Origin of the sequence: Leptolyngbya sp. FACHB-1624 (genome assembly GCF_047649235.1) — a bacterium.
Lineage (GTDB): Bacteria > Cyanobacteriota > Cyanobacteriia > Leptolyngbyales > Leptolyngbyaceae > Leptolyngbya > Leptolyngbya boryana.
Window position 1 is genome coordinate 2,306,863 of record NZ_CP180258.1, and the last position, 55,384, is coordinate 2,362,246.

Here is a 55,384-nt window from a genome sequence, read left to right on the forward strand (position 1 = left end):
GGAATCAAGAAAGGCTAGAAATTCGCCTTGAGCTAAGCCAATGCCGGTATTTCTAGCAGCGCTGATTCCACCATTTGGTTGATAGTGGTAAACAAGATTTGGGAGATATCGCTGAGCAATCTCTGCACTACGATCGCTCGATCCATCATCAACCACAACTAACTCGATCGCTGGATAAGTCTGAGCGAGAACACTATCAATCGCCTCAGCCAGATAGAGATCGCGATTGTAAACCGGAATAATCACACTAACCAGTGGAAAATTAACAGTCATCAGAATTGTCCTTTCATTAAATCATCCGATAAACTTCACTGTTACAAAAGCTATTCAGGAAGTAATCTGCTGAGAGTTTCTGTCTGGTTTCGCAATGCTTTAGGTAAAGGTGCGTCTCAAGAATTAAGGACGTATCCAACGCCTTTTCTGCGGCTTCTTCTAGGGTGTTGAAGTACATGGGATACTCATCACCCAAGTATTCTTTCACGGACGGGAGTGGATTGACGAGCAGGGGAGTTGCACGAGCGATGCATTCAATAACGGCATTGTTCGCGCTGGCATCATACAAATCGATAAAGGCGATATTGGCAGCTAACAGATCATCGTACTCATCATTAGGGAGATGTCGAAGAACAGTCGTATTTTCTGAGTATGCTTCATCAATATCGATCTTATAAATTCTCGCTTCTTGCTGCATCAGCTTAGTAATGAGATCTTCGGCTACATCAAACAAAAAGCCTAGCCTGACTTTCTCATAGCCCAGTGAATTATCTTTATCCAGTGGGAGTCGATAAATCGAGTTCAATTTGCGGAGCCACCATCCAATCTGCACCACTTTTTTACGTGGATTTTGTAAGAATTGATGAAAATCAAACTGTTTTTCAGGGATTTCAGTTGGATGAACTAACACAGAAACAGGCTTGCCTGTCTGCTCTCTTAGCCATTCTGCATGATAGTTCGAGAGGGCAAACAACCCAATGCAATGAGGTAGACTATCTTGCCAGATTTGCTTTTGAAATAGCCTTTGGAGTGAATTGTGATAGTGAAACCAAATGGGAATAGCAGGAGGATTGTGGAAGAACCCAACCCAAGGTTTTTGATAAGGCGTAATTCCTTTTTCTTCTGAAGTTGCGAGATACTGAAACACACCATCAGCTTTCATTTTCGCCAAAATTTGGCGCGATCGCGATCGCGCATTGTGCTGAAATAGAAACTGATTTTCTATACACCCATCAAACAAAACACCATGAGGATTGTGCAACGGACTCAGTGCCTGAACTGCAAAGTTCCAGCCGCTACGATGAAACCCAAAAATTCGTTGTTTTCCAAGACTAATTTTGCCAGTGGTCATGCCTCTGGATATATGTTCTGTCTTGATTACGCTTGAGTTTCCTGCTGAAACAATTTCCGCTTGACTAGAAGAACTCTTACGTTCTGATAAGCCCAAACAGTGGTAGTAAAACGATAGATCGGTTGCCTCAAAATCTAAGCTCAGCGCTTGCTCGTAGTACTGCAATGCTTCTTCCATCCGACGTTGTTTGAGCATCAAATTGGCTAACTGCTGATAGGCAGGCGCATAGTTCGGATGGAGTCGGATTGTTTCTTGATAGCGCGTCAAGGCTTCTTCCAGATTCCCTCGGGCGTGCCAAGCGTTCGCTAACTTAAATTGCGTCAGAGCAATGTCTACGTTGAACGACTGTTTCATAGGAACTCTACTTTGCTTTGTACAGTGAGTGGTTTACGAGCAAATCCGTACTGGATTAAAAGTCGGATTGGGCGAAGCACATAGTAAAGGAAAAATAGCCAGCTTGGTAAAGGCAAGAGTTCACGATCGTGCTCATTGATCGATGTGATGGTTGTCAAAATCGCGAGCAGCGTGATGAGGGGATAAAAGCCTGTCGCAAAAATTCCATCTCTCGCTTGATCTAGAGTATTCAGTTGGTTCGTATATTCCGACCAAGAAGTTTTCAACACGCCTGTAGGAGCGCGATCGCTCTCAAAAACTTGCTGATGACTGGAATCGTCGGCAAGTTTCTCGCGCACAAATTCGGGTAGCGGAACACCCAGAAGTTGAGCAGTCACCTCAACCCCGATGAGAAAAAGCCGTTGACTTCGTAAATCAGCCGATAGTTCTAGCGCAGTATTCCAGTTCAACTTAGGATACGCTTGAATGATCTGAGCAACATCACAAATCTGCTTAAATGAGCGCTTCCAAGGTTCCTTCGCAACATTTAGACATTGAACCACCAGTGCTGTCTCCGGCGAAAACGTTTGAATCGACTGTCCCATTAGATCGATCGTGTCTAGATTTTCCCAGAGGCGCTCAATGCGATCGCACTTCCAAGTTCGTCTCGGCGGAATTCCCCAATGTAAGTCAATGCTTCGCTCTGGATTACTATGCAGCAAAGAGTGTTGAAACTTCTGATTAAACAAGGCTGCATCAGGCGTGCGGTTCACTAAAGAAATCTGAAGATATCGCTGAAATTGTAGAAGTTCGCCTGTTGAAACTGGAGAATGATAGCCTGCTGCTACTAAGACTGCTTTTGCTTGCCAAAAATCTTGCCGCTTAACAAGAATATCTAAATCATTGAATTGACGAAAGGCAATATTGCCGTATGCAGAAGCTGCAAGTGCCGATCCCTTAAATGCGATCGCATCAATTCCAGCCGCTTCAAGCTGCGCAAGCACCTTCAAGAGTTCCTGAGTTTGCGAGACATTATGCAATCCATTCATCCGATAACAGACTTGCAAATTCATCAGGATGGATCGCGGGACTTGAACATCCATCGATTTAAGACTGTGATATAGCAGCGGCATAACGCCATGATCGATCGCAGTTTTTAACAGTACCGACCAATCGATCGCCCCTCCCAACGCATCTTTCACGTCGCACTCGGCTGTTGTGCCGAAATAGAACCGGATACAGGCTAGTAAAGCAGTATTTTCAGGAGTTGTCATTGATAGTGTTTGGCTTGAATTTCAAACAAGTGAGCATAGGTTCCTCGTCGCGCCATTAATTGGTCATGCGTCCCACTTTCTGTGATTCTTCCTTGATCCATCACATAAATTCGATCCGCCATCTTGACCGTTGAGAGACGATGAGTAATTAACAACGCTGAGCGATCGCGCATCAGATCCCGAAATTTCTGAAAGACTTCAGCCTCAGCTTTGGCATCCATAGCGCTGGTTGGTTCATCGAGCACAACCAACTGAGCTTCACGTAAAAAAGCCCGAGCTAATGCAATCTTTTGCCATTGTCCTCCGCTGAGTTCTTCGCCCCCTTTAAACCACTTTCCGAGCAGTGTGTTATAGCCTTGTGGCAAGGTTTGAATCACTGCATCGGCACCCGATTGATGAGCAGATTGAACAATGCGATCAGAGGTAATCGGTAGTTCAATATTGCCAAGCCAGATATTATCTTGGGCGCTGAATTGATAGCGCGTGTAGTCTTGGAAAATCACACTGATCTGACGATGCAAATCGTCAGGCGAAAAGTGCCGAATATCAATGCCATCGATCGTAATCCGCCCTTCTGTGACATCGTAGAGTCGAGTCAAAAGTTTGACCAATGTTGTTTTACCCGAGCCATTTTCACCAACGAGTGCAATCACTTCTCCTGGTTGAATAGAAAGATTGATGTGCTTCAGTGCAAAACGGGCAGAATTCTGGTATCGAAAACTGACATTTTCAAACACAATTCCGCGGCGAAACGGATTCGGCACAGTTGTCGGGTGAAGAGGTTTCGCGATCGTGGGTTGAATCGCCAAAAACTCGTACAGGTCAGCAAGAAATAGATGATTTTCATGCAGGCTTGCTAGATTGCCAATGAGATCTTTCAGCGCACCCTGCCCGCGTTGCAGAGCTTGGCTATAAAGGACGAGATCGCCGAGCTGAAATTTCCCCTGCAGCGTTTGTTCAATCATGAATCCATACGCTGCAAGAACTGCAAGGCTAGTGATCCCTTGCATGAGCAATCGAGCACTGGCTTGTCGGGTAATCAACGCAAGCTTTTCTCGCAGCAATTGCTGTCTTAACTCCTGCACCCATTCAATCAGTAAGTTGCCAATATTGAAGAGCCGAATTTCTTTCGCTGGGCTATCGCCTAACAGTAAATGCCCAAAATAATTAGCTTTACGTTCAAGTTCAGTTTGATGTCGCTGCCACTTGTAAAGCGCTTTAGACTGTTGAACCCGCAGAAGCATCATGGGCATCGAGGCAACGACTAAAATACTAATCAACCCCCAATGCATCGTGATGAGTAACCCGGCAACCACAATGAGAGAAAGGGCACTTTGCCCAATTGAGGTCAAATTGTTCAACATTCGAGTAGGACGGTGAGGCGCCTCCCACTTCGCGCGCTCTAAAATGTCTTGATACTGAGGATTTTCATAAGACTCTAAATCAATCTCGATCGCTTTTCTGTAGAGTACAACTTGCATGTAATCCGTCACTCGCTGAGATAAAGTCGTCGAAACTAACTCAGCGATAACAGCAGCAAAATTAGTCAGCAGCATGACTATTCCTGTACCCATCAACAGAAATAGAATGTGATTAAAATTTTGAGACTGACTCGTTCCCTTGAGACTACTGGCAATGCTGTCAACAATCAGCTTAATCAAGTAAAGCTGGATCAGCGGTAACAGCGTTTGAACAATCGCCACAAAGCTATGAATCGTTGTCCAGAATGGCGAACTTTGCCACACTAACGTAACTGCGCGGTTAATTTTCAACATGTAGAAACCCAACAGGAGAATGATCTCCGAATGATTTCCTATTCAAGTGATTTAGGAAACAAGTAGAGCAAGTTCGGTTTCTACTGATTCGTGTACTCTGTTTTTACGACAGGCTTTTTTGAAAAACTTCACGCAAAATTCACATTATGATCTGGTATCAATACTGACTCGTCCAATGCGATCGAATGGATAAAACCGGATCCAAGCGCGACCCAAGATAAAATCTTTGGGCAAAAAGCCCCAAACATGCGAATCATTACTATTATTTCGGTTGTCTCCCATCACAAAGTAGCTATCTGCTGGAACAGCTGCAGGTCGCATCGTATACCTCGGCGCTTCAGCAATATACGGTTCTTGTAAGGCCTGACCATCGACAAATACTTTTCCAGACTTAATCTCGACCGTTTGCCCAGGCTTGCCAATGATCCGCTTGATGAAGGCTTGATCTTTAGAATATCCAAGTTCTTGTAACTGAGGGGGTGGATCAAAGACAATGATGTCGCCAAATTCTGGTGGATGCGATCGATACGACAATTTCTCAACGACTAAGCGATCGCCCACTTGCAACGTCGGAACCATCGAATCAGATGGAATAAATCTCGGTTCTGCCACATACGATCTCACGAGCAAAGCCAAAATCAAGGCAATAAATAGAATTTGGAAGTTCTCCCACCAGATTTTCCATTTGGGCGGAGAATCTGAAGCAGGAAGATTTTGAGGTTCGGCTTTGGTTTCGGGAGTCATGGCACGTTTAACTTGGTCTTTGGACATTTTATCTCTCTTCCACTTCTTTACCGATTTTGACCAGGCTTTCTTGTAGCAAAATAGAAACTGAATTGTCTGTAAAAACGTGCAAAATTCAGGAGCATCGTTCTATGCCAATCACTTCACTTCAAGACCTACGAGAAAATCTCGATGGACTGGGATACTATCTAGGTCCTAGAGGACTTGATGGGTTAGGAAATAGCGTGAATGCTTGCGATCGTGACATTCTCGGTGCGATTAACTGTGACACGACTTCGCTACGAGTCTTATCGAATTTAGACGACTACACCCGTGCTGCGATTCTGCAATACCAATTGGATAGCAACATGGCAGCAACCGGAAACGATGGTGCAGATTTGAGAAGTTCGATCGAGAAGACGGTGAGAATTCTACAAAACAATCTCAAAATCGTTTTGAAAGTCGATATTGAGCTGAGCGGCAACTACCGCCGCACGACTTATAGTGCTGTTAAAACTTATCAAAGAACTCGCAAACTTCCTGTTACAGGAATTGCGACACTTACAGTTCGGAGACGCTTAAATGATGATGCAAAAGGAGTCGTATCTCCAACTCCGACTCCCACTTCCGAACTGAATGAACTTCGCAAACTGAAAAGCGATTTAATCACTTTGAAACAGAGTCTCCAAGCCCGACAAATTAATGATCAAGAGTTTATTCGCGAAGTGTTTGCAAGACTTCCCTAAATTCGAGAGGTTGGAGACTTGGAAAACATTGAATGCTTCATCCAAGTTGAATTAAAAGAGCGATCGCGATTCTCAAAAGTGAACTGCGATCGCTCAATCGTGAAATTCAATTAGTTCATTTTAGAAGCCAAACGATCGATCGCATTGGTCAAACGTTCTTGAGAAACTAACAATGGATCGGGTGCTGCGGCTTCTTCGATCGCTTCTTGCCGGGAAAAACGTCGCTTTGCTTTCTCAAACGCGCGAATCATCAAGAAAATCGAAAGAGCAATCACTAGGAAATTGATAACCGATGCAAGAAAAACTCCATACTTGATGCCTTCATACGAAAGATTCTGCAAGCTATCGACTCGGGCAGCTTTCAGAGCAGGATTCAAAATTAACGGAGTAATAATATCCTCTACAAACGAAGTCACAATTTTGCCAAAAGCAGTACCAATAATGACTGCAACTGCAAGGTCAATAACATTTCCTTGCATGAGAAACTTCTGAAAATCAGCCCAAAAACTACTTCTTGCCATAAGTCAATTTATCCTCAACTTTCACACTAGAAATGACTCAATCTGCTAACTGAATCATTTTCTACTTTCGCGTATTATAAGACGAGAGTTATTGCAGTTTTTCAAGGATCTGATATTTCTTATAGTTAGCATCAAAAAAATAAAGCGGTAGAAAGAGTTGTCTTTCTACCGCTTTTACTATTCAAGAATTAGAACTTATTCGGCTGCTGGCAGCAATTCTCGCTCTTGACCGTGAAGTACCTTCACTTGTCCATTCTCATCTACGTCAACCGTCGCAATATCGCCATCTTTCACCCGTGCAGACAGAATCTCTTCTGCTAACGAGTCCTCAAGCAATCGCATAATGGCTCGACGGAGCGGACGTGCACCATAGCTCGGATTGTAGCCTTCATCAACGAGGCGATCTTTGAACCGCTCCGTGACTTGCAGCGTAATTCCTTGCTCTTTCAAACGCTTGAACACGTCGTTGAGCATGATGTCCGCGATCTCTTTGACTTCTGCCTTGTTCAACTGACGGAAGACGATAATTTCATCTAGTCGGTTCAAGAACTCAGGACGGAAGTATTGCTTCAGTTCTTCGTTCACCAAGGAGCGGATGCGGTTGTATTGCGATTCCGATTCGTTCTCGGTAGAGAACTCGAAACCAAGTCCACCGCCACCCTTCTCGATCACCTTAGAACCGATGTTCGAGGTCATAATCAAGAGTGTGTTCTTGAAGTCTACGGTGCGTCCCTTAGCATCGGTCAAACGACCATCTTCCAAGATTTGCAGCAGCATGTTGAACACATCCGGGTGCGCTTTCTCGATTTCGTCAAAGAGCACAACGGTGTAAGGTCTACGACGAACGGCTTCAGTCAACTGACCGCCTTCGTTGTAGCCGACATATCCAGGAGGCGAACCGATCAGTTTAGAAACGGTGTGACGCTCCATGAATTCCGACATGTCGAGACGAATCATCGCTTCTTCAGATCCGAAGAAGTAAGCTGCTAAGGCTTTCGTCAATTCGGTCTTACCTACCCCGGTCGGTCCAGAGAAGATAAAGGACGCGATCGGGCGATTGGGATTCTTCAAGCCCACCCGTGCGCGGCGAATTGCACGCGATACTGCTTTCACCGCTTCATCTTGACCAATCAAGCGAGTGTGCAGCGTATCTTCCATGTGCAGCAGCTTCTCAGACTCAGATTCGGTGAGTTTGTTCACCGGAACGCCTGTCCAGGAGGCAACGATTTGCGCGATGTCATCTTCGCCGACGACCGGAGAAGCATTTTCATCGGTCGCTTCGGTTTTGCGGGTTTGAGCGATCGCTCTGATTTCCGCTTTGATCTCCATCTCGCGATCGCGCAGTTCACCTGCCCGGTCGAAATTCTGAGATCTGACTGCATCATCTTTGTCTTTCAGGACTTGACGCAGTTCGCGATCGAGTTCTTTTGCAGCGGGCGGCAATTGAGAATTAATCAACCGCACGCGCGAGCCTGCTTCGTCGATCAAGTCGATCGCTTTATCCGGCAAGAATCGATCTGAGATATAGCGATCGGATAGCTTCGCGGCTGCTTCTAGCGCTTCATCTGAAATTTTCAGCTTGTGGTGCTGCTCATAACGTTCGCGTAAGCCTCGGAGGATCTCGATCGTTTCATCGACCGAAGGTTCACCCACCATTACAGGCTGGAAGCGGCGTTCGAGCGCTGCATCGCGTTCAATGTGCTTCCGATACTCATCGAGCGTCGTTGCACCAATACATTGCAGTTCACCTCGGGCAAGGGCTGGCTTCAGAATGTTGGCAGCGTCGATCGCGCCTTCTGCCGCGCCTGCACCGATTAAGGTATGAACTTCGTCAATTACCAGGATGACATTTCCGGCAGAGCGGATTTCATCCATGATTTTTTTCAAGCGTTCCTCGAATTCGCCTCGGTACTTGGTTCCTGCCACGAGTAGACCGATATCGAGGGTGACGACGCGCTTATCTTCTAAGATGTCAGGAACGTCATCATTGGCAATCCGTTGAGCGAGTCCTTCAGCGATCGCGGTTTTACCCACCCCAGGCTCACCAATTAACACGGGGTTGTTCTTCGTCCGACGACCCAGGATTTGAATGACTCGTTCGATTTCTTTTTGGCGACCGACCACGGGATCGAGCTTGCCTTCGGCTGCCATCTGCGTCAGATTTGAGCCGAATTCGTCTAAGGTCGGGGTTTTGGTGCGACCTTGGCTACCACCCGAAGTGACTTCGGCGGTTTCGCCTAACATCCGAATAACTTGAGTACGAACTTTCGAGAGGTCAACGCCTAGATTCTCTAACACCCTGGCGGCAACGCCTTCACCTTCTCGAATTAATCCTAAGAGCAGGTGTTCGGTTCCAATATAATTGTGACCGAGTTGGCGAGCCTCCTCAAGCGAGAGTTCCAAAACGCGCTTTGCCCGTGGGGTAAACGGAATTTCCACTGCCACAAAGCCGGAACCGCGACCAATGATCTTCTCAACTTCAATCCGAGCGTCCTTAAGGTTCACTCCCATCGATTTGAGAACTTTGGCAGCGACACCCGTTCCTTCTCCAATCAGACCCAGGAGGATCTGCTCTGTACCCACAAAGTTATGACCCAAGCGGCGTGCTTCCTCTTGGGCTAACATAATCACCTTAATGGCTTTTTCTGTGAAGCGTTCAAACATGGCGTATTTCCATTCACCTGCTGCGTAGGTCTGATTCTAGCATAGCCGAACTCTCCGGTTACGGAGTTCCGAAACAGGCAAATGGGAGGATTACCGAACGAAATCCTGCCGTTAGAATGAATTGAAATTGTGTGATTTACTACCAAAGGCAGATTGTTATCGAATCTTTAGGGAGAAGTCAAGCTGGTTTTTTTCAGGTTCAGCAAAGCTTCAGGATCGCTGAGTGTCCATTGTTGCTGGTGGAGTCGATCGCGAATTTGTTGCCACTTTTCCTTTAGAGAATCCTCGAATTCTGCTGTTTGTAGTTGACCACGCCAGAGAATTAAGGCATTTTCGCCCGTATCAGTGTAGTAATTCTTACGCTGACCTGCAACTTTAAACTGGAACTTTTCGTATAAAGAGATTGCAGCCTCATTAGAAATTCTAACTTCTAACGTAGCGTGTTTCATTTGGCGTTGACGCGCCCGATCGAGCAATGCCAGTAAGAGCAATTGTCCAAATCCCTGATGTTGATCATCGGGATGAATCGCGAGAATGGTAATGTGCGCTTCGTCTACGATCGCCCAGAAACATCCATAGCCAATTAAATGATCCCCAGATAAGAGCGCGATTAATTCACTATTTGGGCTGTCTACTTCTCGCTGATATCCTTCGATCGTCCAGAGTCCATTGAAGCAAATTTGATCCAGTTCGAGGACGTTAGGGAGGAGCGGGTGGTCGATTGTCTGTAGCGTAATGGAATTCACAGGGATAGGATGAACAGAACGGATCTGATTGTATCGAAGTGCGATCGATATGAGAAAATTTTGATCACTCACGATGTGGGCTTGAGAGATGCTTGAGGCAAGACTTTCAACTCGCGAATGCAGGAGATTTTAAGGGTAGCATTGCCAGAAGCATGAGAGCTTTTGAAATCAGGTGAAGCACGGGTTGAAATTAGCAGCAATTAGACAAGTTGATGAGATCGCGTCAACGCTGATTGGTAAATGAGAAGATGCGATAACTCATCATTGTTTACTGTATAAATTACTCCTAGACACTCGTTCTAGAAAAGTTTAGACTGGATCTTTCCTCAGCTAAGGAAATTATGTGAAGGCAAAAGTTTTAAGCCTTCTATGCGATCGTTTTGGCGCAGGGTGCTGTAATGCTCAAGTTCTCAACTGTGTAAACTTCAAGACCCATAACAGAAGAACCGATGAACCCATCCATTCGTGCCATCCTCATGACCTTCTTCATCACTGCTAGCTTTGGTAGCCCGGCTTCGGCTCAGTTTGGCGCACCTAGCAGTCTCAGCTTCAGCAACATGAATGCCTACCTCAGCATCCAAAAAAATGCTGCAATGGTTCGTGAAACTCAGACACGACTTGATGGCATCAATCGGCGCAATAACAGTAACCAAAGTGCGCAAACCACTGCCCGCGCCCAAGCTCAAACTGCCCCACAAACAAGCTTTAGCTCCAGTCCGCAACGCCTGCTGGTGACGCAGTTTTCTCAGAGCTTGAGCAACGACCCCACTATAGTAAGTCAGTTGAACGAAACCTTTATCGGGGGCTTCACTGCCTTCGAGCAAGAAGCCAAACGTCTGGGTCGCCCTAACAATGTCGCGATGGCATTCACCTACTTGGTCGGGGTTTGCTACATGGTGCATTACGGCGAGGAACCCAGTGAAACTGCGCTAATGAATCTCCAAGCTAACGTCGATGCTGCCTTCGGTTCTTCGGCAACTTTCAAAGCACTGAACAGCCAAGAGCGTCAAAAGCTCTATGAAACCTTTGTTCTGATGGCGACTCTGCCTCTAGCGGGCTATACAGTAGCAACCGAGGAAAAAGACCAAGAATTGCTCGAAACCTACCGTTCGATCGCTGGAGTTTCTCTCGAAACTGCCTTGGGAGTGCGCCCAGATCGGTTGCGATTTACGGCGACAGGGTTAGAACTGCGCTAAAAAACAAATCTGATACAAAACGGTCACGCCATATCCGATCAAGCGATCCCCAGATAAGAGTGCGATTAATTCACGATTGAGGCTGTCTACTTCTCGGTGATACCCTTCGATTGTCCAAAGCCCGTTGAAACAAACTTGATCCAGTTCGAGGACGTTGGGGGAAGGGGATGATCGATCGTTTGAAGCGTGATGGAATTCACAGAAATAGCGCATAGACGGATGGATCTGATTGTATCGAAGTCAAGTCGATCGAGATGAAAGAACCTATGAATCTCTGAGGCTGTATCCAGAGTCAATCAGGCTGTTACCGTTTGAGCTAGCATCAATCCAATCTGAAATCGCAACGATTTGAATGAAATCGCATGAAAATTCGGAATGTGCAGCCCAGTGACTATCAATCCATTATTTGTGTTGTGAATGAATGGTGGGGCGGCAGACAGATGAGAGATATGCTCCCTAAACTCTTTTTTGTTCACTTCTGTGAAACAAGTTTCATCGCAGAAATTGATCAAAAAATCATTGGTTTTTTAATTGGCTTCTTATCGCAGAGTCACTCGGAAGAAGCATATATTCACTTTGTTGGAATTCACCCGGATTGTAGAAAGCAAGGTGTAGGAAGTGCTTTGTATCAACAGTTCTTTCAAGTGGTGCAAAGGTTTGATCGGGTTCGAGTTAGGTGTGTAACTTCCCCGGTTAATCAAGACTCGATCGCTTATCATCTACGCTTGGGATTTGAAGCTGAACCTAGTCATGCTGAGAGAAATGGAGTGCCTTTCCATCCAGATTACGATGGCTCAGGAGAAGATAGGGTTTTATTTATCAAGCAACTATCAGAAATTAATAGGCTGGTAATCTGACACAAAATCTAGATCGTTATCTTGAATGTGGCTAGAACTTAGCGGGTCGCCGTTTTGCATTTGTCAAATCCGAGAACGGAAACGGCACGATCACCACATCGCCCTTTACAAATCTTGCCAAGCTTCGCCCTCCTCCGGTCTAAGCCAGTCCTTCGCGAGAACTGTCTCACTCATCTCACTGATTTCAAGTTTGTTCCGCAAATGTTTTGATTTCAGAAATTGAACAAAATCTAGAACTTCTTCGAGCAAGAAATCAGGGATCTCGTCAATTTCATGCAGCAATTGTTCTTTCGCTTGCATAGAGGTAATTGCAGTAGGCTTCATTTCACTCTACACAGAAGCGTGTGAGTTAATACGATCGACCCAATCGCACCTCGAAATTTCAGACTGAGAAGCGATCGACGAATTACAGCGACTTAATTTGGAGTGCAATCAATCTGGAATAGAGACGATCGATCAATCTGCAATCAGAAATTACTCTTAAATCCAAAGCCCTCAATTGTAAACTGGTAGATACTGCAAAAAAAGCTAGCTACAACACCTGCCAGCATTGAGGACTCACGCATGGTATCGACTCCGATTGCAACGACCGCTTCTGGTCGTCAATATCTCCCAAATTCCGGTTCCGATCGCTCTCCCAATCAATTTCTCATGCCCCTGACCGCGAAGGTCAACGATCGCGATCATCTCGAAGTCGGCGGCTGTGACTTGACTGAACTGGTCAAACATTTCGGATCTCCGCTCTATGTTTTAGATGAAACAGGCTTGCGAACGGCTTGCCAACAATATCGCGATGCGTTTCGCCGCTACTATCCCGCAGAGACGCAGGTGTTGTACGCCTCAAAAGCTTGGAACTGTTTGGCAGTCTGCTCGATCGTCTCTCAGGAAGGACTGGGGATCGATGTGGCAACTGGAGGCGAACTTTATACCGCGCTGCAGGTTGGAGCCGATCCAAGCAAGATTTATCTGCACGGAAATAACAAGTCGATCGCTGAATTAAAATATGCCGTGAAATCCGGTTGCACGATCGTTGTTGACAATCAGCTTGAACTACAACGATTGGCGCAGATGAATGCTGAGCGTCCGATCCGAGTCATGCTGAGAATTACACCCGGATTGGATTGCCATACGCATGAATACATTCGCACCGGACACTTAGACAGCAAATTTGGCTTTGATCCCAATCAAGTCGAAGACATTTTCCAGTTCATCAGTCAGAATTCAAATCTTGAATTAACTGGCTTGCACGCTCATATCGGTTCGCAGATTTTTGAACTGCAAGCGCATCGCGATTTGCCCAGCGTCATGCTGCAATGGGTGAAGAAAGCTGCTCAATACGGTTTGAATGTTCCCGAAGTGAATATTGGTGGCGGTTTAGGAATTTGCTACAACGAAAGCGATGATCCACCTAGCATTGATGAATGGGTGAAGATTGTTGCAGAATCGATGGTCAAAGCCTGTGAAGCAGAAAATATGCCGCTGCCGAAATTGCTCTGTGAACCAGGTCGATCGCTGATTGGGTCTTCTTGCATCACGGCTTACACAGTCGGTGGACGCAAAACTGTGCCGGGAATTCGCACTTATATTAGTGTCGATGGCGGCATGTCAGATAATCCGAGACCGATTACCTATCAGTCCATCTGTCGTGCAGTGGTTGCGAATCGGATGTCTGCTGAGCCAAAAGAGACAGTCACGATCGCTGGAAAACACTGTGAATCCGGAGATGTCTTAATCAAAGATATTTCGCTGCCTCAAACACAACCGGGAGATATTCTCGTCGTGATGGCAACGGGAGCCTACAATTACAGCATGGCATCGAACTACAATCGGTTGACTCGTCCGGCAGCAGTTCTCGTGTATGAAGGAGAAGCGAGCATTATCCTCGAACGAGAAACTTATGCCGACTTGATTCGCAACGATCGCGTCCCGGATAGATTGAAATAAAGCAGGATGAAGGATAAAGGGTGAGGATGAGCAGAGATGGAAATTCAATTGCAAGTCTCCCCTCTAAGCTTGTATACAATGACCCAAGCCCTTAGTTTCTTACTCTTTATTCCTTCTGCTTTGACCTCCCTACTCAAGTTCGTTTTTGAAAATCTCCGATTTCTCGTTGATGTCGGGTTAGTCTTGGCGCTGACCTACGTGATGCTCGTGATCATCGGACGAGAAAGACGTACCCTCTGGATGGTGCGGGGATTTATTATTTTGATGCTCGCGGCGGCGGTCAGTCGTCGCATGGATTTAGCCTTGCTGAGTTTTGTCCTCAATAATCTGGTGGTTGGGGCAGCCGTAGCAATGGCGTTTATTCTTCAATCTGAGTTCCGCCGATTTCTTGAGCAATTGGGACGAGGAGAAATCGCGCAACTTTTTCAGCCGTCCAATCGAAATTTACCCAGTTCAGATAGTGTGACCGATGAGATTGTCGAAGCGGTGAAAGGACTTTCTCAAAATCGTACTGGAGCTTTAATTATTATCGAAACCGGAACAGCGATCGACGAACGAGATTTCTCAGTTCCGGGTGTTAAACTGAATGCCGAAATCTCTAAAGAACTCCTACAAACGATCTTTCAAACCACGACACTTTTACACGATGGAGCGGTTTTAATTCGAGGGTCTCGCGTGATTGCCGCCGGGGTAATTTTGCCATTATCGGAAAAAACAGCATCTCGGCAACTTGGGACTCGGCACCGGGCTGCCATGGGCATTACTGAGAAATTAGAAAATTGTATTTGTGTCGTCGTTTCTGAAGAAACTGGGTCGATTTCGCTGGCTGAACGCGGAATGTTAAATCGTCCCTTAACCAGCAGTAAACTAAAGGAGCTTCTAGAAGAACGGTTTTCACAGTCGGGCGATCGCGAACCTGTCACGCGCGATCTGAAAAGTCTCGGTCGTCAATTCCGAACAAAGGCAGTATTCTTATTCTCGCGTTTATTTAACGAAGGTAGTTTAAAAGACCGCCGGATTCGGAATGAACGTAAGCGAGGCGACTCTTAATTCTGCTAAAACCAAGTTGACTTTAACCCCTTTTATCGGCGTTCCCCGAAACCACAATGACTGCCAAGCACAAAATTTTACAAGATTTACCTGCTGATCTAGACCGCAATCGCTTGCCCCGCCACGTCGCGGTGATTATGGATGGAAATGGACGGTGGGCAAAACGGCAGGGTAGACCTCGAATTATGGGGCATCGACGTGGGGTAGATGTGTTGAAAGATCTGCTCCGATGCTGTCGCGATTGGGGAATCGAAGCATTAACGGCTTATGCATTCTCAACTGAGAATTGGGGACGCCCACTCGAAGAAGTGGAATTCTTGATGACTTTGTTTGAGCGAGTCTTGCGGCAAGAATTGCGCGAAATGAAGGAAGAAAATGTCCGGATTCAATTTGTTGGTAATTTGGATGCGCTGCCCACGAGTTTGCAGGCTGAGATTGAACGGGCAGTTTTGGAAACAAAAGAGAATCCGGGAATTCGGTTTACAGTCGCCACGAATTACGGGGGACGGCAGGAGATTATTAAGGCTTGCCGCTCGATCGCCACTCAAATCCAACAAGGTTTGATTCAGCCAGATGATATTGATGAGAGCTTATTTGAGCGGCATTTGTATACTGCGGGAATTTGCGATCCGGATCTGATGATTCGCACTAGTGGCGAAATGCGGCTCAGTAATTTCTTGCTCTGGCAAGCTGCTTATGCAGAGTTGTATGTGACCGATACGTTATGGCCCGACTTCGATCGAGCTGAATTTCATCAAGCTCTAATCTCTTATCAGCAACGTGAAAGACGATTCGGCAAGGTTGGGAAGAAACTTTAGGATCAAGGTAGCGCTGAAGCATCCTAATGTTTAAGTACAACCCTTCTCATAAATATCTCTCGTCTGAAGAGTTGCCAGATTCAAGAGATGAGCCTGTTAGTGAACTTCAAGCGACAATTCCCAGATTGCTGAAAGAATCTTTGGGTGATTTGTGGTCTGATCGGTTTGATTGGTTCTTTGGCATTCGTATGGGAATTTATTACGATCCAGAAGAACCTGCGATCGTGCCGGACGGATTTCTCAGTTTGGGAGTTGAGCGGTTTATCGATGAAGATTTGCGGCTCAGTTATCCCTTGTGGGGCGATCGTTATCTTCTCCCGGATGAGCGGACAGAATTAGCACAACGCCAAGCTGAAGCTGCACAACAACTTGAACAATTATGAGAACAGTTACGCAGTCGTGGAATTGATCCGGATGCGCTTGGATGATCGAGGATCGTGATTTTTTCGCGATCGCGCTCTTGATCCGGCTACGCTCTAAACTGCGGACAAACTACCCAACTGGGCACTGTGGATCACAGATCGTGACTGACACAATGAATTCAAAAGCACCGATGCTTTAATTCATGATTCAGGAGAACGTAATGCCCTCTTCCGTATTTTCAGTCGATCGCGGTTCGATGACGAAAATTCCGTCTCATTTGAAAGACCGTCTCTCATCCGAAGCCGTGAAACGACTGGCTGCCCCCAAAGTCGAAGTTTGGTTTACTGGATTTCAATGTTTAGAAGAATCAAATGAATGGTCGGATAGTGATGAGCCTTATATGTTTCTAGGCGTTTCTTCTTCTGATCAAGCGCAAACACCTTATGAAACAGGTGTAATTGAAGTGGACGAAGGCGATGTCATTCGATCTGCAATTCGCCTGTATTCAGGATCTGCAAGAGACTTGATTTTAGCAGCAGTCATTCGAGAAAACGATGAAGGTGATCCTCATGCTTTCTCTGCAACGTTTAAATCAATTTTGGATGCAGGGAATAGTGCGCTCAACAGTCAAACTGGGGTGTCTGTGCCAGAAACGGTAGAAATGTTTATTGCGAATAAGTTAAGTGAGCTAGTCGGCGCAGGGGATGATGATGTCGGCAGACGAGCGGAGCTTTTTACAAAAGAGCGCTTGATTCAGCTTGCAAATCAAGGGGAAGGGGGTGATCCAATCGCTGATTTCACTTGGGAAATGGGCAGCCCATCTGAGGGACGCTACCGACTCTACTTCTTTGTACGTCGCATCTAGTTTCTGCGCTGGACGGGTTTCTCGACTTAAAGCAAGTGATACCAAATCAATCTGTCGCAATGAAAAAACAATTTGGTATCACTTTCCCAAAATGCGATCGTATATGATCGCTCCCAGAGTCTAAACTCTTGCCTGCGGACTCTCTAAATTGAACAGCAGTTCCAAAGTCTCCATCGCTTGTCGCCGCGCCTCAATATCCTGCTGCGCTCGCAATTGAACCATCGGATCGTGCAAAATTTTATTCACAATCCCTTTAGTCAAGGCTTCAATCACCTCGCGATGTCGATCGCCAAATTCTGTCCCTAGTCTCGATAAGGCTTTCTCTAGTTCCTGTGCCCGAATCGCTTCAACTTTGTCTCGCAAACAGCTAATCGTCGAAACGGTTTCGAGCGATCGCCACCATGCTTGAAACGTTTCTACTTCTTCTTCGAGCAGCGCTTCTGCTTCCATTGCCATCTGCCGACGACTTTCCTGATTTTGGGCGACCACTGCTTTCAAATCATCGACGTTAAATGCTCGTACCATCGGCAATTCATTGACATCTGCGGCAACGTTTCGCGGAACCGCAATATCAATCACCATTAAAGGCTGGTTTGCGTCCAAAACAGGTTCGAGATTGGCACGATCGAGAATTGGCTCGGTCGAAGACGTACTGGTAAACACAATGTCAGATTGTGCGATCGCATCCATCATGTCTTCGATCGGCAGCAATCTCAAATGAGCATCCGGGAACAGATTTGCAAGTTCGCGGGCGCGATTCATCGATCGATTCAAAATCACAATGTTATTTGCGCCTTTCGACAGTAAGTGCTGCACTAACAATCGAGACATCTTCCCTGCCCCGATAATCGTGACGCGCTGATCTGCTAGCGAATCGACTTTCATTTGCGCCAATTCAACGGCTGCGGAGCTAATTGAAACTGCTCCAGTTCCAATGCTCGTCTCAGTCCGAACTCGTTTTCCAGCGCTAATTCCTTGCTTAAAGAGTTGATTTAGAATTCGACCAATGCCTTGATGTTGCTGACCGAGTTTGTGGCATTGTTTCACCTGTGCCAAAATCTGCCCTTCACCCAAAACCAGACTATCGAGACCCGCCGATACTCGCATCAAGTGCATGACTGCATCCTGATGTAACAGCGTGAACAGATAAGGACGCAAGCGAGCACTGGGCAATTTACTATGTTCTGATAAAAATTGATTGACTTCTCGAATACCTTGCTCAGTCTCAGAAGTGACTAAATAAAGTTCCAAGCGATTACAAGTACTGAGAACTGCGACTTCTTCAATGTGGGGATAGCTACACAGTTGTGCGATCGCTTTATCGCAAACAGGTTCCGGGATACTTAGCTTCTCACGAACCTCAACTGGAGCAGTTTTGTGAGTTAGCCCAACAACAGCAATGTTCATATTAAAAAGCGCTCTGATAAATCGGAAGGGTGAAGGGAAGAGTGGGGAGTGGGGAGTGGGGAGTGGGGAGCAAGAATGCTTTTACCCCCTACTCTCTACTCCCCACTCCCTACCTTCTTAGTGCAACTGAACAATCTTCGGCTGGTCAAACATGTGAATCGTGTCCACAAACCGTGCCGTCTTCGATTGGCTAGAGATAACCAGGGTTTGGGTTCTCGCGCCGCCTTTGAAGAACCGAACACCGTTCATGATGTTGCCGGGAGTGATACCTGTTCCAGCAAACAACACGGTTTCACCGGATGCAAGTTCTTCAGCGGTGTAAACCTTATCAGGGTCAGTGATGCCCATTTCTTTGAGGCGAGCAATATTTGCTTCTTTGCTCTCTCCGATCAATCCGGTTTTGACGACTTCTGGATCGTAGATCAATTGTCCCTGGAAGTGTGCGCCGAGACAACGCAGAGCCGCAGCCGAAATTACACCTTCAGGAGCCGCACCAATTCCCATCAGGGCGTGAATATTGGTTCCAGCGAAACCGCAGTTAATTGCTGCTCCTACGTCACCATCGCTGATGAGTTGAACGCGCGCGCCTGCGTCACGGATTTCTTTGATCAAGTCATTGTGACGATCGCGTTTCATCACGACGACCACCAATTCATCGATCGAGCGATCGAGGCATTCAGACAAGATTTTCAGGTTTTCGGTGGCTGACTTGTTGATGTCAACTTTACCTTTTGCAGCAGGAGGAGCCGCAAGCTTCTTCATATAGAAGTCGGGAGCTGCAAACAATCCGCCTTTCTCGGAGATTGCTAGAACTGCCATCGAACCTGGCTGACCATATGCACAAAGGTTTGTGCCTTCGCAGGGGTCAACAGCGATATCGATTTCGATCAACTCTTCGATGTTGCAAAAATCTGCTGCATCAGGACGAGAACAAATTCCGACTTCTTCTCCGATGTAGAGCATCGGTGCATCGTCACGTTCCCCTTCTCCAATCACGATCCGACCGCGCATGTAGATTTTGTTCATGCGTTCGCGCATCGCTTCTACTGCAACTCGATCGGCTTCATTTTTGTCGCCTTTCCCCATGAGGCGTGCCGAGGCAATTGCCGCCTGTTCTACGACTTCAATAATCTCTAAACCAAGCGTGTTTTCCACGAAATAAGTCCTCCAACTGCTGATTAGTCGCCGTTTTCATGGGCAATCTCAGTTATCAATCCTACCAAATGGCGGTCTTTCAAAGTGCGATCGGGGATCTATTAAGTTTTGCTGCGATAAACTGAGAGACTTTAGAAAAAGTGTTCAGGCTTTAGCGAGGCTTATGAGTTTATTGATCGAAAGCAGGAAACCCTCACTCCAAACAGTTCTAAATCCTGAATTGGGCGATTGACATCTCGTAGACTAATGCCAAACAGCGATCGAGCGTGTTCATGTTGAAATACATCGAAGTATTCCGACAGGTGAGCAAATCAATTTTAGAAATCGGCGCGTCATTGCAATACTCAATTGACGAACCGGGCGATCGCAATTCAGTCAACTCAGCAGATCTGCCTAAAGCGCCTGCGACATGCGAGTTTTCTGAATCGTTAAATTAAAGGTAAGACTCTGCCCAGTTTTGAAATTCGGTTGCACACTAAAAGGAGTCAACCCAGTTCTCACTACACCAAGGGTTAAAGTTATGGCTCACGCAACAGGAAATGTGACGATCGAACAACGCCTCAATACTCTGATTGAATCCGCTCACGATGTTTGCAGCACCAATGGAACAATTTCCGATGATTGTGCGGCGGCGTGGGATGCGGTCGAAGAAGTTCAAGCTGAAATCTCACATCGTCGATCGACGGTGAAAACTTCGCTGACTGTTTTCTGTGACGATAATCCAGATGCGCCAGAGTGCCGAATCTACGACGTTTAGACATTCAAAAGCCGGGGCGTTACAACACTCCGGCTTTCCTTTAGAACCAATCTTCTTGTTCCAACGTTTCAATCACTTGTAAGCCGCGTGCGTCTCCAACTTTGAGCATTGCAGCTTTGGCATCTTCTCGCACGCCAGAATCTTCGTCTTCTGCAAATGCCTCGATCAAGGCATCGATCGCAGTTGCATAAACGACATTCGATGGCATCTCTCGACACAACTCACCCAATGCCCAAGCGCAATTGCTCCGAATGGCTGCAACCGGATCACGTCTTAATCCTTCAATTAAAGGTGGAACGGCGGCAACGATTACGTCGTATCCGAGGGTTGCCATCTGGGCAAGAGAACTTGCTGCCCATAAGCGAACGGCTGAAATATCAGTTTTGACCGCCTCGGTTAAGGTATTAAGCGATCGTCGATCGCGACAATTCCCCAGTGCCCAAACGACTCCTTTGCGGACATAGCCATTCCAATCTTGCTGATAGCGATCGACTAATGACTCCACCGCTTCCGGGCTAGGATTTCTTCCTAACGCATACGCTGCACTCACCCGCACCAACGGACAAGGATCGCTCAACAGTGCAATCAGTTTTGGAATGGCACGATCGTCTTGCACATCACAGAAAGCTCGTGCTGCTAACATGCGTTGCTGAATATCGGCAGCATCCAATAAAGGCAGCATCGCCTCTGGATCAGGCTTGGCAGCAACCTCATCCTCGACCGTCGGCAGTTCATCCAACGGATCGGCTAAATCCTCTTCTAGGTCTAAAACCTTTAAATCATCATTGCTATACATGGGATTTATTTTATTCTGCTAATCGATCGATTTTGTCATCCAGCGGGATTGGGTGCCATACCCTAGGGCTTGATAGAGTGACAGTGCAGGCAAATTTGTTTCAAAAACTTGCAGCCCGATCTGGCGATCGCCGCGCATTTTTGCCCATGTTTCAGCGTAACGCACGAGTGCCGCTCCGATCCCCTTGCGTCGATGTTCAGGCATGACATATAGCAACAAAATATGGGTCTGTCGTTCGCCTGTGCCTTGCTCAATTGCGCTTCCAAGCCATAATCCGGCAATTGGATTCCAACCGGAACGATTTGAACACTGAACCCACTGCAAAGGCGTTTCAGCAGAGAAAAACCGCGCGATCGCAGACTCAAGCTGAGGAAAATTGCGCCCAGGAAATAGTTCTGTATAGGTATTCTGCATAAACGTTAGCAATCGATCGCGATCGCGTCCGCTACCTGAGCCGCGTTCAAGCACATATCCTGGCAGGAATTCCGACACGATCGTTTAAAGCTGAGTCGGATCATTCGGCAAGCCCTGAATAAACGGTGCAAGTGCGGGCGGTAAACCTGCAACTGCATCGACATCAGGAGATTGTGCCTTATCACCACGAGGAGTGACTTCTTCAATAGGTGCAGGTGCTGCCATGTCACTCGGTAGAAAAATTCGAGCACTAACAACGACTAGGGAAAACAAAAATACGAGAACAACGATCAACGGAGCGATGTATTGACGAAAGAAAGCCATGATTCGTGTTGAGGGGCGATCGCGGACAAACAAAACTCTACAAAACGTTGCAGAGACTCTTAATCTAAGAATAAAGCGCTTTGCGAGATTCCAACCAATCTTTTTTGGTTCGGAAAATACGATTTTTTAGATGCTTGCGTTAAAGTGACAAAACAGATTATATTGATTAAGACATCCAAGGGCGGATGGCGAAACTGGTAGACGCACCACACTCAAAATGTGGCACCGAAAGGTATGAGAGTTCGATTCTCTCTCCGCCCATCGCAATCACAGTAAGGCTTTCCACATTTTTCTGGGTTTATCTACCAGTTTCACCATCCGCTCTCGGATATCTTTTGAACGTGAGATTGGTAGAAAATTTCAAAGCCTACTTCGATAAGTTTTTCAAATCCTGCCCAGTTTTTAAGTGCTAGGTGGATTATGAATTTCAACTTGGGTCTTGATAAGGGTAGGTATCGTATTGATTTCACTCTTGATGGAAATCAATACGATTCTATCCCGGTACATCCGATGAGCTTACCGCTAAAAATATTCTGCGGCGAATGTTATTCGATTGGGAGCAAGAACGATAAAACCTACTTCAAGTTTGTACCGTTAGAAGATGTTTGAAAAGTATCGTTCATTGCATTCACCCGCCCCCGGACTGAAAGTCCAGGGCTAGTTGAACCAAGTCCACTGAAGGGACTAACAGCCAATCAAAGTCAGGTCTTCAGCCCTTTTCAAAGGACTTGGTACGGTTAGCCCGGAATTCTATTCCGGGCGAGATAGAACGGAGCGAGGAAATAATTGATACTTTTCAAACACCCTCTTAGGGCTTTTCTTGCAGGTTAAAAGTCGCATTATTACGTTCGATGCTGATGCTTTCGCACATCTCTATAACTGCATCTCTATCTTCTGCTTCGACAAAAACTCGTAGCATAAACATCCCGTTTCGTTTCGTCTCTTCGCTCAAGTTCCTCATATCAGGATGTGGGTAGATCTCCTTTTTTCTAGCTATAACTTTCGTCTTCAAATTATATTGCTTACCCCCTACTTCCCAGTTCACCCATACCTCATCCCCATCTTGAATATTTGGGTCGAAATTATACTTACCTACGACTAAGTAACGCGGTTCTCCATCTGCTCGTCGTAAGGTAGACATAAGTTCAATTTGACACTGAAACATTCTTGTAATTCCGGGTAAATGAATTTTTCAGTGTACACTCTAGCAAATCAAAATAGAAGGTGGCGAGGTTTTCAAGAATTACTGAATTTATTCACTTGTCCTGTTTACATCTGTCCCCATTTGTGGAGAAACAAGTGTGAACAAACAAGCTGAAAATTAGAGTAAATCGTGAATTTTCGTGCGTATACATTACCTAATAGCTGATACTTTTTCACTGTAAAAACGTTGCTGCACAAATCGCAGCCTTTGCTTCCATACAGTAATGAGTTTCTTAACGTTCTCACATTCATTCCTATTTTTACTGCTCAAATTCAATTAGGAGTCCCGTCTCCTCTAACTTCCCTAACAACCATGTTTCCTCAAAAGGGAGTGCTCCACTCCCTTGACCGATTACTCCGACAAGATATTCCTGCTCAAAATACTTACGACTTCTCCTGGTTGTCCTAATGAATCTGCAATTTGTGCTCTGCTCCATTGCTTTGCTTCTGCATATCCTAGTGAATGCAATAGATGAATCGTTCTCTTTACAACTTTGGGAGAACTAACGAGCAGATGCTTGATCCGCTCTCGATCGTGTTCCAAACGGTTGTCCTGCTCTAATTCACTGCTGCTATTTTCTTTGAGGACGAATAGGATCAAAGTAGGATTAATTTCTTTTCGGGTTTCTCACATACTGAGAATTTGAATATAGGGGGAAATAGTCTCAGCCAATTCGAGCTAACCATAAAAATTACAAGAGAAATTTATCGCTTAATTACTATTTACTCAAACAGCAAAATATCTGATCGAATAATCGATGGATATATTTATTAGCTGGATAAAAAACTTTACCGAATACACTCTAATCGATTCGATCGCACGAAGCAGAGCTTAGGAAATTTTGTACTGAGTTTTCCATCATCTACCCAGTTTCATCCTGACTTCGCGGTTACGTCCTCCACTTTAGGGATTCCTAACGCTTTATCGTCGCGATATTTTCTCCTTAATTTGGGAGGGGTAAGTACCTCAGTGTGGTTGTTTCGGTAGAAATATGGTAGAAAGAACGAAGGTAGGATCTTGAAATGCTTACAGAATATACGTTCGCATCACACTCAAAATGTGGCACCAAAAGGTATGAGAGTTCGATTCTCTCTCCGTCCATCGCAAATCACCAAGCTAATGATCAAAGCTAACATTGATTATTAGTAGGAACTTTAGAATTTATTGAAAACATATAATTTCGCTCGATCGTCTGAAGCTGCATCACTTTGGGCAAAGTTCTTTCTCAATTATGATTAGGGCAATCGGAATAGAGTATCAGAGGTTGAAATGGCTGAAACCGCACTTCAACTAAAGCGCTGGACGATCGATGAGTACCATCAGCTCATTGAGACTGGTTTGCTTGGCGATACCCATGTCGAGCTATTAAATGGTCAAATTATCGAGATGCCTCCTGAGAACCCGCCACATGCTTATCAGAGCCAAGAGGCTGATCGGTATCTTGCACGTCTTTTAGAGCCACATGCCTATATTCGGCAAGCGAAGCCGATCACATTACCCAACCACTCAGAACCAGAACCAGATATCGCGGTTGTTCGTCCTCCAGGAAATTTATATCGTCATCGCCATCCCTATCCCGAAGATATTTTCTTTTTAATTGAGTATTCGGATTCGACCTTGAATCATGATCAATCCGTCAAGTTAGCAGTCTATGCGACGGCTGGCATTTCTGAATATTGGATTGTCGATGTCAAGAAAAACCGTCTCATTGTTCATCGCGATCCTCAAGGGGCTGAATATACTTCAATTACAGAACAGGATAGCGGCATCATTCATGCGATCGCATTTCCAACGATTCAAATTGATGTCCTTCAAATTATTAATCCCTAGTCAAAATTCAGGGCGGTTAACCGTTGGCTTGACCCTTTGACAGGCTTGATTCTCGCGCTAAAATTTAGATACGAATCAAAAGGACATGAAATTATGGCAATGATGAAGCGTTGGGAATCGCCCAGACGAGAAGGGCGAAACGATAAAGGAAAAGGTGGAGCGGCGAGACAAAGACAACTCAAGAAACGCAATCAAGTCCTACGCAAGAAACTCCAAGACGGACAAAACAATTCAAACTCTGGTAAATCGGGGAAAGAGGATACAACTCTCTCCCCGATTTTTTATGTATGAAGCAAAGTTGTGAATTCACGCTAAAGTGGTACAGTTCATTTCGCTCGGATCGCTCGATCGTGGATTACGAAACTGCACGTCAGCTCTTAATTGACCAAACGAATTCGACTGCCAGCGATACCTTCCTGGGACGGTTGGGTCAAGGAAAACCGCCTGTTCCGGGTCAAGTCACTTCAATTTTGCTGGCATTGAGAGTCGTATTTGATGCGTTGAAAGATCAAACCACCCTCGATCGCGCATTGGCTGCTGCATTATTTTCGATTTCTAATGAAGCAAGACGCTTATTTAATAATGGGTTAGGCAAAAGTCGCGATTGTCCACCGCTATTGAATGAGGATTTAGACCGAATTGCGATCGCCGTCAAAAGTATTTTTTCAGGCACGTGGCAAGGCTAAAGCTTCGATTTGGCGCACAACCGTTAATGCAGAATAGCTCACGCCTGCGGTTCCTTCTCCGGGATGGGTCGAATCTCCGACCAGCCAAAGCTGCTGAATTGGCGTTCGATTTGCAAATCCAAAAGGCCCAAATGTCGGGATGCGCTGCCCAATGCCTCCTACAATTCCATCTGCACGTCCTGTAAATCGCTGGAATGTTCTGGGAGTCGCAGATTCTTGATACACGATTGTCGATGGATCGAGTTTGAAATACTGCCCTAATTTCGCGATCGCTGTTTCTGCATAGTGCTGTTTCATCGCCTCATAATCACCGCTAGTTTTCCAAGCGCCTGTATCGGTGAAAGAAGACGCAATAATCGTTGCTTTTCCGGCTGGAGCGCGACCATCTCCTTCGTGACTGACTGAAATGAACAGGGAATTATTTTCACCGATCGCGCCTTCGTAATCGTAGAGAAACTGTAAATGGGGCGGGCAATCGGCAGGAATTGCAGCCCGATCGACTCCTAAATAAATCACAAACGCGCCCGAAGCAGGCGGCAATTTCTCGACTCGACGCTGATACCCTTGAGGCGCATCTTTTCCTAAAAGTTCGACTAAATTCTGAACCGTCACGTTTGCAACCACGTGATCCGCAGGCTCGAACCAAGATTCATTCGTTTTCTGATTCCGAATCGTCACCCCTGTCGTGCGTCCCGCTTGCGTGTGGATTTGCTCAACGCTGTGCCGCATTAAAAGTTTGCCGCGATCGCGCTCCAAAGCTTCGACTAAGCGATCGCTCAAAACCTGCATACTGCCTTGCAAATGAAACAAGCCTTGGGGCGCTTGAGAAACACTTAAAGCCGTTGCAGCATAAAGCAACGCAGTTTCCTCGGCACTCACTTGAGAATAGAGTTTCAATTGCAGATCGAGAAACGTGCGAAGTCGGCGATCGTTTAATCCATATCCTCGCAACGCATCACCGACCGTTGAGAAGGTATGCGGCAAAGTGAGCAGTGTATTCGGTCGAACGGCTTTTGTCAGTTGCCATAAATCCCAAACGTTTCGCGGTGGAAGCACCGGATCGCGGGATTGAAACTGCCAACTGTAGCGGAATAAGTCATTCAGCAATTGCCAAAAAGGTTCGCTGCCGGGAAATTGTTTTTGGCGTTCTGCTTTCCAGCGATCGGGATCTCGCCAAACCTGAATCGGCTCACTTTCACCCGGAAGATAAACTGCACAGGCTGGATCGCAAAATGTCGCAGGGGGTAAATCGATCTCAAGCTCTGAGAAAATTCGGTGATGAATTCCACCCGGTTCTAATCCTGCAACCTGGGTCGCACCCACATCGAAGGTAAAGCCTTGCCGTTTGAATGTTGAAGCGCATCCGCCTGGAACAAGGGCTTGATCTAAAACCAGGACTTCATACCCGCGATGAGCGAGAAGGGCAGCCGCAGTTAATCCACCAATTCCAGCACCGACAACAACAACTTTCTGGGGCATCTTTCTATACTGCTTAAAAAAACTTAACCTTCTGACTTCATTGTAAAGAATTGCAGAGCATCGTGCACAATCCATTGGTGCAAGCTTTTGCTTGAAATCTAAAGATTTAGAGTGTCAATTGCCACTTTCGGAAGACTAAGATAAGTAAAGCGACGCTACAGGTAAGCCATGACTTCAACGTTGATTAAATCTCCGAAGCTGAACGCGCCCACGATCCATCGCCTCTCGAATGGGTTGACGATTATTGCCGAACAAATTCCCGTCGATGCAGTCAATCTCAATGTTTGGCTAGATGTCGGAAGTGCGATCGAATCAGATGCGATTAACGGAATGGCTCACTTTTTAGAGCATATGGTGTTCAAAGGAACCGATCACTTGAAAAGCGGCGAATTTGAGCAACAGATCGAACGCTGTGGTGCAGTCACAAATGCCGCAACCAGCCAAGATTACACGCATTACTACATTACGACCGCTCCCAAAGATTTCGCAGCTTTAGCACCTTTGCAGATGGACGTAGTGCTGAATGCTCGGATTCCAGAAGATGGATTTGAGCGGGAGCGATTTGTAGTGTTGGAAGAAATCCGGCGATCGCAAGATAATCCTCGCCGTCGCACCTATCAACACATGTCAGAAATGGCATTTGAAACCTTGCCTTATCGACGACAAGTTTTAGGGCCAGCCTCTGTAATTGAACATCTCAGCGCTCAACAAATGCGAGATTTTCATTCCACTTGGTATCAACCTCGATCGATGACGGCGGTTGCAGTTGGAAATCTTCCGGTTGATCAACTGATTCAAATTGTCGAGGACAGTGTTTCTCACGCTTTGCCAACGGCTGCACCAGCACGCGATCGACTGTTTGCAGAACAGCCGTTCACTGAAATTATTCGTCAAGAACATGTAGATCCCAGTCTGACTCAAGCGCGATTAATGCTGTTATGGCGGGTTCCCGGATTAGACAATCTCAAGCAAACTTATGCCTTAGACGGAATCGCGAGCATTCTCGGACATGGCAGAACAGCAAGACTCGTCAAAGACTTGCGTGAGAATCGCGGCTTAGTGTCCAGTGTGTCGGCGAGCAATATGAACTATCGTCACCAAGGCATTTTCTGTTTGTCCGCTCAGTTGCCAGTCGAAAATATTGAAGCGGTTGAAGCAGCGCTTTTAGAGCATATTCAAACTCTGCAAACTGATTTTGCAACTGCTGCCGAACTCGATCGGGTACGGACTCAAGTTGCAAATCATTTCACGTTTGGCAACGAAACACCCAGCGATCGCTCTGGTTTGTATGGCTATTATCAAGCTCTAGTCGGCGATTTAGAGCCAGCATTCAACTATCCGACTTATATTCAATCTCTATCTGCTGTAGACCTGCAAAATGCAGCACAAACTTATTTGCCAACTCAGGCGTATGGTTGTGTTGTCGTGAAGCCGGGAAAATAGACCTGAGAAATATAGACTATGTGGACGCAGATCGATGCTCAGATTAGTCAAGCAATTTCCCACCCGTTTGAAAGTCGCGATCGACGTTCTGTGGGTGGAGGTTGCATCAATCAGGGCTATCAGGTGAGCGATGGCAATCTCACCTTCTTCGTTAAGCTCAATCAGGCTGATCAACTGGAGATGTTTACAGCCGAAGCGCTCGGACTCAAACAGATGGCAGAAGCGCAAGCCATTCGCGTTCCGAAGCCCATGTGCGTTGGGGTTGCCGGAAATTCTGCCTATATTGTCTTGGAGTGGCTAGAACTCGGTCGCGGGAGTTCTCAAGCTTGGGCAGAATTGGGGCGCAATCTGGCTCGAATGCATCAATTTCAAAAATCGACCGCGTTTGGGTGGGAGCGCGATAATACGATCGGCTCGACTCCTCAGAAAAATCCTTGGACATCGAGTTGGGTGGATTTTTTCACCCAATATCGAATTGGGTATCAGCTTGAATTAGGACATCAAAACGGCGGACGATTTCGCAATGGCGATCGCCTCCTCGAACAGATTCCAGAATTACTTGCAAATCACACTCCAAAACCGTCGATCGTGCATGGAGATCTGTGGTCAGGAAACGCAGCACTGACTCAATCTGGAGAGCCTGTCATCTTTGATCCAGCAACCTATTGGGGCGATCGAGAAGTGGATTTGGCAATGACCGAACTGTTTGGGGGCTTTCCTGCCGAATTTTATCGAGGATATGACGAAATTTTTGCGATCGATGCAGGCTATCACCAGCGAAAAAAACTCTACAACCTGTATCACATTCTGAATCACTTTAATTTGTTTGGAGGCGGCTACGAGTCACAAGCGAATCGCATGATTGATCAGTTAATTCTTTAAGCTGTTCATTCGAGGCAACAATTCAGATTGAACCAATCGAATTGTTGCCGTTGCCTCAGCTCTGTCTAAAGCGTCACCTTTGACGAGGAGGCGCTTTCTCCTGCAACGCGGTGGGCATGATAAACACTGTCTCGCCTTGCTCGTTTTTTCGCTCAATTGCCCCGAGTTTTAAAAGTTCGCGTCTGGCGCGATCGACCGATTGCTGATCCCCAACTTCAAGGGCATCCTGATAAACCACTTGCCAAGCTTGAAACTGCACTGCTTCAATATTGGGCTTGGTTTTGAGAAAATTGGCAGTCTCCTGGAAGTTCGGTGCAAACTGTTTGTAATCTTCGCTTTCCGCTGCCCATTTCGCGGTCATTTCAAACGATTTTGCTGCTCCTGGCAGATCCCCGAGCAATAAAATTTGATCTAACCCCGCAAATCGCCAGACTGAGAAAGCCTTGGGATGCATTTGAGGCGTAAGCGCATCGGTTCCTCGCTTCATCAATTTCAGCGCTAATTCTGGCTGACCTAATTGATGCGAAATACTGCCAGAAATAAACAAGTAGCTATCGACAAAACGAGGATCGTGACGCGTCACGATATCAAAATACTGGGGAGCAAGCGAGAATCCAGTGACTTTCCGAGCAGGTGCATCGCCGTAATACTGAACAAAATTGAGGAATGTCCAGTTCGCCACCATATTGTCAAACCCAAAACTTGGCATTTTGCTGAGCAAAGTGAGGCGGACTCGTTCCTGTTGCTCTGCTTGCTCAGGCGTTTCTAACGTAATCGAAGGTTGTTTGAGTCGATCGTACTGAATTGTTATCACTCCTGCGATCGCGACTGCTGCGATCGTCACATGGGCAATGATCCCGCTACAAGACTTCCAAGTTTGACGCACGCTTAACACCACAACAGAGAACCTCATTAAGAAAGGTTTACAAAACTCGCAAGAAATTCTTACAACAATTTGCCCAAATTCCGTTAGATTGTCATAAAGATTGCATTCATCGTTACCTTGTCTGAGCCATATTAAGGCACGTTTTCAACTCAGAGACACTTAATTAACTGTCCTAAAACTGTCAGACTGACCGGAATTGCTCCGTATACGTTGTATCTAGTCTTTGGGGTAATTCTGATCCCCACTCTTCACCTGAATCCTGAACTTAATTAAATTTCGTTGATCGAATTCGACCAATGTCACCCTAAGTGACCGGTGTAAATTATTAACTGTCCACTTCTCGCCTCCTCAATACTCAATGAACCAACCCACTCGCCGTGTATCGCTGCTTCAAGTCGCTCTCTGTAGTGGTGTCGTTGCAGCTACCGCTGCTGTATCCGTATTTGGATCTGATCGCTCGGTTCGGGCAGCACTTCAAGACAGCCCCAAATCTGTTTTGGACGAAGCTTGGCAGATTGTGAACCGCGAATATGTAGACGGTACGTTTAACAAAAATGACTGGCGTGCTGTCCGGCAATCTCTTTTGAGTCGAGACTACAGCTCTCGTCAGCAGGCATATACAGCGCTTCGAGATGCTCTGAAAAAACTCGATGATCCCTATACCCGCTTTATGGATCAAAAGCAGTTTGAGGCATTGAGTAGTCAAACGTCTGGAGAACTTTCAGGGGTTGGGATTCGCTTGGAGCAGAATGAAAAAACTAAAGTGTTGACTGTGGTTGAGCCGTTAGAAAATTCTCCAGCGATAAGAGCGGGGATCAAGTCAGGCGATCGCATTTTGGCGATCAACGGCAAATCAACCAAAGGCATGACGGTTGAAGACGCATCCAATTTGATTCGAGGGGAAGTCGGAACAAAAGTGACGCTCCAAGTCGGGCGAGATGGAGCGACTGCCTTTAATCTACCCCTGACCCGTGCACGCATCGAACTGCAAACCGTTCGTGCAGATGTGCGGCAAGAAGGCAAAAACAAGATTGGCTACATTCGCCTCGCTGAATTTAGCAGCCATGCTGCTGAACAAATGGAGCGAGCGATCAAGAAATTGAGCGATCAGAAAGTGGATGCCTTTGTGCTTGATTTGCGCGGCAATCCAGGCGGGCTGTTGCAAGCCAGTATTGATATCAGCCGCATGTGGTTAGATAAAGGCGCGATCGTCAAGACGGTGAATCGTCAAGGCGGCAGTGATACGGCTTATGCGACGGGTAGGCAATTGACGAAGTTGCCGCTAGTGGTCTTGGTCGATGGTCGATCGGCAAGCTCGAGCGAGATTCTCACAGGCGCGCTGAAAGACAATAAGCGGGCAATGGTGATTGGCAGTCAGACCTTTGGAAAGGCATTAGTGCAATCGGTGCATTCGCTGTCTGACGGATCGGGACTGGCGGTGACGATCGCGCATTACTACACGCCCAACGGAACAGACATTAGCCACAAGGGAATTTCACCCGATGTGAAGGTTGATTTGTCTGATGCTCAGCAGAAATTCTTGGCAACCAATCCGAAACTGATTGGAACGATTCAAGATCCGCAGTACGCTCAAGCGTTGAATACGCTGCAACGGACGGCACTGCTGAAACCGAATGCACAACAAGCCTCGCAATCCGCGCCAGCCAATCGTGAATAGGCGAACTTGATCAAGTTTGAAAAAGGATCGTTTAAGACGATCCTTTTTTATTGAGATTAAGAATTGAGTCATTCTGAAACTTGCGTTCTAGGCACTTGATACGATCGCATTCAATGCATATCTCTTCAAATGCAAAAATTATGACGACAACGATTTGCTATCCTCACACAACTGATCTTGCTAGCGATGATTATCTCGTCGTTGGGTTGGCGACTTGCTTTATCAAAGACGATGACGGGGTCCATGAAGTGAATGTGGTTGAGCCAATTCCTTCTGCGGCATTAGAAGCGATCGTCAAAGGCATCCCAACTTCTTATAAAGTTGCAACTGCGACGACGATCGGCTCTGTGATCCCGGGTGAAGCGTTACATCTCCCAGAGTGTTTTCCATCAGACGCGCAATTCTGTGATGATTTTGTTTTCCGCGCTACGGCATCGGCTCGAACCTATAAAGCGCGATCGATTGCTCAATCTCACATTCCAACAGGTACAACACGCGAGGATTTCAATTTCTCAACCGAGCGGAAACGAGTGTTAAATTCTCAGCGAATTGTGAAGACTGAGGATAATGTGAAACAACACGAATATACGCACAAGGTTCTGTAGAAAATTTTATGTTGAAACTGTTTGGGGGTGCGCGCAGTCGAGCATCGATTGTGCAGTGGTATCTCGAAGAATTAGAGATCCCTTATGAGTTTGACCTGCTTGATATGCAAACTGGGGAACATCGGCAGCCTGAATTCTGCGAGATCAATCCATTCGGCAAGGTTCCTGCGATCGTGGATGGGGATTTGAAACTTTGGGAGTCGGGTGCAATCTTGCTCTATTTGCTCGATCGCTATGATAATGCGGATGTTAATCAACGTGCAATTGCGGCTCAATGGGTGCTGTTTGCCAATGCCACGTTGGGCCCTGGGATCTTCGTAGAGACGAATCGAGAGCGAGAAATGCCGCGACTGATGCAGCCTCTCGATGAAATTTTTGGCAAGCGTAAATTTATTGCAGGCGATCAGTTTACGGTTTCAGACGTGGCAGTTGGTTCCTTGCTTGCTTATATTCCGTTGATGTTGAAGCTGGATTTGAGTGAATATCCGAATGTGGTGAGCTATATGCAGCGAATCACAGCACGTCCGGCATTTCAAAAATCGATCGGCGGTCGGAAATAAATGCAACAAAGGTCGAGCATCGTACAACAAAAAAAGGGGGCAGTGTTGACCCCTCTTTTTTTTATCGTTTTGATCGATTAACTTATTTGAAACCGACGGCTGCTTGCCATACAAATGCCAGCAACAGAAAGAAAACAGGGATTACAGGCAAGATATCAACCAGCGGATCAAAAATCGAATAAGCTTCGGGCAATTTTGCAAGTAGCATTGCTGCTTCCATGACTCGATGACCTCTCCAACACAGGACTCATAATTGATACGGATTTTAACATGATTCGAGGGTCGTCTTTAAGGCAGAAAGTTGGGATCAAGAATTTCTGCGATCGAGTAAGGACATTCAGGAGGAAAGGTTGCACTGGGTAAGCGGGTTTCCTTCACAGCTTCTCTGCATCCTCGTCGATAGTACTTCTCAATCCAGCTTGGATCTTCAAGAAACCGCCTCAAACTAGGCGTATCCTCTAGACAATCTTGGATGTGATCTCGGCAATTGATGATCGTCGTTTCCCAGCTTTTGGTTCTTCGTTCTGGTTGATATTGATATTTGAGCAAATGCAAAATGAGAACCTGCAAGTAGCTGCCAAGCTCTCGTTGTTCACTGCGTCCCAAAGCTTCTAATTCCTCGATCAAATTTTCGATATCTAATTCTGCCCAACGCCCTTTTTTCAAGGAGTCAGCTTGCTGCTGTGTCCATTGGAAGAAGTCGCGATCGTAGAGTTCCATAGTGCTGATGCCCTAGAGAGGAGTAAGCCATTTTGCGAATTCGGTGTGAAACGTGCCATTGAAAATCGCCGCCCGAATTTGGGTGGTGAATCGGATCAGTTCAGTAATATTGTGAATCGAAATTAGGGTGTAAGCCAGCAGTTCTTGTGACCGCAGCAAATGGCTGATATATGCCCGACTGAAATTCTGGCAGGTGTAACACGGGCAAGTTTCATCGATCGGCTGAAAGTCCTCTCGGAACTTCGCATTTTTCAAATTCCAGCGATCTCCTTGGACTAATGCCGCTCCATGTCGTGCCAGTCGAGTTGGAATCACACAATCGAATAAATCCATGCCAGCGGAGATCGCACGTGCGATTTCGCGATAGGTTCCCACACCCATTAAATAGCGAGGTTTATTGTCGGGAAGTAAAGGAGTTGTAGCTTGAACAACGCGATCGATAATCTCAGGTGCTTCACCAACACTGACACCTCCGATCGCATATCCTGGCAAATCTAAATCTGCCAATTGTCGAACGGCTTCGGCTCTGAGATCTAGGAATTCTCCCCCTTGCACAATCCCAAATAAAGCTTGATCTGATCTCCCATGTGCCTCAATACAGCGTTTTAGCCAATCGTAGGTTCGAGAAGTTGCTTTCTCAGTCGCTTCTCGTCCCACTCCCGGTGGAGGACATTCATCGAATGCCATGATCACATCTGCACCCAGAGCGTTTTGAATTTGAATCGATTTCTCTGGTGTGATTTTGATCATTTGCCCATCGCGAGGCGAGCGGAACGTGACCCCTTCGTCCGTAATCGATCGCATCTCACTTAAGCTAAAGACCTGGAAGCCGCCTGAATCGGTCAGCATTGGCTTCGACCAACCCATAAATCGATGTACGCCTCCGGCTCGCTCTACGATGTCTTCTCCAGGCTGCAAATGCAGATGATACGTATTCGACAAAACCATCTGTGCGCCTGTGGCTTCGAGTTGATCAGGCGTAATGGTTTTGACATTGGCGAGTGTGCCGACGGGCATGAAGCGAGGCGTTTCGACAATGCCGTGAGGAGTATGGAAGACTCCAGCGCGGGCGTGGGTATGAGTGCAACGAGCTTGGCACTGGTAAGAGAATTGATTCAAGACTTGGGATTCCGAAACAAACGCAAGATTCCATCATAAGGGCGAGGGGATGAGATTGCGATTGTCTTCCATAAAGCTGATTCAACTCAATTTGACTTTGCCTAAACTAGGAGACTAAGAGATTTTCATTTTTCTTTCATTTTCTGTCATACTTTAGAGTATTCAAACTTTTCATTATTCTTTCATTATTGACCAAGGACACTGATATGCAATCGACTCCATTCTTTGAGAATTCTTATCCCCGATTGACTGTCCATACTCAAGCGCTGGATATTTCACCAAATCTGACAGTCGAAAATCTTAGTGTGAAGTATCGAGCGATCGAGGCACTGACGGATGTTAGCTTCTCGCTTCAATCTGGTCGGTTGGTAGGAATTTTCGGGCCGAATGGAGCCGGAAAAAGTACGCTCATTAAAGCAATGCTCGGATTGATTCCGGCGGTGAGCGGTGCGGTGCAGTACGAAGGAAAAGCGCTGGTGGATCAGTTGGATCGAGTCGCGTATGTGCCGCAGCGATCGCAGATTGATTGGTCGTATCCTGTCACCGTTTGGGATGTTGTAATGATGGGGCGGACGAAGAAAACGGGCTGGTTTCAGCGATATTCTTCGATCAGTCGCAGGTTAGTAACCCAGGCTTTAGAGCGGGTGGGAATGATGGAGTTTCGCGATCGCGCAATCTCGGATTTGTCCGGTGGGCAGCAACAACGAGTCTTTTTGGCGCGGGCATTGGCACAGCAAGCGGATGTATTTTGCTTTGATGAACCGTTTGTCGGAATTGATCAGAAAACCCAGACAATTATGTTCGATGTGTTTAAGGAGTTGACGCGCGAGAATAAATTGGTGCTGGTGGTGAATCACGATTTGGGTGAATCGATCGTCAATTTTGATGAGTTGATTTTGCTGAATAAATCGCTGGTTGCAAGTGGATCTCGGCAGAAAGTCTTGACTCAAGACAATTTGCAGCAGGCTTATGGCGGTAAGGTTGTATTCTTCTCGGATGCTGCTTAGAATTGCGAATTCGGTCAACTCAGCGATTGAATTCGTGACAATCTAGACAAAACCTGAACCAGTTGGATTGCAAGAATTGATGGTTCGTCTACGTCAGGCGAACTTTGTCGTATCGCTGTGAGTCCGATTCGCTAGGCAGACATTCGGAGTTATTTAATCCACAACCCTTAACTATGGAAGCCCTCATTGAGCCGTTGCAATATGGATTTATGCAGCGATCGCTGATTATCGCTATCTTGGTCGGATTGATTTGCGCGATCGTTGGGAGCTATTTGATTGTTCAACGCTTAGCCCTCTTAGGCGATGCGATTAGTCACTCGGTTTTGCCAGGACTCGCGATCGCATTTCTGTTTGGATTCAATATTTTTGTGGGCGCATTCATCGCAGGCGTTCTCAGTACCTTGATTATTGCTTGGATTCGCACGCGATCGCCGATTAAAGAAGATGCCGCCATGGGCATTGTCTTCAGTGCGTTTTTTGCACTTGGAATTACGTTAATTACGGTGATTCAAAAAGATAACAAAATCGATTTGAATCATTTTCTATTTGGCAATATTTTGGGTGTGACAACAGGCGATGTGCGAGACACTGCGATTATTGCTGCGGTGATTTTAGCGATCGTGGTGCTCTTTTATAAAGAACTTCTTTTCTATACTTTTGATGCCTTAGGCGCACAAGCAGCAGGGCTTCCGACCAATTTGCTGAATTTGGGTTTGATGGTCTTGATTGCATTAACGATCGTTGCCAGCATGAAAGCTGTAGGTGTCATTCTGGTTTTATCGTTGCTCATTACTCCAGGTGCAACTGCCTATTTGTTAGTCAAGCGATTGCACCACGTCATGATCGTTGGAGCCGCGATCGGGATTTTCTCCAGCATTAGCGGCATGTATTTAAGCTATTTCTACAATTTGCCATCGGGAGCCGCGATCGTGATGGTCGCATCGGCATTGTTTTTCCTTGCGTTTCTGTTGAGTCCTCGACATGGAGTTCTCACACAACCGCGATCGACAGCCCGACAATCGATTCCGTTACTGCGCGAGATTAAAAGCTTAATGCCTAGAAATCGTCAAAAGGGTTAAACGAATCAAAACGGCGGCGGCGAGGTTCATCCCGTTCGCGTTCTCCAAGTTCGCTCGGTGGGCGATCGCTACTCCATGCCCACCAGACCTGACCGCATTGGCAATGATAGAACTCCTGCCATTTTTTGCGATAGTCTTCGGTGAATACTGGAGCACGACGATTGATCCAAACTCCATTCGCTTCCTTGGAAGACTTATGACAGGTTGGACAAGCAAAAGAGAAAGAATGCACTGCCGAAGTTGTCCAAGTCGGCGGAGTCGGTTCAAAAGCGTCCATTATGTTGCGTGCGGTGAGTTAACGCTCTGTTCATTATGACTTGGAAAGTTGCTTTCGGGATCAGAAAAAGTGGGGAGTAGGGGGTGGGGAGTAGTCGGGCTTTCAGTTTCAATCAAACAATCTAATCCTTCTTCTACGGATGGTGGTGCTCCGTATAATCGGCGAGCCATGCGGTGAATGACTTCTTCTGGAACTTGGCGCGATCGCAGTCGATTTCGCTCTAGACAAATCTCGATCGTTGGATTGATCCAAATTCCAGTGATGTGTGTGAATCCAGCTTTTCGTGCGAGTGCGATCGCGGCTCGGCGTTGTTTCCGCACAGCATTGGTGGCATCGTAGATCGCAAATTCGAGTTCGTCGGCTGCGATCGCACTTGCTGCTTGTTGAAATTGCGATCGCACTTCGAGCCAGATTTTCAGCCAACTGCCTTGAATCGCCTCATCTCCGAACAGTTGAGCGCGAATAGCATCGGTGGAGATTAACCTTCTTGTATGAGTGTCCTGCAAATTCCATTCGCGAGAGCACAACAATTCGGAAGGCAACGATTCATCTGCCAATAAAGAATCTGCCAGAGTCGATTTCCCGCTCCCTGGCAGTCCAATCATTAGCACTAATCGAATCGGTTTAGATAATCGTTCCGTCGGGAATCACCGCATTTTTCAACGTCACAACAATCCCACTGCGAATATAGAAACCGAGATTTTCTCGATCGGCGTCCTGCACATGGTCTTTGTTCACAATTTGGACGTTACATCCAATGTGAGCATTCTTATCGATAATGGCACGACGAATAATCGTGTCTGAACCAATTCCTAGCGGTACATTTGGACTATCACAATCCGCACCGGATTTGCGCTCAGTATTACCTTGGTAGAAGTCCGCTCCCATAATCAGCGAATCTTCAATGATCGAGCCTGCTTCAATTCTCGATCGCACACCCAACACCGAATGATGCACTCGGCAATTTTTCAGGATGCAGCCTTCACCGACTATCGATTCGGTAATTTGAGAATCGAGGAATTTGCTCGGTGGCAAGAAGCGTTGACGAGTATAGATCGGAGCCGTCTCGTCGTAGAAACTGAAAGGCGGATAGGGTTGCTGGGTTAACGCCAAATTCGATTCGTAGAACGCTTGAATCGTTCCGATGTCTTCCCAATAGTCGTTAAACAGGTAGGCTTGAACGTTGTAAGTACTTGCCGAACTGGGGATGATTTCCTTTCCAAAATCAGTTTGATTCGGGGCTTCTCTCAATAATTTTTCGAGAACTTCTTTCTTGAAGACATAGATCCCCATTGAAGCAATGTAGGGACTTTGTTTTGCTTCTTCAGGCGACAATCCTAAAACGGTCGTATCAACCTGCATGGCTTTCAACGCATCGCCTTTCGGCTTCTCGCTAAAGTCTACAACTCGTCCAGAATCATCGATCTTCATCAAACCAAAATCAGAAGCGCGTGCCTCATCCATCGGCACAACTGAAAGCGTAATATCCGCTCCAGTTTCGCGGTGACGCTGAACGAATTCGCGATAGTCCATGCGATACAAGTGATCGCCCGACAGAATCACATATTCATCAATGTCCCATTCTTGAAACAGCCAAATATATTGGCGAACCGCGTCCGCAGTTCCTTGGAACCAGTTAGGATTTTCGGCAGTTTGCTGAGCGGCGAGGACTTCAACAAATCCTTCACTGAACCCTGAAAAATTGTAAGCGCGAGCTAAGTGGCGGTTGAGAGAAGCCGAATTGAATTGCGTCAGAACATAGATCTTAAAGATCTCAGAATTGATACAGTTACTGACTGGAATATCAATGAGTCGATATTTTCCGGCTAATGGGACGGCTGGCTTCGCCCGCTGCTTGGTTAATGGATACAGACGGGTTCCAGCACCCCCTCCTAAAATAATAGCTAAAACTTTTTTCACAAAAATAACCTCGCACTTCCACTTCGACTCCCACCATTAGTTTCTGTCTGTATGGCAAAGTTGACAAGAGGTTTGAGGCAGAGAAATTGAAATCAGGGATCAATATTCTCGAATCCGTAGATATTTGCATTCTAGAATACATTCAAACCCCTGAGTTCAGGAGTAACGCTACGTTTAGAATATCTGTGTTGAGTTTTTTGTGAGTCAGCCTTTGGAAGCTTTGCGTCGAACTCCGTTGTATGAATTAGCGATCGAACTCAATGCCCGGATGACGGGTTTTTCGGGATGGGAAATGCCCGTCCAATTTGGCGGAATTACTCAGGAACATCAGGCTGTGCGATCGCAAGCAGGCATGTTTGATATTTCGCATATGGGTAAATTCACGCTGAGCGGTCGGGATGTTTTGACACAAATCCAAAAACTTGTGCCATCGGATCTGAGTCGCCTTCAGCCGGGACAAGCTCAATATACAGTCTTGCTAAATCCGCAAGGCGGGATCATTGATGATTTGATTTTCTATTTTCAAGGCGACGATCGCTGGGTCGTGATTGTGAATGCCGCAACGACTCAGAAAGATCGCGATTGGATGCTGGCTCATCTGAGTGGGATCGAGTTTCAAGATCTCTCAGAGACTCAAGCTTTAATCGCAGTGCAAGGGAAGAAGGCAGTCGAATATTTAAGCGAGATCGTCGATCAAGATTTGTCAGGGGTGAAAGCCTTTGGGCATTTAGAAGCGCATGTTTTAGGGCAGCCTGCCTTCTTAGCGCGTACCGGATATACCGGAGAAGATGGATTTGAAGTGATGCTCGCACCAGAAGCCGCGATCGCACTTTGGCGATCGTTGTTAAATTCCGGCGTGACTCCTTGCGGGTTGGGATCGCGGGACACATTGCGATTAGAAGCGGCAATGGCGTTATACGGACAAGATATTAACGAGACAACAACGCCCTTAGAAGCGGGGCTTGGTTGGCTTGTGCATCTCGATACCAAGGGTGATTTTATCGGGCGATCCGTCCTCGAAGAGCAAAAACAAAACGGCGTGAAAAAGCGCTTAGTCGGATTACAAATGCAAGGACGAAATATTGCGCGACATGACTATCCGATTTTCTTTGAAGGGAAAGAGGTTGGAATTGTCACCAGTGGGACGTTAGCACCGACGGTCGGACAAGCGATCGCGCTTGGATATGTTCCGACTGAATTGTCGAAACCTGGGCAAACAGTCGAAATTGGCATTCGAGGGAAGAACTATCCCGCGATCGTGGTGAAGCGTCCGTTCTACCGCGCAAGCAAATAGAATAAGAAAAATCTTCGATACGTTTAGACATCATGGCATTTGAATATCCTGACACACTGAAATATACAGACTCTCACGAATATGTCCAGCTCGATGGCGACACTGCCACGATCGGGATCACCGCATTCGCGATCGATCAGCTTGGCGATATTGTGTTTTTGGAATTGCCAGAACCTGGAACTGAGGTTCAAAAAGGCGAGAATTTTGGCACCGTGGAATCCGTGAAAGCGGTGGAAGATTTGAAATCTCCGGTAAGCGGAACCGTGCTAGAGGCAAATACAGAAATGATGGATTCGCCAGAGAAATTGGTAGACGCTCCCTATACAGACGGATGGCTGATCAAGGTGCAAATCAGCGATTCGACTGAGATTGACGATGCGATGTCAGCCGATGAATACCGTGCTCAGGTTGAGGGTGCTTGAAAATTTCTCAGTAATTTCCGAAATCTACATGGCAATTTCACTGTAGCTTTACACCCGCTAGTTCCGCTGGCGGGTTAATTGTTGCAGAATGTGTCTAACAAATTTTGATATCTTGAACGTTCAACGTGCTTGATGGTTTGGAATTTCAGTTTTAAAGCCTCATTTAGGCTAGGTTAATCTGTCTGAGCTTCAGATTTTGAGTTTTCTCAAACATTTGCGGCTCCGAAAATTGACTTAGAATCGAACCTGCTTTTGTCACTCTAAACGATTCGTAATCTATGTCTGAACCCACAGTGTCCGTGTCCGCATTGTCCGACTACGCTCGCTCGCTCGATTTCGATTCGTCCGAACCTTCAGAATCCACTGTTTCGACTCCTGAATTGACTTATACCGATCGTTTTGTCGATCGACATATCGGGGTGCGAGGTGAAGAAATTCGAGCAATGCTCGCGGTATTGGGATTAAACTCGATTTCCGATCTAATCGAGCAAGCTGTGCCAAAAAGCATCCGAATTCAGCGTCCGCTACAAATTCGATCGGGTCGGAGTGAATATGAGCTTTTGAAGGAACTCAAAGCGATCGCGTCGAAAAATCAAGTGCTGCGATCGTTGATTGGCATGGGCTACTCGAATTGCATTACGCCTCCTGTCATTCAGCGCAATATTCTCGAAAATCCAGGTTGGTATACGCAATACACGCCGTATCAGCCCGAAATTTCTCAAGGGCGGCTCGAAGCGCTGCTGAATTTCCAAACCATGATCATGGATCTAACAGGCTTGGAAATTGCGAATGCGTCACTTCTAGATGAAGGCACAGCAGCAGCAGAAGCGATGTCCATGAGCTATGGCATTGTGAAAAATAAAGCGAAGACGTTCTGGGTGTCAGAAGCATGTCATCCTCAGACGATCGAAGTGATTCAAACTCGTGCATTGCCACTTGGAATCGAAGTAATCGTCGGCGATCACCGAACCTTTGAATTTGACACTCCGATCTTTGGGGCATTGCTGCAATATCCCGCAACCGATGGCGCGATTTATGACTATTCGGAATTTGTCGATCGTGCTCATCAAGCGGGCGCATTAGTGACGGTTGCGGCTGATCTGTTGAGTTTGACCTTACTAAAAGCACCGGGAGAATTTGGAGCCGATATTGCGATCGGAAATACTCAACGATTTGGAGTTCCGCTCGGGTATGGTGGCCCTCATGCGGCTTACTTTGCGACGAAAGAAGTTTACAAACGCCAATTGCCTGGAAGATTAGTTGGTGTTTCTAAAGATCGTAATGGTCAGCCTGCTTTGAGACTGGCGCTGCAAACTCGCGAGCAGCATATTCGCCGAGACAAAGCAACGAGCAATATTTGTACCGCTCAAGTTTTACTTGCCGTGATTGCGGGCATGTATGCGGTGTATCACGGTGCAGAAGGCTTGAGAAAAATTGCCGATCGCGTTCATCGTTTAACTGCACAATTAGCGATCGCGCTGCAAAAACTCGGACTCAAGCTTGGAACTGAGCCTTACTTTGACACGCTCAAAGTCGAATGTGATGCGGATGCTGTTCTGGCGCGTGCGTTGCAGAAAGGGATCAACTTACGCAAGATTGATGCCGACACTGTGGGTATCTCGATCGATGAAACCACGTCTCAAGCGGATTTACTCGATTTAGTCGGTTGTTTTGCAGGTCGATCGCTGCCTGCGATTCCTGATCCTCAAATTCCATCTGCGTTTATTCGGACTTCCAAATATCTGACTCATCCAACTTTTTCGGCTTATCGATCGGAGACGGAACTTCTGCGATACATGTATCGCTTGCAGTCGAGAGATCTCTCTCTTACGTCTGCGATGATTCCGCTCGGCTCTTGCACGATGAAGTTAAATGCAACTGCTGAAATGATTCCGATCACTTGGCCAGAGTTCGGACAGATTCATCCTTTTGCACCGACGAATCAAACTCAAGGCTATCAAACGTTGTTCCAACAGCTCGAATCCTGGCTGTCTGAAATTACCGGATTTGCAGGCATTTCATTGCAACCGAATGCAGGCTCTCAAGGTGAGTATGCTGGCTTGCTCGTTATCCGTCAGTATCATCAAAGTCGGGGTGATACTCATCGCACGATCTGTTTGATTCCTCAATCTGCTCATGGCACGAATCCAGCGAGTGCAGTCATGGCAGGGATGAAAGTTGTTGCGATCGCATGTGATCACGAAGGCAACATCGACATTGCAGATCTCAAAGCAAAAGCTGAACAGCATCGAGAGAATCTAGCAGCCTTGATGGTGACTTATCCTTCAACGCATGGTGTGTTTGAAGAAGGCATTCGAGAGATTTGCGCGATCGTGCACGAGAACGGGGGGCAAGTCTACATGGATGGCGCAAACATGAATGCTCAAGTCGGCTTGTGTCGTCCCGGTGATTTTGGTGCAGATGTGTGCCATTTGAACTTGCACAAAACCTTCTGTATTCCGCATGGAGGTGGCGGCCCTGGAGTTGGCCCTATTGGAGTCGCTTCGCATCTTGTTCCGTTCTTGCCGAATCATTCGGTTGTGGCAACGAGCGGAGAATCGGGAATTGGAGCCGTGTCAGCCGCGCCTTGGGGCAGTGCTAGCATTTTGCCGATTTCGTGGATGTACATTGCGATGATGGGCGGTCAAGGCTTGACCGAAGCCACTGAGATTGCCATTCTGAGCGCGAACTATATTGCTAAACGCCTGGAAGGACATTATCCCGTGTTGTACAAGGGCAAGAATGGCTGGGTCGCGCATGAATGTATTCTCGATCTGCGTGAATTCAAGAAAAATGCAGATATCGAAGTCGATGACATTGCAAAACGCTTGATCGATTATGGCTTCCATCCGCCAACGGTTTCTTGGCCTGTGGCAGGAACGGTCATGGTTGAGCCGACTGAGAGTGAATCGAAAGCGGAACTCGATCGCTTCTGTGATGCCATGATTGCGATTCGAGAAGAGATTCGAGCCATTGAGAATGGCAATGTCGATCGCACGAACAATCTCTTGAAGAATGCACCTCACACAGTTGCAGATCTCACGTCTGAGACTTGGGATCGTCCTTATCCACGGCAAGAGGCAATTTTCCCGACGGCATGGACAAAAGCAAACAAATTCTATCCAGCCGTTGGACGAATTGATAATGCCTTTGGCGATCGCAATTTGGTCTGTTCTTGTTTGCCGATGGATGCGTATGAATAAATCGGCAAGATAGTGCAAAAACTTGAGTAGAGATAGGTCATTGACCCATCTCTACTTCAGGCAGTATTGCTAGAGACGATTCTGAAAATAGTAAGAGATTCCTGTGCGATCGATGTCTGCTCAGCAATCGTCTTAATCTAGAACGCGCCGACCTTCTAAGGCACGCGCCAGGGTTACTTCGTCTGCATATTCCAAATCTCCACCCATTGGCAGCCCGAAGGCAATCCGCGTCACACGAGTAAAAGGTTTTAGCAAGCTTCCAACATATAGAGTTGTCGTCTCACCTTCTACGCTCGGACTGATGGCGATAATGACTTCTTCGACTTTTTGCTGACTGACGCGCCGAACGAGTTGCTTAATGTTGAGTTGCTCAGGGCCAATGCCATCGATCGGGGAAATCAGCCCTCCTAAAACATGATATTTCCCGCGATATTCCCGCGTTTTCTCAAGCGCGATCACATCACGAGACTCTGCCACAACACAAATGGTTTTCGCATCGCGTTGGGGCGATCGACAAATCTCACAAACGGGTTCAGCCGACAAATGACCGCAAACAGAACAGAACCCAACTTGCAGCTTTGCTTCCATCAACGCCATTGCCAAAGCTTTTACTTCTTCTTCGGGGCGTTTAAGGATGTGTAGTGCGAGACGTTGGGCTGATTTAGGGCCGACACCTGGGAGGTGTTGAAGTTGCTCGATGAGACGAGCTAAAGGGCGTGTGTAAACCGTTGTCCTTCCTCCGATTGCGCTGGATTCGATCGTAGCGTAAACCGCTACTATCCGGGAGGCCAACTCATCGATCGACCGCCCAGAAGATGCAGGTGCATATGATACACGGTTTGTCCGCCATCTTCACCTGTATTGATGACAACTCGATAACCGTTGCTGAGTCCTTGTTGTTCGGCGACCCGTTTAACGGTGAGAAGGAGATGTCCCATCAGGGCATGATCCTGGGATTCGGCATCGGCAAGTTTCGCGATCGGTTGTTTGGGAATGACCAGGATATGAACTGGGGCTTGGGGGTTCACATCGCGAAAGGCGAGGGCTAGGTCGTCTTCGTAGACAATATCGGCAGGAATTTCTTTACGAATGATCTTGCCGAAGATTGTGTCGTTCGAGTCGCTCATAACAGCAATTAAAAGTGGTTCGCTGATTATTGTATGTCAGGAAAGACTCGACCAAAATGCAGTTTGGGGAATCGTTATGAATTCTTAGACTCGAAGAAAATAAGTAGATGGGCATGATTAAACATCATTCCGGGGCGAGTCCTCTCGCTTCGTTGCTGACTCGCCCCGGAATGAATTCGGGGCTACCCGTGCGAAGTCCACTAAACTGGACTAACAGCCAATCGCAACGTCTTCTTCAGTGGGTTTCAACCCACTTCGCACTGTTAGCCCGAACTTCCAGTTCAGGGCGAGACGCAAACGCAGCAACTATCTTCAAGTTCATTGCTCCTATCTACCTACCGCTTCAAGCAGTATGATGCCCAAAATTGTCTAACCAAAGCGACCCTCGACATAATTGCGGGTGCGGACATCGGTTGCTGCACTAAATACTTTACTGGTTGCATCAACTTCGATTAATTGTCCGATTTGACTTTCATCGGTACTAAAGAATGCGGTGCGATCGCTGATCCGTGCGGCTTGCTGCATGTTGTGCGTCACAATCACGATCGTGAATTGTTCCCGCAATTCCTGGATCAGTTCTTCAATCTTCATTGTTGTGATCGGGTCGAGCGCCGAACATGGCTCATCCATGAGTAGGACTCTGGGTTTGATAGCTAGTGCCCTGGCAATACAAAGCCTCTGCTGTTGCCCACCTGACAAGCTTAAGGCTGACTTGTTCAAATGATCTTTGACTTCATTCCACAGCGCTGCACTTTTGAGGGCAGATTCTACCATTTCATCCAACATTGAGCGGGAAGGACGACTAAACACGCGAATTCCATAAGCAACGTTATCGTAAATGCTCATTGGAAACGGGTTCGGTTTCTGAAAGACCATGCCAATTTGCCGCCGCAAGCGATTGAGATTCACCCGGTTACTATAGATATCTTGCCCAAAAAACTGAATCGTCCCTTCGATACGCATATTGCTCTCAAGCTCACCAATGCGATTCAGTGTTTTGATAAATGTAGATTTACCGCAGCCCGAAGGACCAATGATCGCGGTTACCTGTGCAGAAGGGATGTCGATCGACACACCTTCTATTGCTTTGCGAGTGCCATAGTAAACGGCTAAATCTTTGACACAGAGAGCTAAATCGGTTGCTTGAGAAGCAAATTGCATAGTGGGATCGGGTTTCATGAATTATTGATGGCGACGAGTGATCAATCGGGAAAGTAAATTGGTAAGAATGACAATTCCTAAAAGCACAACTGATGCTGACCACGCTAACTGATTTTGCTCAGGAAAGGCTGAGCTTGCATAGTTGTAAATCATCACGGATAGCGATGGCGTTGGGTTCAAAGCCTGCTCGACCCAGTTCTGGCTGAATAGTGCAGTAAATAGCAAGGGAGCAGTCTCACCCGAAACACGAGCGATCGCTAATAAAACGCCAGTCGTAATACTAGGTAATGCCGCTTTCAATACAACTTTGAAGGTTGTTTGAATCGAGTTAGCACCCAATGCGGCGGAAGCTAAACGCTGCTGAGTTGGAACTAGCTTTAATGCTTCTTCGGTTGACAAAACAATGATGGGTAGCATAATCACGGCTAATGCGAATGCACCCGCTAATGCAGAAAAACCGCGATATTCCAAAATCGTAGAAAGTACAATCACTGCATAAGCAAAAACACCAACTACGATCGAGGGAACTGCACTCAAGATTGACATCACAAATCGAACAATCTGAGCAATGGTATTTCCACGTCCAATTTCAACGAGATAGATAGCCGTGAGAATACCAAACGGAATACTCATCATCGCGGCAAGTCCAACCATGAGGACTGTACCTTGAATCGCATTAGCAAATCCGCTTACGACACCTGCTTCCCCCACTGGAGCAGGAAGATTCGTCAACACTTCCCATCGCAAATTGGGTAAGCCTTGACGGAGAATTTCAAACAAAATTGACAAAAGCGGAAGTAACGCGAGTGCGGTGAGCAGAACTGCGATTGCGCTCATCCCATGACTGAACAAACGACGATCAACCGATAATGGCTTTGTAAGTTGCCGATCAAAAAAACTTGACATTGATCAAAATCAATAAAAGACTAACGCTTGAAGCTTACGATTTTTACCAATACGGTTGCGATGATATTAACGATTAACGTTAATGCAAATAAAATCAATGCTAAGTACATCAATGCGCCGATATGTAATTCATCTAACGCTTCGGGAAATTGGTTTGCTAAAATTGCAGGAATCGTATTACTTGCATCTAGCAACGATAAGCTAACTTGATCCGAATTCCCAATTACCATCGTTACAGCCATCGTTTCGCCTAACGCCCGACCCAACGCTAAAATGACGGCTCCGACAATTCCTGAAGCACTCGCAGGTAAGAGAATGGTGAAAATCATTTCCCACCGCGTTGCACCGAGTGACATCGAAGCAGTTCTTAACTCTTGCGGAATGCTTGTCATCACATCTCGGCTAATTGCTGCGATCGTGGGTAAGATCATCACTGCCAGAATCGTTCCGGCAACGAGTAAACTTGGTCCAAAGGTTTCAGTACTAAAGAACGGAATCCAACCGAATTGCTGATGCAGCCAGAGTTGAATCGGTTTCATAAATGGAATCAAGACAAAGATTCCCCAAAAACCAATAATGACACTAGGGATTGAAGAAATCAGTTCGACTAGAAATCCTAACAGCGATCGCACTACCGCAGGTAAGAATTTCTCACTCGTCACAATGGCAACGGTAATGCCAACTGGAACCGCAAATAAGAGTGCAATAAAAGAACTCACAAGAGTTCCGTAAATGTAAGTCAGAGCACCAAATTGAAGCTGATTGACATCCCATTCCTGACGCGATAAAAATCCCAACCCAAATGCCTGAATTGCGGGAGCAGCAGACTTAAAAATCACCCAACCCATCCACAGCAATACTCCGATCGAGGCTAATGCAACAGCCTGGAGCACCCAAGCAAAGCCCCGATCAAGCCATGCTGTATTTCCATCCGTGATCGAAGGTGATGGAGATGGAGATCGTGAAGAAAGCGAAGAACTCATAACAATTGGGTGGCAATTGGGATTGGGAAACAGCAGCAAGGCAAGGAAAAGGGGCACTCACAGATCTGAAGTACCCCAAGGGTAGATTTAGAAGGTAAATGTGGTACGAATGGTACCAATCAAGAGCGTATCGTTTGCCGAATTGTGCTCTGGATTAAAGATCACCAGAACACCCGGTGTGATGGCGATATTGTCATTCAAGCGATAGCGGTAGAATGCTTCCAAGTGATAAGAAGTATCGCGATCGCGACGGCGACGAATCACGCCCGTTCCTGTGGTCGGGCCATAATCACTACTCGTCACTTTCGGCGGCATCCCAAAGATTAATCCGCCAAAATTCCCTTCTTTGAAGAGATCAGGGAACCCAAGTCCTACTGACCAGTTCCAGATAGAAGCATTATCTCCATCCTGAACCGCTGGATTGAGAGCGGTTCCTTGACCAGAAATCGTGTTGACTCGGCGATTTGCCTTCGCATCGGTATAACCTGCCCAGCCTGCTAATGTTAAGCCAGGATTCAACCGGATATTTGCTTGGAGTCCGAATTGATTTGTAGTGGTTGGAATATTCCCCGCGCCGTTAATGTTACCTGTGCTACCAAATGGATTGTTAGCAAAGCCACTGCCTGTGCTACCTGAGATGCCCGAACCCGCTGTGTAGTAGGCATTTACATAGGTAAAGCCAAGTCCAAAATTAGGGGTCGGTTGATAGACTAACTGCCCGATCGCTGCATAGTTGCCACTAAATAAACCTCGATCGAGGCTTGGATCTTGTGCATCTCCAGTGGGGACTAAATAACCTAAAGACAAGGTAAACCGATTGCCAACGGTAAATTCTCGCCCTAAGCGATGGTTTACAATCACACCCGTTCCGCTACCAGCACGGTAGATTGGGTTAAAGCGACCAAAGCGGGAAATTGCACCAGAACCACTGGATTCAAAAGGACTGAGGGTCGGAATAGAATCGTTGAATTCTAACCCGTCACCCGTTCCCGTTCCAACAAAGACCGTGGTTTGATCTCCGAGTGGGAAACGATACTCTAGGCGACGCAATGAAACACTGTTGTCATTGCTACCGTCATAGCCCAAACGAGCCATGTTTGTGTTGGTGACTGCACCTGCAAAAGAGGGAATATTCCGGGCTTGCAGTTGAGTTCTTAAGCGATCGCGACCATTGAAGCTGGTATCAAAAGCAATTCGCACCCGACTAGACAGGGTTAGATTCTCTTGTACATTTCGCGCTGATCCTGCTCCAATCGCGGCTGTAGTTGCTGTTTCCCGTGCTGCGGGCGTTGCTGCTGCATCAATGATTCGTTGTTGATCAGAGTTGATCGCTCTTTCATCTCCGAACGCTTGCGCTGCCGAGAAAATGACTTCCCCGGTTAGCTTAGTAGTCGTGGAGAATTGCTGTTTTTCTAGCGTAGTGGTTCGTGCCTCTAAACTATCCACCATGCCCCGCAGCGTTGCTAACTCTGCTGCAAACTCTTCTTGGAGCTTTTGCAGGGTTGCTAAATCTTCTCGCTTCACTAAATCAGTGGTTGCTGCTGCAATCAATTCATTGACGCGATCGAGACAAGCATTCAAACCTGCTGCAAATTCGTAGCGCGTTAAAGCACGATTGCCCCGATAGGTACGATCGGGATAGCCTGCAATACAACCATACCGCTCAACGAGAGACTGTAACGCTTGAAATGCCCAGTCTGTCGGGCGAACATCAGAAAGTTGAGAAACCGAAGTAACCTGACCAGCAAGCTGTGAAGGTTGGGCTTCGCTTGCAAGCTGATTGACTGAAGTTTCGACTTGCGTTAATGCAGGCGAAGTTTCAGCAACAGCCGCGATCGCAAAGATAGAAAATAACCCAGGCAATAACACAAGGGAATGCCAAACTGTTCGTAACATTTGATAGTCCTCACATCGCAAGAATGAATGAAAATTGAAGAAAGAGCCGACGCGACTCGAAATTTAGCATCGAAAATGAAAAGCAACTCTAACGGCACGGTTCCTTTATCTCGATCGCTCAACTTCGATCGTGTCAGCTCACAAGGCGTGAAGAAACAATGTAAAAGTGTGAGGAGGAATTTTTAGAAACTAGGGCTTGACTTCGTTTCTGACTACTTGCAAAATCCGTTGCACATCACTCGGTGCAATTCGAGCAAAATTCAGGTCATCATTGAGTTCTTGACCTTCTGTAAGAACCCATTCAACCCACTTTTTCACGGCTGCTGCTTTTTCAGGGTTGTCATAGCGGCGATAGATCATCATCCAGGTCAGCCCTGTAATCGGATATCCTGCGTCTGGATCTCCATCAAACACCCGAAAATTATCCGGGAGTTTCAAGGATGCAATGGCTTTGTTGGTCTCTGCTAGTGACGGAGACAACCATTCCCCCCGCTTCGTTTGCACCTGAGCAACGTTCAGCTTATTTTTCTCAGCATAAGATTGCTCAACATAGCCAATCGATCCCGACGTTTTCTGAACAGTAGAGGCAACCCCTGCATTGCCCCGCCCTTTCAACGGATTTGTCGTCCATTTGGGGGCTGTTCCCACGCCCACACGCCCTCTGAAGTACGGATTGACTGCACTGAGGTGGTTTACAAACACAAACGTTGTCCCACTCCCATCGGCACGAACAACGGTCTTAATGTCGGAGTTAGGTAGATTCACACCCGGATTATCTTTCGCAATTCTTGGGTCATTCCAACGGGTGATCCGACCTGAAAAAATGTCCGGTAGCACTTCGCGACCAAGTTTAAGGTTAGAAACCCCAGGAAGATTGAAGATGGGCACGACAGAACCACCTGCTGTCGGGACTAAAATCACGCCGCGATCGACCTTCTTCATATCGTCATCGGTCATCGCCGCATCACTACCGCCGAAGTCTACAACGCCTGCGATCGTTTGGCGAATTCCACCGCCGCTTCCGATTGCTTGGTAGTTGACCGTCGCGCCAGGATTCTTCTTCTTAAATTCGGAAATATACCGTTCATACAGGAGTGCCGGGAAAGTTGCGCCAGCTCCATTGAGTGTGACGGCTTCGGCGATCGCGGTCAAAACTGGAGTAAGCGTGAGCGCAATGGTTACTACAGACGCAGTAGCAGCGCGGCGAAAAGCTGTCGAGAGTGCCATTGTGTTGTGTCCTTGAGCAAAGACTGTGGTGCATCAATTTAGGTAACACTGAACACCCTACAACTCTAGTAGTTAAGTGAAGACAAACGAAAAAATAATAATTGGTTAAATTTGGTTAAATCTTAGGTTAACCAAATTGGAATGCTAGTGAAATAGATTCTTTACACATGCGATGTACTAAATGTCTCAGTAAAGTTATCGCTACAAATCCACCTTGGGATGTATATTGGTACAGATAAGGTGTAGCCTACCTCCCTGTATTCCAGAAAACAGAAATGCTCATCTGTATTCACAAACGATGAAGATGATGACAACATTCTGAAATTCAAGAAATATTTAAGTGATCACAACTGAAATGTTCTGGAGCTTTTTAGCTCGGCATGTAAGAGTTCAGGTTTATGTAGACGGCTAGAAATTTCAAGCCACATTGAGGAATTGCAAAATAGCTGGAGCCTTCCTCACTGTAACTTTTTCTCGATCGATTTCTTCTCAATCGATTTCTTGTGTTGACGTTCAATCTGACTGAATCCCATGACTAAAACTCTCTCAATGCCTGTTATGCCAGCGATCCCTGCTCCAGCGCGTGCCTTCATTCGACCGATGCTTTTAGCAGCACTTGGAATGCACGCTCTCTTATTGTTTGCTCCATTCCCGCAGGAAAAACCAAAGCCGCCTGAAAATAAGGAAGCACCCGTTAAAATTACGCAGCTTCCGACAACAAAAGTGAAGGCACAAAATAAAGCGAAGATTGCAAATCCCAATAAACCCAGTTTGCCTAAAATCAATCGCCCTGCGGCAAATCCGGTTGTGATCAAACCAGAACCACCCAAGCCCGAAGCGGCGCGATCGCAAGAAGCACCTCCTGAAAAAGGTCAAGTTGCCAATCCTGCCAGTGGTGGGGCAACCTCGTTTGTCGATTTCCCGCATTATCAACCCTCTACTCCGGATTGTTTTGGCAAAGGGTTAGGTGAGAATTGCCGGATTGCGACTGCAAATTTACCAACAGTAGCAGCCTTTTATCAATCGCAACCCAAAGCAAAAGGATTCACTGTTACCTTAGCTGAAGAGAACGCGAACGCAAAGATCTACACCGTGACGGCTAAAAATGGTCAAACGCTGTTTCTCAGCTTATTTGCTGACGCTCCTACAACAGTAATTTTGCTCTCTGAACAAAAGGTGACTGATCTCGCAACCTTGAAGGAATCAGTGAGTCCGCCTGAAGAGTACTACCAAATTTTGGCGGATCTCTTAGTAGAAGCCGATCGCTCAGATAATCCTGTGAACACTGCTTCACCGGAAAACTTTGCTCAACCGCAGATGTTCTATAACATTGTGAGTGAGGCAGAGTTGCAGCAGGGAGCGATTCCAGACTTGCGCCCCGGAATTGATGGAACACCGAAGCTAGCACAAGGTCAAAATCCGACGAACTTCTATCAATCCATGTCTGCGGCTGGACTATCAGGTTTCTTTGAGATTTCAGAACAAGGTCAGTATGGCGGCGGTAACTTGTATCGCTTAAAGAAAGGAAGTACTACGTTCTACTTAAATTTGATCCCCACGAAAGATCAAACTGGAACGATCATTGTGACTTGGCTCAAAGATCCGAAAAGCTAAGAAAAAATCGGGACATGCTAAATGTCCCGATCAAAATATCTATTCTGCTCTCTCTACTCGATCGCTAAAGAAACGCGATCGCCTCCGACATCTCGCAGCGTTCCCAGAGTTTGAACCACTTTTTCGTAAGCAAGCGACTTATCAGCTTTGAGCACGATCGCGCCCTGTGGATTTCTTTGAAAATAAGCTGCAACCTGTTCTGCAATCTGCGTTTCTGTGACGGTTGCATTGTTAATTTCTGTTTGTCCTGCCCGTGTCATTCCAATGATCAGCGGATCAGGAGCAGGTTTATTGTTGACTCCTTTATCGGTACTGGGGAGCGTTGCGTCCACAGATTTGGAACTGGTTAACGTCATCGATACCAGGATGAAAAACGTCAGAATCGTCATAATCACGTCCATCATCGGAACGAGATTCACCTCTGGAATTTGGCTTTGCTGGTATTTGTTAAATTTCATGCCTAGCTCCCGACAGAGAGTTCAGAAGATAACTGAGACGATCCTGCTTTCGCTAATTCATTTGTCCAAGGTTCGTACCAAACTTGGCGATAAATCAGTTCTAACTCGCCACCGATTTTAGAGAAATACTCCATCTGCTGAGATTGCAGAGTGACAGAGACTCTTAGAAGTGCCAACGCGATGATTGCGACGACCATACCGCAAGCCGTGGTTGTGAGTGCTTCAGCGATTCCGGCTGCCGCTTTGGTGGTTTGTTCTGCTCCGAGCGTTGCGCCGCCTACGTTCAAGTTGGCAAAGGTCAACATCAGACCTGTTACAGTCCCTAGCAATCCGAGCAGGGGCGCGATCGCGACGGCTGTTTCCAACATCTTGTCGCCTCTGCGCATTTTGGCAAATTCTTCATCACCCGCCGTTTCCAGTGCCAATCGGAAAGTTTCTGGGTTGGGCTGGTTGAGTTTTAGAGCCGCTAACATGAAGCGTCCAATCGGTTGTGAACTGGCTTTCTCCGCAATCATTCGAGCATCGGTCAAGCTATATTGTGCTGCGTCTAAGATATGATGTGCGACTCGGTCTTCGGTTCTGAGCACTTGAAACCAGAATACTGCACGATCGAAGGCACATGCAAAAGAGGCAACCGATAAACCAACGAGGGGAAGCATCAATGGTCCCCCTTTCGCTACAACTTCGTACAAATTAGACATAGTTTGGCAGAACCGCTCAAAAGAACAAACGAATTAACAGTCAATGAAGTACTGAGAGGAAGGATATCAACGCATAATGCACCAACGTTGAGAATAGCGGAAATAACGTTGAAAAATGGTTAAGGGAAGGTAAGGAACAGCCGAATTTTCAATTAAGGCGTTGAATGACTCTTAATTGCTTGCCTCTAAGCCATCGACTTAACTAGCTGCTTGCAAATCAATTGAAGAACAGGAATATAGCGAATACACTCTACAGGATTACAGGTGTAGAGATGGGAAAATACTGCTCAAATGAAGTTCGATGGAATCTGGGTTCAAATTATGCGAATGGTGCGTGCTAGCGTTGAAGAGTTGCCCCACACCTGTCAAAATTGCTTCATGGAACCCTTCAACAATCTCCAGCTTTTGAGCAGCTTTTTTTAGCCTTAATCAGGATGCTGTTCAAGTGCTTATTTCCAGCTACGCACTACACCAAACTGCCATTTCTGCATGGCAATGACTACATCGCCAGTACACTCCATCTAGTCTGACATGGCGAAGCAGAATATAGGAACAGCAAGGACAGAGATGCTGGCTCGTTGCACTACGATCGAACGTAGTTTGACTGCTGAGGTTAAAATTTTCTTGGGGCTGAACTCTTAGGGAAGTATTGGTTGAAATAGACATATTAAAAACTGCTTTCTAATGCGATCGTGAAAAAGATAAAATCTTGAACTTTGGAATTATAAATTGGAATAAAAAAGCTTCCACCGACTTATTGCTGAATCAGCAGTGGAAGCTAGAAACCATTTACTCTGGCTTGTTAGAAAAGCGGAAAATAGAATCAGATTCTACTTTTTCAAATTTCCAAATAATCCGGTTGTGTTCCCGTCATATCTTTTCGGGTCTTTTTTCTGTTTCTTAGTACCTTGAGACTCTGCTTTTGGTTTCTTAGCCTCTCTATT

At 46.5% G+C, this 55,384-nt stretch carries 58 protein-coding genes and 1 tRNA gene (2 of these 59 running past the window's edge); 24 read left to right on the forward strand and 35 right to left on the reverse strand.

Going from position 1 to position 55,384, the window contains the following annotated elements; translation table 11 throughout:
* The 5 genes from ACMUEV_RS10620 to lepB form a co-directional block, all read right to left on the reverse strand.
* On the reverse strand, positions 1-273 hold the 5' portion of the coding sequence (locus ACMUEV_RS10620; RefSeq protein ID WP_190653305.1) for a glycosyltransferase family 2 protein. It extends 444 nt beyond the left edge of the window; the window shows 273 of its 717 coding nt (coding positions 1-273); its start codon is at positions 271-273; its stop codon lies off the left edge, out of view.
* Positions 274-289: 16 nt separating this feature from the next.
* Complete coding sequence (locus tag ACMUEV_RS10625; RefSeq protein WP_190653304.1) at positions 290-1,699, reverse strand: tetratricopeptide repeat protein; 1,410 nt, start codon at positions 1,697-1,699, stop codon at positions 290-292.
* On the reverse strand, positions 1,696-2,952 hold the full coding sequence (locus ACMUEV_RS10630) for a nucleotidyltransferase family protein (RefSeq protein ID WP_190653303.1): 1,257 nt from the start codon (positions 2,950-2,952) through the stop codon (positions 1,696-1,698). The genes ACMUEV_RS10625 and ACMUEV_RS10630 overlap by 4 nt, the downstream gene beginning before the upstream one ends.
* Complete coding sequence (locus tag ACMUEV_RS10635) at positions 2,949-4,727, reverse strand: ABC transporter ATP-binding protein (protein WP_190653302.1); 1,779 nt, start codon at positions 4,725-4,727, stop codon at positions 2,949-2,951. The genes ACMUEV_RS10630 and ACMUEV_RS10635 overlap by 4 nt, the downstream gene beginning before the upstream one ends.
* Positions 4,728-4,871: 144 nt before the next feature.
* Positions 4,872-5,498 carry a signal peptidase I gene (gene lepB, locus ACMUEV_RS10640; RefSeq protein WP_242044783.1) on the reverse strand — a complete coding sequence of 209 codons (627 nt, stop codon included), beginning with the start codon at positions 5,496-5,498 and terminating at the stop codon, positions 4,872-4,874.
* 104 nt (positions 5,499-5,602) lie between these two features.
* On the opposite strand from lepB, the gene ACMUEV_RS10645 reads away from it, so the two are divergent.
* Positions 5,603-6,196: a peptidoglycan-binding domain-containing protein gene (locus ACMUEV_RS10645; RefSeq protein WP_026148756.1), complete on the forward strand. Its 594-nt coding sequence runs from the start codon at positions 5,603-5,605 to the stop codon at positions 6,194-6,196.
* 110 nt (positions 6,197-6,306) lie between these two features.
* Here ACMUEV_RS10645 and mscL read toward each other — a convergent pair whose 3' ends face one another.
* The 3 genes from mscL to rimI all read right to left on the reverse strand — a co-directional run bounded on the left by mscL (position 6,307) and on the right by rimI (position 10,199).
* Positions 6,307-6,717 (reverse strand): large conductance mechanosensitive channel protein MscL, encoded by a 411-nt coding sequence (gene mscL / locus ACMUEV_RS10650; protein ID WP_190653301.1) that lies wholly within the window; start codon positions 6,715-6,717, stop codon positions 6,307-6,309.
* Positions 6,718-6,912: 195 nt separating this feature from the next.
* Positions 6,913-9,381: an ATP-dependent Clp protease ATP-binding subunit gene (locus tag ACMUEV_RS10655; protein ID WP_017289117.1), complete on the reverse strand. Its 2,469-nt coding sequence runs from the start codon at positions 9,379-9,381 to the stop codon at positions 6,913-6,915.
* Between the two features lie 167 nt (positions 9,382-9,548).
* The gene (rimI, locus tag ACMUEV_RS10660; RefSeq protein ID WP_415354766.1) at positions 9,549-10,199 is read right to left on the reverse strand and encodes a ribosomal protein S18-alanine N-acetyltransferase; all 651 of its coding nucleotides are present in this window, start codon (positions 10,197-10,199) and stop codon (positions 9,549-9,551) included.
* Positions 10,200-10,576: 377 nt separating this feature from the next.
* Here rimI and ACMUEV_RS10665 point away from each other — a divergent pair, with 377 nt between their 5' ends.
* Entirely contained in the window at positions 10,577-11,323 is a 747-nt protein-coding gene (locus ACMUEV_RS10665) for a DUF6683 family protein (RefSeq protein WP_190653300.1), read from the forward strand.
* On the opposite strand, the gene ACMUEV_RS10670 is transcribed toward ACMUEV_RS10665, so the two are convergent.
* Positions 11,309-11,536, reverse strand: coding sequence for a hypothetical protein (locus ACMUEV_RS10670; RefSeq protein WP_190653299.1), 228 nt, complete (start codon positions 11,534-11,536; stop codon positions 11,309-11,311). The genes ACMUEV_RS10665 and ACMUEV_RS10670 overlap by 15 nt on opposite strands.
* Positions 11,537-11,736: 200 nt before the next feature.
* On the opposite strand from ACMUEV_RS10670, the gene ACMUEV_RS10675 reads away from it, so the two are divergent.
* Positions 11,737-12,180: a GNAT family N-acetyltransferase gene (locus ACMUEV_RS10675; protein WP_415354767.1), complete on the forward strand. Its 444-nt coding sequence runs from the start codon at positions 11,737-11,739 to the stop codon at positions 12,178-12,180.
* 105 nt (positions 12,181-12,285) lie between these two features.
* On the opposite strand, the gene ACMUEV_RS10680 is transcribed toward ACMUEV_RS10675, so the two are convergent.
* Complete coding sequence (locus tag ACMUEV_RS10680) at positions 12,286-12,480, reverse strand: DUF2281 domain-containing protein (protein WP_190653332.1); 195 nt, start codon at positions 12,478-12,480, stop codon at positions 12,286-12,288.
* A gap of 264 nt (positions 12,481-12,744) precedes the next feature.
* On the opposite strand from ACMUEV_RS10680, the gene lysA reads away from it, so the two are divergent.
* The 5 genes from lysA to ACMUEV_RS10705 all read left to right on the forward strand — a co-directional run bounded on the left by lysA (position 12,745) and on the right by ACMUEV_RS10705 (position 17,220).
* Positions 12,745-14,124, forward strand: a complete 1,380-nt coding sequence (lysA, locus tag ACMUEV_RS10685; protein ID WP_190653297.1) for a diaminopimelate decarboxylase — start codon at positions 12,745-12,747, stop codon at positions 14,122-14,124.
* A gap of 78 nt (positions 14,125-14,202) precedes the next feature.
* Positions 14,203-15,174: a diadenylate cyclase CdaA gene (gene cdaA, locus ACMUEV_RS10690; protein ID WP_242044779.1), complete on the forward strand. Its 972-nt coding sequence runs from the start codon at positions 14,203-14,205 to the stop codon at positions 15,172-15,174.
* A 56-nt stretch (positions 15,175-15,230) separates the two neighbouring features.
* A complete protein-coding gene (locus tag ACMUEV_RS10695; RefSeq protein ID WP_190653295.1) occupies positions 15,231-15,992 on the forward strand; it encodes an isoprenyl transferase in 762 nt (253 codons plus the stop codon).
* Between the two features lie 26 nt (positions 15,993-16,018).
* The gene (locus ACMUEV_RS10700) at positions 16,019-16,375 is read left to right on the forward strand and encodes a hypothetical protein (protein ID WP_190653294.1); all 357 of its coding nucleotides are present in this window, start codon (positions 16,019-16,021) and stop codon (positions 16,373-16,375) included.
* 200 nt (positions 16,376-16,575) lie between these two features.
* A complete protein-coding gene (locus ACMUEV_RS10705) occupies positions 16,576-17,220 on the forward strand; it encodes a hypothetical protein (RefSeq protein ID WP_026148755.1) in 645 nt (214 codons plus the stop codon).
* A gap of 120 nt (positions 17,221-17,340) precedes the next feature.
* Here the strand turns inward: ACMUEV_RS10705 and ACMUEV_RS10710 are convergent, their stop codons facing one another.
* Positions 17,341-18,627, reverse strand: a complete 1,287-nt coding sequence (locus ACMUEV_RS10710) for a glutamyl-tRNA reductase (RefSeq protein ID WP_017289105.1) — start codon at positions 18,625-18,627, stop codon at positions 17,341-17,343.
* A 117-nt stretch (positions 18,628-18,744) separates the two neighbouring features.
* Entirely contained in the window at positions 18,745-19,782 is a 1,038-nt protein-coding gene (glpX, locus tag ACMUEV_RS10715; RefSeq protein WP_017289104.1) for a class II fructose-bisphosphatase, read from the reverse strand.
* Positions 19,783-20,302: 520 nt separating this feature from the next.
* Between glpX and ACMUEV_RS10720 the strand changes: the two genes are divergently transcribed.
* On the forward strand, positions 20,303-20,539 hold the full coding sequence (locus ACMUEV_RS10720) for a Calvin cycle protein CP12 (RefSeq protein ID WP_190653293.1): 237 nt from the start codon (positions 20,303-20,305) through the stop codon (positions 20,537-20,539).
* A gap of 40 nt (positions 20,540-20,579) precedes the next feature.
* On the opposite strand, the gene ACMUEV_RS10725 is transcribed toward ACMUEV_RS10720, so the two are convergent.
* From ACMUEV_RS10725 to ACMUEV_RS10735, 3 genes are read right to left on the reverse strand one after another with little or no spacing between them, the layout of a single operon-like run.
* Positions 20,580-21,335, reverse strand: a complete 756-nt coding sequence (locus tag ACMUEV_RS10725; protein ID WP_017289098.1) for a HEAT repeat domain-containing protein — start codon at positions 21,333-21,335, stop codon at positions 20,580-20,582.
* Positions 21,336-21,353: 18 nt separating this feature from the next.
* Complete coding sequence (locus ACMUEV_RS10730; RefSeq protein ID WP_026148754.1) at positions 21,354-21,827, reverse strand: GNAT family N-acetyltransferase; 474 nt, start codon at positions 21,825-21,827, stop codon at positions 21,354-21,356.
* Positions 21,828-21,833: 6 nt separating this feature from the next.
* Positions 21,834-22,073, reverse strand: coding sequence for a hypothetical protein (locus tag ACMUEV_RS10735; RefSeq protein WP_017289096.1), 240 nt, complete (start codon positions 22,071-22,073; stop codon positions 21,834-21,836).
* Positions 22,074-22,252: 179 nt separating this feature from the next.
* On the opposite strand from ACMUEV_RS10735, the gene ACMUEV_RS10740 reads away from it, so the two are divergent.
* A tRNA-Leu gene (locus tag ACMUEV_RS10740) sits at positions 22,253-22,334 on the forward strand.
* 547 nt (positions 22,335-22,881) lie between these two features.
* Here ACMUEV_RS10740 and ACMUEV_RS10745 read toward each other — a convergent pair.
* Positions 22,882-23,214 (reverse strand): hypothetical protein, encoded by a 333-nt coding sequence (locus ACMUEV_RS10745; RefSeq protein WP_190653292.1) that lies wholly within the window; start codon positions 23,212-23,214, stop codon positions 22,882-22,884.
* 1,332 nt (positions 23,215-24,546) lie between these two features.
* Between ACMUEV_RS10745 and ACMUEV_RS10750 the strand changes: the two genes are divergently transcribed.
* The 3 genes from ACMUEV_RS10750 (at position 24,547) to ACMUEV_RS10760 (ending at position 25,793) form a co-directional block, all read left to right on the forward strand.
* Positions 24,547-25,107 carry a Uma2 family endonuclease gene (locus tag ACMUEV_RS10750; protein ID WP_190653291.1) on the forward strand — a complete coding sequence of 187 codons (561 nt, stop codon included), beginning with the start codon at positions 24,547-24,549 and terminating at the stop codon, positions 25,105-25,107.
* A 93-nt stretch (positions 25,108-25,200) separates the two neighbouring features.
* Positions 25,201-25,398, forward strand: a complete 198-nt coding sequence (locus ACMUEV_RS10755; RefSeq protein WP_017289094.1) for a hypothetical protein — start codon at positions 25,201-25,203, stop codon at positions 25,396-25,398.
* Entirely contained in the window at positions 25,395-25,793 is a 399-nt protein-coding gene (locus ACMUEV_RS10760) for a Dethiobiotin synthetase (protein WP_199329706.1), read from the forward strand. Before ACMUEV_RS10755 ends, ACMUEV_RS10760 begins: the two co-directional genes overlap by 4 nt.
* Here the strand turns inward: ACMUEV_RS10760 and crtD are convergent.
* Positions 25,773-27,272 carry a C-3',4' desaturase CrtD gene (gene crtD / locus ACMUEV_RS10765; protein ID WP_190653290.1) on the reverse strand — a complete coding sequence of 500 codons (1,500 nt, stop codon included), beginning with the start codon at positions 27,270-27,272 and terminating at the stop codon, positions 25,773-25,775. The genes ACMUEV_RS10760 and crtD overlap by 21 nt on opposite strands.
* Before the next feature lie 168 nt (positions 27,273-27,440).
* On the opposite strand from crtD, the gene ACMUEV_RS10770 reads away from it, so the two are divergent.
* Positions 27,441-28,715, forward strand: coding sequence for a M16 family metallopeptidase (locus tag ACMUEV_RS10770; protein ID WP_190653289.1), 1,275 nt, complete (start codon positions 27,441-27,443; stop codon positions 28,713-28,715).
* 18 nt (positions 28,716-28,733) lie between these two features.
* On the forward strand, positions 28,734-29,597 hold the full coding sequence (locus ACMUEV_RS10775) for a fructosamine kinase family protein (RefSeq protein ID WP_190653288.1): 864 nt from the start codon (positions 28,734-28,736) through the stop codon (positions 29,595-29,597).
* A 73-nt stretch (positions 29,598-29,670) separates the two neighbouring features.
* On the opposite strand, the gene ACMUEV_RS10780 is transcribed toward ACMUEV_RS10775, so the two are convergent.
* Complete coding sequence (locus ACMUEV_RS10780; RefSeq protein WP_190653287.1) at positions 29,671-30,510, reverse strand: hypothetical protein; 840 nt, start codon at positions 30,508-30,510, stop codon at positions 29,671-29,673.
* 331 nt (positions 30,511-30,841) lie between these two features.
* Between ACMUEV_RS10780 and ctpB the strand changes: the two genes are divergently transcribed.
* The 3 genes from ctpB to ACMUEV_RS10795 all read left to right on the forward strand — a co-directional run bounded on the left by ctpB (position 30,842) and on the right by ACMUEV_RS10795 (position 33,326).
* Positions 30,842-32,161 (forward strand): carboxyl-terminal processing protease CtpB, encoded by a 1,320-nt coding sequence (ctpB, locus tag ACMUEV_RS10785; protein WP_017289088.1) that lies wholly within the window; start codon positions 30,842-30,844, stop codon positions 32,159-32,161.
* 140 nt (positions 32,162-32,301) lie between these two features.
* Positions 32,302-32,766, forward strand: coding sequence for a hypothetical protein (locus ACMUEV_RS10790; protein ID WP_190653286.1), 465 nt, complete (start codon positions 32,302-32,304; stop codon positions 32,764-32,766).
* 8 nt (positions 32,767-32,774) lie between these two features.
* The gene (locus tag ACMUEV_RS10795; protein ID WP_017289086.1) at positions 32,775-33,326 is read left to right on the forward strand and encodes a glutathione S-transferase family protein; all 552 of its coding nucleotides are present in this window, start codon (positions 32,775-32,777) and stop codon (positions 33,324-33,326) included.
* A gap of 82 nt (positions 33,327-33,408) precedes the next feature.
* Here the strand turns inward: ACMUEV_RS10795 and ACMUEV_RS10800 are convergent, their stop codons facing one another.
* The 3 genes from ACMUEV_RS10800 to tgt all read right to left on the reverse strand — a co-directional run bounded on the left by ACMUEV_RS10800 (position 33,409) and on the right by tgt (position 35,165).
* Positions 33,409-33,546, reverse strand: a complete 138-nt coding sequence (locus ACMUEV_RS10800) for a photosystem II reaction center protein K (RefSeq protein ID WP_017289085.1) — start codon at positions 33,544-33,546, stop codon at positions 33,409-33,411.
* A 68-nt stretch (positions 33,547-33,614) separates the two neighbouring features.
* Positions 33,615-34,046 carry a DUF29 domain-containing protein gene (locus ACMUEV_RS10805; protein WP_017289084.1) on the reverse strand — a complete coding sequence of 144 codons (432 nt, stop codon included), beginning with the start codon at positions 34,044-34,046 and terminating at the stop codon, positions 33,615-33,617.
* Positions 34,047-34,058: 12 nt separating this feature from the next.
* Positions 34,059-35,165 carry a tRNA guanosine(34) transglycosylase Tgt gene (tgt, locus tag ACMUEV_RS10810; RefSeq protein WP_190653285.1) on the reverse strand — a complete coding sequence of 369 codons (1,107 nt, stop codon included), beginning with the start codon at positions 35,163-35,165 and terminating at the stop codon, positions 34,059-34,061.
* Positions 35,166-35,371: 206 nt separating this feature from the next.
* Here tgt and ACMUEV_RS10815 point away from each other — a divergent pair, with 206 nt between their 5' ends.
* Both ACMUEV_RS10815 and ACMUEV_RS10820 read left to right on the forward strand, forming a co-directional pair.
* The gene (locus ACMUEV_RS10815) at positions 35,372-36,172 is read left to right on the forward strand and encodes a metal ABC transporter ATP-binding protein (protein ID WP_190653284.1); all 801 of its coding nucleotides are present in this window, start codon (positions 35,372-35,374) and stop codon (positions 36,170-36,172) included.
* 173 nt (positions 36,173-36,345) lie between these two features.
* Positions 36,346-37,251: a metal ABC transporter permease gene (locus ACMUEV_RS10820; protein WP_190653283.1), complete on the forward strand. Its 906-nt coding sequence runs from the start codon at positions 36,346-36,348 to the stop codon at positions 37,249-37,251.
* On the opposite strand, the gene ACMUEV_RS10825 is transcribed toward ACMUEV_RS10820, so the two are convergent.
* The 3 genes from ACMUEV_RS10825 to ACMUEV_RS10835 are packed head-to-tail and all read right to left on the reverse strand — an operon-like array spanning position 37,229 to position 39,448.
* Positions 37,229-37,528, reverse strand: coding sequence for a hypothetical protein (locus ACMUEV_RS10825; RefSeq protein WP_017289080.1), 300 nt, complete (start codon positions 37,526-37,528; stop codon positions 37,229-37,231). The two genes, ACMUEV_RS10820 and ACMUEV_RS10825, sit on opposite strands and share 23 nt — an antisense overlap.
* The gene (locus tag ACMUEV_RS10830; RefSeq protein WP_190653282.1) at positions 37,528-38,133 is read right to left on the reverse strand and encodes an AAA family ATPase; all 606 of its coding nucleotides are present in this window, start codon (positions 38,131-38,133) and stop codon (positions 37,528-37,530) included. Before ACMUEV_RS10830 ends, ACMUEV_RS10825 begins: the two co-directional genes overlap by 1 nt.
* Positions 38,134-38,152: 19 nt before the next feature.
* Positions 38,153-39,448, reverse strand: a complete 1,296-nt coding sequence (locus ACMUEV_RS10835; RefSeq protein WP_190653281.1) for a glucose-1-phosphate adenylyltransferase — start codon at positions 39,446-39,448, stop codon at positions 38,153-38,155.
* Between the two features lie 199 nt (positions 39,449-39,647).
* On the opposite strand from ACMUEV_RS10835, the gene gcvT reads away from it, so the two are divergent.
* From gcvT to gcvP, 3 genes are all read left to right on the forward strand, one after another.
* A complete protein-coding gene (gene gcvT / locus ACMUEV_RS10840) occupies positions 39,648-40,742 on the forward strand; it encodes a glycine cleavage system aminomethyltransferase GcvT (RefSeq protein ID WP_190653280.1) in 1,095 nt (364 codons plus the stop codon).
* Between the two features lie 32 nt (positions 40,743-40,774).
* Entirely contained in the window at positions 40,775-41,164 is a 390-nt protein-coding gene (gene gcvH / locus ACMUEV_RS10845; protein WP_017289076.1) for a glycine cleavage system protein GcvH, read from the forward strand.
* Between the two features lie 278 nt (positions 41,165-41,442).
* Positions 41,443-44,367: an aminomethyl-transferring glycine dehydrogenase gene (gene gcvP / locus ACMUEV_RS10850; protein ID WP_190653279.1), complete on the forward strand. Its 2,925-nt coding sequence runs from the start codon at positions 41,443-41,445 to the stop codon at positions 44,365-44,367.
* A gap of 132 nt (positions 44,368-44,499) precedes the next feature.
* Here gcvP and recR read toward each other — a convergent pair whose 3' ends face one another.
* From recR to pstS, 7 genes are all read right to left on the reverse strand, one after another.
* Positions 44,500-45,111 (reverse strand): recombination mediator RecR, encoded by a 612-nt coding sequence (gene recR, locus ACMUEV_RS10855; RefSeq protein WP_036046147.1) that lies wholly within the window; start codon positions 45,109-45,111, stop codon positions 44,500-44,502.
* A gap of 32 nt (positions 45,112-45,143) precedes the next feature.
* On the reverse strand, positions 45,144-45,494 hold the full coding sequence (locus ACMUEV_RS10860) for a histidine triad nucleotide-binding protein (protein ID WP_190653278.1): 351 nt from the start codon (positions 45,492-45,494) through the stop codon (positions 45,144-45,146).
* Positions 45,495-45,863: 369 nt separating this feature from the next.
* A complete protein-coding gene (pstB, locus tag ACMUEV_RS10865; protein WP_017289072.1) occupies positions 45,864-46,655 on the reverse strand; it encodes a phosphate ABC transporter ATP-binding protein PstB in 792 nt (263 codons plus the stop codon).
* Between the two features lie 21 nt (positions 46,656-46,676).
* Positions 46,677-47,561 carry a phosphate ABC transporter permease PstA gene (gene pstA / locus ACMUEV_RS10870; protein WP_190653277.1) on the reverse strand — a complete coding sequence of 295 codons (885 nt, stop codon included), beginning with the start codon at positions 47,559-47,561 and terminating at the stop codon, positions 46,677-46,679.
* Positions 47,562-47,581: 20 nt separating this feature from the next.
* Entirely contained in the window at positions 47,582-48,544 is a 963-nt protein-coding gene (gene pstC, locus ACMUEV_RS10875; protein WP_190653276.1) for a phosphate ABC transporter permease subunit PstC, read from the reverse strand.
* Between the two features lie 87 nt (positions 48,545-48,631).
* Positions 48,632-50,440 carry an iron uptake porin gene (locus tag ACMUEV_RS10880; RefSeq protein WP_190653275.1) on the reverse strand — a complete coding sequence of 603 codons (1,809 nt, stop codon included), beginning with the start codon at positions 50,438-50,440 and terminating at the stop codon, positions 48,632-48,634.
* A gap of 189 nt (positions 50,441-50,629) precedes the next feature.
* Positions 50,630-51,667 (reverse strand): phosphate ABC transporter substrate-binding protein PstS, encoded by a 1,038-nt coding sequence (pstS, locus tag ACMUEV_RS10885; RefSeq protein WP_017289068.1) that lies wholly within the window; start codon positions 51,665-51,667, stop codon positions 50,630-50,632.
* A gap of 531 nt (positions 51,668-52,198) precedes the next feature.
* Here pstS and ACMUEV_RS10890 point away from each other — a divergent pair.
* Positions 52,199-53,281: a hypothetical protein gene (locus tag ACMUEV_RS10890; RefSeq protein ID WP_190653274.1), complete on the forward strand. Its 1,083-nt coding sequence runs from the start codon at positions 52,199-52,201 to the stop codon at positions 53,279-53,281.
* A gap of 53 nt (positions 53,282-53,334) precedes the next feature.
* Here ACMUEV_RS10890 and ACMUEV_RS10895 read toward each other — a convergent pair whose 3' ends face one another.
* The 4 genes from ACMUEV_RS10895 to ACMUEV_RS10910 form a co-directional block, all read right to left on the reverse strand.
* Positions 53,335-53,739 (reverse strand): ExbD/TolR family protein, encoded by a 405-nt coding sequence (locus ACMUEV_RS10895; protein ID WP_190653273.1) that lies wholly within the window; start codon positions 53,737-53,739, stop codon positions 53,335-53,337.
* A gap of 2 nt (positions 53,740-53,741) precedes the next feature.
* Positions 53,742-54,440 carry a MotA/TolQ/ExbB proton channel family protein gene (locus ACMUEV_RS10900; protein WP_190653272.1) on the reverse strand — a complete coding sequence of 233 codons (699 nt, stop codon included), beginning with the start codon at positions 54,438-54,440 and terminating at the stop codon, positions 53,742-53,744.
* A 459-nt stretch (positions 54,441-54,899) separates the two neighbouring features.
* Positions 54,900-55,106, reverse strand: a complete 207-nt coding sequence (locus ACMUEV_RS10905) for a hypothetical protein (RefSeq protein WP_190653271.1) — start codon at positions 55,104-55,106, stop codon at positions 54,900-54,902.
* Positions 55,107-55,270: 164 nt separating this feature from the next.
* Positions 55,271-55,384: the 3' portion of a hypothetical protein gene (locus ACMUEV_RS10910; RefSeq protein ID WP_277880469.1), read on the reverse strand. Its footprint extends 21 nt past the window's final position; only the last 114 of its 135 coding nucleotides appear in the window; its start codon lies off the right edge, out of view — the gene reads right to left on this strand; its stop codon occupies positions 55,271-55,273.

What these genes read in the sequence shown, in the direction of transcription:
- ACMUEV_RS10625 (WP_190653304.1), bottom strand. Translation starts at nt 1,699, where the DNA reads ATGAAACAGTCGTTCAACGTAGACATTGCTCTGACGCAATTTAAGTTA.
- ACMUEV_RS10630 (WP_190653303.1), bottom strand. Translation starts at nt 2,952, where the DNA reads ATGACAACTCCTGAAAATACTGCTTTACTAGCCTGTATCCGGTTCTAT.
- ACMUEV_RS10635 (WP_190653302.1), bottom strand. Translation starts at nt 4,727, where the DNA reads ATGTTGAAAATTAACCGCGCAGTTACGTTAGTGTGGCAAAGTTCGCCA.
- lepB (WP_242044783.1), bottom strand. Translation starts at nt 5,498, where the DNA reads ATGTCCAAAGACCAAGTTAAACGTGCCATGACTCCCGAAACCAAAGCC.
- ACMUEV_RS10645 (WP_026148756.1), top strand. Translation starts at nt 5,603, where the DNA reads ATGCCAATCACTTCACTTCAAGACCTACGAGAAAATCTCGATGGACTG.
- mscL (WP_190653301.1), bottom strand. Translation starts at nt 6,717, where the DNA reads ATGGCAAGAAGTAGTTTTTGGGCTGATTTTCAGAAGTTTCTCATGCAA.
- ACMUEV_RS10655 (WP_017289117.1), bottom strand. Translation starts at nt 9,381, where the DNA reads ATGTTTGAACGCTTCACAGAAAAAGCCATTAAGGTGATTATGTTAGCC.
- ACMUEV_RS10665 (WP_190653300.1), top strand. Translation starts at nt 10,577, where the DNA reads ATGAACCCATCCATTCGTGCCATCCTCATGACCTTCTTCATCACTGCT.
- ACMUEV_RS10670 (WP_190653299.1), bottom strand. Translation starts at nt 11,536, where the DNA reads ATGCGCTATTTCTGTGAATTCCATCACGCTTCAAACGATCGATCATCC.
- ACMUEV_RS10680 (WP_190653332.1), bottom strand. Translation starts at nt 12,480, where the DNA reads ATGCAAGCGAAAGAACAATTGCTGCATGAAATTGACGAGATCCCTGAT.
- lysA (WP_190653297.1), top strand. Translation starts at nt 12,745, where the DNA reads ATGGTATCGACTCCGATTGCAACGACCGCTTCTGGTCGTCAATATCTC.
- cdaA (WP_242044779.1), top strand. Translation starts at nt 14,203, where the DNA reads ATGACCCAAGCCCTTAGTTTCTTACTCTTTATTCCTTCTGCTTTGACC.
- ACMUEV_RS10695 (WP_190653295.1), top strand. Translation starts at nt 15,231, where the DNA reads ATGACTGCCAAGCACAAAATTTTACAAGATTTACCTGCTGATCTAGAC.
- ACMUEV_RS10700 (WP_190653294.1), top strand. Translation starts at nt 16,019, where the DNA reads ATGTTTAAGTACAACCCTTCTCATAAATATCTCTCGTCTGAAGAGTTG.
- ACMUEV_RS10705 (WP_026148755.1), top strand. Translation starts at nt 16,576, where the DNA reads ATGCCCTCTTCCGTATTTTCAGTCGATCGCGGTTCGATGACGAAAATT.
- ACMUEV_RS10710 (WP_017289105.1), bottom strand. Translation starts at nt 18,627, where the DNA reads ATGAACATTGCTGTTGTTGGGCTAACTCACAAAACTGCTCCAGTTGAG.
- ACMUEV_RS10720 (WP_190653293.1), top strand. Translation starts at nt 20,303, where the DNA reads ATGGCTCACGCAACAGGAAATGTGACGATCGAACAACGCCTCAATACT.
- ACMUEV_RS10725 (WP_017289098.1), bottom strand. Translation starts at nt 21,335, where the DNA reads ATGTATAGCAATGATGATTTAAAGGTTTTAGACCTAGAAGAGGATTTA.
- ACMUEV_RS10735 (WP_017289096.1), bottom strand. Translation starts at nt 22,073, where the DNA reads ATGGCTTTCTTTCGTCAATACATCGCTCCGTTGATCGTTGTTCTCGTA.
- ACMUEV_RS10745 (WP_190653292.1), bottom strand. Translation starts at nt 23,214, where the DNA reads ATGTCTACCTTACGACGAGCAGATGGAGAACCGCGTTACTTAGTCGTA.
- ACMUEV_RS10750 (WP_190653291.1), top strand. Translation starts at nt 24,547, where the DNA reads ATGGCTGAAACCGCACTTCAACTAAAGCGCTGGACGATCGATGAGTAC.
- ACMUEV_RS10755 (WP_017289094.1), top strand. Translation starts at nt 25,201, where the DNA reads ATGGCAATGATGAAGCGTTGGGAATCGCCCAGACGAGAAGGGCGAAAC.
- ACMUEV_RS10760 (WP_199329706.1), top strand. Translation starts at nt 25,395, where the DNA reads ATGAAGCAAAGTTGTGAATTCACGCTAAAGTGGTACAGTTCATTTCGC.
- crtD (WP_190653290.1), bottom strand. Translation starts at nt 27,272, where the DNA reads ATGCCCCAGAAAGTTGTTGTTGTCGGTGCTGGAATTGGTGGATTAACT.
- ACMUEV_RS10770 (WP_190653289.1), top strand. Translation starts at nt 27,441, where the DNA reads ATGACTTCAACGTTGATTAAATCTCCGAAGCTGAACGCGCCCACGATC.
- ACMUEV_RS10775 (WP_190653288.1), top strand. Translation starts at nt 28,734, where the DNA reads ATGTGGACGCAGATCGATGCTCAGATTAGTCAAGCAATTTCCCACCCG.
- ACMUEV_RS10780 (WP_190653287.1), bottom strand. Translation starts at nt 30,510, where the DNA reads ATGAGGTTCTCTGTTGTGGTGTTAAGCGTGCGTCAAACTTGGAAGTCT.
- ctpB (WP_017289088.1), top strand. Translation starts at nt 30,842, where the DNA reads ATGAACCAACCCACTCGCCGTGTATCGCTGCTTCAAGTCGCTCTCTGT.
- ACMUEV_RS10790 (WP_190653286.1), top strand. Translation starts at nt 32,302, where the DNA reads ATGACGACAACGATTTGCTATCCTCACACAACTGATCTTGCTAGCGAT.
- ACMUEV_RS10795 (WP_017289086.1), top strand. Translation starts at nt 32,775, where the DNA reads ATGTTGAAACTGTTTGGGGGTGCGCGCAGTCGAGCATCGATTGTGCAG.
- ACMUEV_RS10800 (WP_017289085.1), bottom strand. Translation starts at nt 33,546, where the DNA reads ATGGAAGCAGCAATGCTACTTGCAAAATTGCCCGAAGCTTATTCGATT.
- ACMUEV_RS10805 (WP_017289084.1), bottom strand. Translation starts at nt 34,046, where the DNA reads ATGGAACTCTACGATCGCGACTTCTTCCAATGGACACAGCAGCAAGCT.
- ACMUEV_RS10815 (WP_190653284.1), top strand. Translation starts at nt 35,372, where the DNA reads ATGCAATCGACTCCATTCTTTGAGAATTCTTATCCCCGATTGACTGTC.
- ACMUEV_RS10820 (WP_190653283.1), top strand. Translation starts at nt 36,346, where the DNA reads ATGGAAGCCCTCATTGAGCCGTTGCAATATGGATTTATGCAGCGATCG.
- ACMUEV_RS10825 (WP_017289080.1), bottom strand. Translation starts at nt 37,528, where the DNA reads ATGGACGCTTTTGAACCGACTCCGCCGACTTGGACAACTTCGGCAGTG.
- ACMUEV_RS10830 (WP_190653282.1), bottom strand. Translation starts at nt 38,133, where the DNA reads ATGATTGGACTGCCAGGGAGCGGGAAATCGACTCTGGCAGATTCTTTA.
- gcvH (WP_017289076.1), top strand. Translation starts at nt 40,775, where the DNA reads ATGGCATTTGAATATCCTGACACACTGAAATATACAGACTCTCACGAA.
- gcvP (WP_190653279.1), top strand. Translation starts at nt 41,443, where the DNA reads ATGTCTGAACCCACAGTGTCCGTGTCCGCATTGTCCGACTACGCTCGC.
- ACMUEV_RS10860 (WP_190653278.1), bottom strand. Translation starts at nt 45,494, where the DNA reads ATGAGCGACTCGAACGACACAATCTTCGGCAAGATCATTCGTAAAGAA.
- pstB (WP_017289072.1), bottom strand. Translation starts at nt 46,655, where the DNA reads ATGCAATTTGCTTCTCAAGCAACCGATTTAGCTCTCTGTGTCAAAGAT.
- pstA (WP_190653277.1), bottom strand. Translation starts at nt 47,561, where the DNA reads ATGTCAAGTTTTTTTGATCGGCAACTTACAAAGCCATTATCGGTTGAT.
- pstC (WP_190653276.1), bottom strand. Translation starts at nt 48,544, where the DNA reads ATGAGTTCTTCGCTTTCTTCACGATCTCCATCTCCATCACCTTCGATC.
- ACMUEV_RS10880 (WP_190653275.1), bottom strand. Translation starts at nt 50,440, where the DNA reads ATGTTACGAACAGTTTGGCATTCCCTTGTGTTATTGCCTGGGTTATTT.
- pstS (WP_017289068.1), bottom strand. Translation starts at nt 51,667, where the DNA reads ATGGCACTCTCGACAGCTTTTCGCCGCGCTGCTACTGCGTCTGTAGTA.
- ACMUEV_RS10890 (WP_190653274.1), top strand. Translation starts at nt 52,199, where the DNA reads ATGACTAAAACTCTCTCAATGCCTGTTATGCCAGCGATCCCTGCTCCA.
- ACMUEV_RS10895 (WP_190653273.1), bottom strand. Translation starts at nt 53,739, where the DNA reads ATGAAATTTAACAAATACCAGCAAAGCCAAATTCCAGAGGTGAATCTC.
- ACMUEV_RS10900 (WP_190653272.1), bottom strand. Translation starts at nt 54,440, where the DNA reads ATGTCTAATTTGTACGAAGTTGTAGCGAAAGGGGGACCATTGATGCTT.
- ACMUEV_RS10905 (WP_190653271.1), bottom strand. Translation starts at nt 55,106, where the DNA reads ATGTCTATTTCAACCAATACTTCCCTAAGAGTTCAGCCCCAAGAAAAT.